This window comes from Rhodanobacter sp. FW021-MT20 (genome assembly GCF_041107475.1).
Lineage (GTDB): Bacteria > Pseudomonadota > Gammaproteobacteria > Xanthomonadales > Rhodanobacteraceae > Rhodanobacter_A > Rhodanobacter_A glycinis.
Window position 1 is genome coordinate 1 of the sequence record NZ_JBGBPX010000020.1, and the last position, 57,671, is coordinate 57,671.

General features: G+C 62.0%; 50 protein-coding genes (1 of these 50 running past the window's edge). 27 read left to right on the forward strand and 23 right to left on the reverse strand.

All coding sequences use genetic code 11. The features are described from left to right. A partial coding sequence (locus AB7849_RS16785; RefSeq protein ID WP_369501417.1) for a transposase occupies window positions 1–321 on the forward strand: 321 nt, incomplete at its 5' end. Window positions 322–463: 142 nt separating this feature from the next. Here AB7849_RS16785 and AB7849_RS16790 read toward each other — a convergent pair. From AB7849_RS16790 to AB7849_RS16820, 7 genes are all read right to left on the reverse strand, one after another. Further along, window positions 464–1,519 carry an acyltransferase family protein gene (locus AB7849_RS16790; RefSeq protein ID WP_369501418.1) on the reverse strand — a complete coding sequence of 352 codons (1,056 nt, stop codon included), beginning with the start codon at window positions 1,517–1,519 and terminating at the stop codon, window positions 464–466. A gap of 105 nt (window positions 1,520–1,624) precedes the next feature. Continuing rightward, on the reverse strand, window positions 1,625–2,779 hold the full coding sequence (locus AB7849_RS16795; protein ID WP_369501419.1) for a glycosyltransferase family 2 protein: 1,155 nt from the start codon (window positions 2,777–2,779) through the stop codon (window positions 1,625–1,627). After that, window positions 2,779–3,093: a hypothetical protein gene (locus AB7849_RS16800; RefSeq protein ID WP_157618221.1), complete on the reverse strand. Its 315-nt coding sequence runs from the start codon at window positions 3,091–3,093 to the stop codon at window positions 2,779–2,781. Before AB7849_RS16800 ends, AB7849_RS16795 begins: the two co-directional genes overlap by 1 nt. Before the next feature lie 31 nt (window positions 3,094–3,124). After that, window positions 3,125–5,083, reverse strand: a complete 1,959-nt coding sequence (locus tag AB7849_RS16805) for a glycosyltransferase (protein ID WP_008216415.1) — start codon at window positions 5,081–5,083, stop codon at window positions 3,125–3,127. Then, a complete protein-coding gene (locus AB7849_RS16810) occupies window positions 5,080–6,156 on the reverse strand; it encodes an NAD-dependent epimerase/dehydratase family protein (protein WP_369501420.1) in 1,077 nt (358 codons plus the stop codon). The genes AB7849_RS16805 and AB7849_RS16810 overlap by 4 nt, the downstream gene beginning before the upstream one ends. Before the next feature lie 31 nt (window positions 6,157–6,187). Beyond that, on the reverse strand, window positions 6,188–6,988 hold the full coding sequence (locus AB7849_RS16815) for an FkbM family methyltransferase (protein WP_008216408.1): 801 nt from the start codon (window positions 6,986–6,988) through the stop codon (window positions 6,188–6,190). A 78-nt stretch (window positions 6,989–7,066) separates the two neighbouring features. After that, the gene (locus AB7849_RS16820) at window positions 7,067–8,233 is read right to left on the reverse strand and encodes a trans-sulfuration enzyme family protein (RefSeq protein WP_037102350.1); all 1,167 of its coding nucleotides are present in this window, start codon (window positions 8,231–8,233) and stop codon (window positions 7,067–7,069) included. A 235-nt stretch (window positions 8,234–8,468) separates the two neighbouring features. On the opposite strand from AB7849_RS16820, the gene AB7849_RS16825 reads away from it, so the two are divergent. The 6 genes from AB7849_RS16825 to AB7849_RS16850 all read left to right on the forward strand — a co-directional run bounded on the left by AB7849_RS16825 (window position 8,469) and on the right by AB7849_RS16850 (window position 15,395). Next, window positions 8,469–9,938, forward strand: coding sequence for a glycosyltransferase (locus AB7849_RS16825; protein WP_369501421.1), 1,470 nt, complete (start codon window positions 8,469–8,471; stop codon window positions 9,936–9,938). Then, window positions 9,935–11,248, forward strand: coding sequence for a glycosyltransferase (locus tag AB7849_RS16830; RefSeq protein ID WP_008216400.1), 1,314 nt, complete (start codon window positions 9,935–9,937; stop codon window positions 11,246–11,248). The genes AB7849_RS16825 and AB7849_RS16830 overlap by 4 nt, the downstream gene beginning before the upstream one ends. Beyond that, entirely contained in the window at window positions 11,241–12,440 is a 1,200-nt protein-coding gene (locus AB7849_RS16835) for an acyltransferase family protein (protein ID WP_008216399.1), read from the forward strand. Before AB7849_RS16830 ends, AB7849_RS16835 begins: the two co-directional genes overlap by 8 nt. A 24-nt stretch (window positions 12,441–12,464) precedes the next feature. Then, window positions 12,465–13,310: a class I SAM-dependent methyltransferase gene (locus tag AB7849_RS16840; RefSeq protein WP_008216397.1), complete on the forward strand. Its 846-nt coding sequence runs from the start codon at window positions 12,465–12,467 to the stop codon at window positions 13,308–13,310. Between the two features lie 61 nt (window positions 13,311–13,371). Beyond that, complete coding sequence (locus tag AB7849_RS16845) at window positions 13,372–14,169, forward strand: ABC transporter permease (RefSeq protein ID WP_008216395.1); 798 nt, start codon at window positions 13,372–13,374, stop codon at window positions 14,167–14,169. Further along, window positions 14,169–15,395 carry an ABC transporter ATP-binding protein gene (locus AB7849_RS16850; protein ID WP_008216393.1) on the forward strand — a complete coding sequence of 409 codons (1,227 nt, stop codon included), beginning with the start codon at window positions 14,169–14,171 and terminating at the stop codon, window positions 15,393–15,395. Before AB7849_RS16845 ends, AB7849_RS16850 begins: the two co-directional genes overlap by 1 nt. Here the strand turns inward: AB7849_RS16850 and AB7849_RS16855 are convergent. The 5 genes from AB7849_RS16855 to AB7849_RS16875 all read right to left on the reverse strand — a co-directional run bounded on the left by AB7849_RS16855 (window position 15,392) and on the right by AB7849_RS16875 (window position 23,123). Further along, on the reverse strand, window positions 15,392–16,297 hold the full coding sequence (locus AB7849_RS16855; protein WP_008216391.1) for an NAD-dependent epimerase/dehydratase family protein: 906 nt from the start codon (window positions 16,295–16,297) through the stop codon (window positions 15,392–15,394). The genes AB7849_RS16850 and AB7849_RS16855 overlap by 4 nt on opposite strands. Beyond that, window positions 16,281–17,315, reverse strand: a complete 1,035-nt coding sequence (gene gmd / locus AB7849_RS16860; RefSeq protein ID WP_369501423.1) for a GDP-mannose 4,6-dehydratase — start codon at window positions 17,313–17,315, stop codon at window positions 16,281–16,283. Before gmd ends, AB7849_RS16855 begins: the two co-directional genes overlap by 17 nt. Window positions 17,316–17,368: 53 nt before the next feature. Continuing rightward, window positions 17,369–21,142, reverse strand: a complete 3,774-nt coding sequence (locus AB7849_RS16865) for a glycosyltransferase (protein ID WP_081491867.1) — start codon at window positions 21,140–21,142, stop codon at window positions 17,369–17,371. A 73-nt stretch (window positions 21,143–21,215) separates the two neighbouring features. Then, window positions 21,216–21,719 carry a hypothetical protein gene (locus AB7849_RS16870; protein WP_157618218.1) on the reverse strand — a complete coding sequence of 168 codons (504 nt, stop codon included), beginning with the start codon at window positions 21,717–21,719 and terminating at the stop codon, window positions 21,216–21,218. Between the two features lie 42 nt (window positions 21,720–21,761). Next, complete coding sequence (locus AB7849_RS16875; RefSeq protein ID WP_157618217.1) at window positions 21,762–23,123, reverse strand: glycosyltransferase family 4 protein; 1,362 nt, start codon at window positions 23,121–23,123, stop codon at window positions 21,762–21,764. 194 nt (window positions 23,124–23,317) lie between these two features. Between AB7849_RS16875 and rfbB the strand changes: the two genes are divergently transcribed. The 5 genes from rfbB (at window position 23,318) to AB7849_RS16900 (ending at window position 28,240) form a co-directional block, all read left to right on the forward strand. Then, a complete protein-coding gene (gene rfbB / locus AB7849_RS16880) occupies window positions 23,318–24,367 on the forward strand; it encodes a dTDP-glucose 4,6-dehydratase (protein ID WP_008216373.1) in 1,050 nt (349 codons plus the stop codon). After that, complete coding sequence (rfbA, locus tag AB7849_RS16885; protein WP_008216371.1) at window positions 24,364–25,254, forward strand: glucose-1-phosphate thymidylyltransferase RfbA; 891 nt, start codon at window positions 24,364–24,366, stop codon at window positions 25,252–25,254. Before rfbB ends, rfbA begins: the two co-directional genes overlap by 4 nt. Continuing rightward, window positions 25,251–25,808 carry a dTDP-4-dehydrorhamnose 3,5-epimerase gene (gene rfbC, locus AB7849_RS16890; RefSeq protein WP_008216368.1) on the forward strand — a complete coding sequence of 186 codons (558 nt, stop codon included), beginning with the start codon at window positions 25,251–25,253 and terminating at the stop codon, window positions 25,806–25,808. The genes rfbA and rfbC overlap by 4 nt, the downstream gene beginning before the upstream one ends. Then, window positions 25,805–26,740: a dTDP-4-dehydrorhamnose reductase gene (rfbD, locus tag AB7849_RS16895; protein WP_008216366.1), complete on the forward strand. Its 936-nt coding sequence runs from the start codon at window positions 25,805–25,807 to the stop codon at window positions 26,738–26,740. The genes rfbC and rfbD overlap by 4 nt, the downstream gene beginning before the upstream one ends. Window positions 26,741–26,827: 87 nt before the next feature. Continuing rightward, entirely contained in the window at window positions 26,828–28,240 is a 1,413-nt protein-coding gene (locus AB7849_RS16900) for a mannose-1-phosphate guanylyltransferase/mannose-6-phosphate isomerase (protein WP_369501425.1), read from the forward strand. 86 nt (window positions 28,241–28,326) lie between these two features. On the opposite strand, the gene AB7849_RS16905 is transcribed toward AB7849_RS16900, so the two are convergent. Both AB7849_RS16905 and AB7849_RS16910 read right to left on the reverse strand, forming a co-directional pair. Next, on the reverse strand, window positions 28,327–29,046 hold the full coding sequence (locus tag AB7849_RS16905) for an SURF1 family protein (protein ID WP_008216362.1): 720 nt from the start codon (window positions 29,044–29,046) through the stop codon (window positions 28,327–28,329). A 203-nt stretch (window positions 29,047–29,249) separates the two neighbouring features. Next, entirely contained in the window at window positions 29,250–30,581 is a 1,332-nt protein-coding gene (locus AB7849_RS16910; protein WP_037102334.1) for an MFS transporter, read from the reverse strand. A gap of 243 nt (window positions 30,582–30,824) precedes the next feature. Here AB7849_RS16910 and cyoA point away from each other — a divergent pair, with 243 nt between their 5' ends. From cyoA to cyoD, 4 genes are all read left to right on the forward strand, one after another. Further along, entirely contained in the window at window positions 30,825–31,829 is a 1,005-nt protein-coding gene (gene cyoA / locus AB7849_RS16915) for a ubiquinol oxidase subunit II (RefSeq protein WP_081491865.1), read from the forward strand. Between the two features lie 65 nt (window positions 31,830–31,894). Further along, a complete protein-coding gene (gene cyoB / locus AB7849_RS16920; RefSeq protein WP_216364803.1) occupies window positions 31,895–33,883 on the forward strand; it encodes a cytochrome o ubiquinol oxidase subunit I in 1,989 nt (662 codons plus the stop codon). Next, a complete protein-coding gene (gene cyoC, locus AB7849_RS16925) occupies window positions 33,880–34,506 on the forward strand; it encodes a cytochrome o ubiquinol oxidase subunit III (RefSeq protein WP_008216353.1) in 627 nt (208 codons plus the stop codon). The genes cyoB and cyoC overlap by 4 nt, the downstream gene beginning before the upstream one ends. Beyond that, on the forward strand, window positions 34,503–34,898 hold the full coding sequence (gene cyoD, locus AB7849_RS16930; protein ID WP_008216350.1) for a cytochrome o ubiquinol oxidase subunit IV: 396 nt from the start codon (window positions 34,503–34,505) through the stop codon (window positions 34,896–34,898). The genes cyoC and cyoD overlap by 4 nt, the downstream gene beginning before the upstream one ends. Before the next feature lie 130 nt (window positions 34,899–35,028). Here cyoD and glmS read toward each other — a convergent pair whose 3' ends face one another. The 5 genes from glmS to AB7849_RS16955 all read right to left on the reverse strand — a co-directional run bounded on the left by glmS (window position 35,029) and on the right by AB7849_RS16955 (window position 40,428). After that, window positions 35,029–36,858, reverse strand: coding sequence for a glutamine--fructose-6-phosphate transaminase (isomerizing) (gene glmS, locus AB7849_RS16935; protein ID WP_008216348.1), 1,830 nt, complete (start codon window positions 36,856–36,858; stop codon window positions 35,029–35,031). Between the two features lie 127 nt (window positions 36,859–36,985). Continuing rightward, window positions 36,986–38,356: a pyridoxal-phosphate dependent enzyme gene (locus tag AB7849_RS16940; RefSeq protein WP_008216347.1), complete on the reverse strand. Its 1,371-nt coding sequence runs from the start codon at window positions 38,354–38,356 to the stop codon at window positions 36,986–36,988. 186 nt (window positions 38,357–38,542) lie between these two features. Continuing rightward, the gene (locus AB7849_RS16945; RefSeq protein ID WP_008216344.1) at window positions 38,543–38,770 is read right to left on the reverse strand and encodes a YdcH family protein; all 228 of its coding nucleotides are present in this window, start codon (window positions 38,768–38,770) and stop codon (window positions 38,543–38,545) included. 294 nt (window positions 38,771–39,064) lie between these two features. Next, a complete protein-coding gene (locus AB7849_RS16950) occupies window positions 39,065–39,724 on the reverse strand; it encodes a hypothetical protein (protein ID WP_092703703.1) in 660 nt (219 codons plus the stop codon). Next, window positions 39,721–40,428, reverse strand: coding sequence for a DUF4398 domain-containing protein (locus tag AB7849_RS16955; protein WP_081491814.1), 708 nt, complete (start codon window positions 40,426–40,428; stop codon window positions 39,721–39,723). Before AB7849_RS16955 ends, AB7849_RS16950 begins: the two co-directional genes overlap by 4 nt. An 84-nt stretch (window positions 40,429–40,512) precedes the next feature. Between AB7849_RS16955 and AB7849_RS16960 the strand changes: the two genes are divergently transcribed. Beyond that, window positions 40,513–41,631 carry a PilT/PilU family type 4a pilus ATPase gene (locus AB7849_RS16960; RefSeq protein ID WP_008214065.1) on the forward strand — a complete coding sequence of 373 codons (1,119 nt, stop codon included), beginning with the start codon at window positions 40,513–40,515 and terminating at the stop codon, window positions 41,629–41,631. Between the two features lie 104 nt (window positions 41,632–41,735). On the opposite strand, the gene maiA is transcribed toward AB7849_RS16960, so the two are convergent. Then, window positions 41,736–42,398 (reverse strand): maleylacetoacetate isomerase, encoded by a 663-nt coding sequence (maiA, locus tag AB7849_RS16965; protein WP_008214064.1) that lies wholly within the window; start codon window positions 42,396–42,398, stop codon window positions 41,736–41,738. Between the two features lie 116 nt (window positions 42,399–42,514). On the opposite strand from maiA, the gene AB7849_RS16970 reads away from it, so the two are divergent. From AB7849_RS16970 to AB7849_RS17015, 10 genes are all read left to right on the forward strand, one after another. Next, a complete protein-coding gene (locus AB7849_RS16970; protein WP_008214063.1) occupies window positions 42,515–43,696 on the forward strand; it encodes a phosphoglycerate kinase in 1,182 nt (393 codons plus the stop codon). Further along, window positions 43,696–44,331: an HAD hydrolase-like protein gene (locus AB7849_RS16975; RefSeq protein WP_008214062.1), complete on the forward strand. Its 636-nt coding sequence runs from the start codon at window positions 43,696–43,698 to the stop codon at window positions 44,329–44,331. The genes AB7849_RS16970 and AB7849_RS16975 overlap by 1 nt, the downstream gene beginning before the upstream one ends. 411 nt (window positions 44,332–44,742) lie before the next feature. Next, window positions 44,743–45,450 carry a FadR/GntR family transcriptional regulator gene (locus AB7849_RS16980; RefSeq protein ID WP_008214061.1) on the forward strand — a complete coding sequence of 236 codons (708 nt, stop codon included), beginning with the start codon at window positions 44,743–44,745 and terminating at the stop codon, window positions 45,448–45,450. 13 nt (window positions 45,451–45,463) lie between these two features. Then, window positions 45,464–46,396 (forward strand): 2-dehydro-3-deoxygalactonokinase, encoded by a 933-nt coding sequence (locus AB7849_RS16985; protein ID WP_369501426.1) that lies wholly within the window; start codon window positions 45,464–45,466, stop codon window positions 46,394–46,396. After that, entirely contained in the window at window positions 46,390–47,019 is a 630-nt protein-coding gene (locus AB7849_RS16990; protein ID WP_369501427.1) for a 2-dehydro-3-deoxy-6-phosphogalactonate aldolase, read from the forward strand. The genes AB7849_RS16985 and AB7849_RS16990 overlap by 7 nt, the downstream gene beginning before the upstream one ends. Next, entirely contained in the window at window positions 47,016–48,164 is a 1,149-nt protein-coding gene (gene dgoD / locus AB7849_RS16995) for a galactonate dehydratase (protein WP_147626368.1), read from the forward strand. The genes AB7849_RS16990 and dgoD overlap by 4 nt, the downstream gene beginning before the upstream one ends. After that, window positions 48,158–48,937: an SDR family NAD(P)-dependent oxidoreductase gene (locus AB7849_RS17000; RefSeq protein WP_008211101.1), complete on the forward strand. Its 780-nt coding sequence runs from the start codon at window positions 48,158–48,160 to the stop codon at window positions 48,935–48,937. Before dgoD ends, AB7849_RS17000 begins: the two co-directional genes overlap by 7 nt. Then, window positions 48,934–49,848 (forward strand): SMP-30/gluconolactonase/LRE family protein, encoded by a 915-nt coding sequence (locus tag AB7849_RS17005; RefSeq protein WP_369501428.1) that lies wholly within the window; start codon window positions 48,934–48,936, stop codon window positions 49,846–49,848. The genes AB7849_RS17000 and AB7849_RS17005 overlap by 4 nt, the downstream gene beginning before the upstream one ends. A gap of 132 nt (window positions 49,849–49,980) precedes the next feature. Next, window positions 49,981–51,369 (forward strand): sugar porter family MFS transporter, encoded by a 1,389-nt coding sequence (locus AB7849_RS17010; protein ID WP_008208183.1) that lies wholly within the window; start codon window positions 49,981–49,983, stop codon window positions 51,367–51,369. Window positions 51,370–51,379: 10 nt separating this feature from the next. Beyond that, a complete protein-coding gene (locus tag AB7849_RS17015) occupies window positions 51,380–52,450 on the forward strand; it encodes a glycoside hydrolase family 43 protein (protein ID WP_157617993.1) in 1,071 nt (356 codons plus the stop codon). 165 nt (window positions 52,451–52,615) lie between these two features. Here the strand turns inward: AB7849_RS17015 and AB7849_RS17020 are convergent, their stop codons facing one another. The 3 genes from AB7849_RS17020 to AB7849_RS17030 form a co-directional block, all read right to left on the reverse strand. Continuing rightward, window positions 52,616–54,205: a sialidase family protein gene (locus tag AB7849_RS17020; protein ID WP_237711746.1), complete on the reverse strand. Its 1,590-nt coding sequence runs from the start codon at window positions 54,203–54,205 to the stop codon at window positions 52,616–52,618. 820 nt (window positions 54,206–55,025) lie between these two features. Further along, window positions 55,026–56,912, reverse strand: coding sequence for a family 43 glycosylhydrolase (locus AB7849_RS17025; protein ID WP_081491690.1), 1,887 nt, complete (start codon window positions 56,910–56,912; stop codon window positions 55,026–55,028). A gap of 157 nt (window positions 56,913–57,069) precedes the next feature. Further along, window positions 57,070–57,671, reverse strand: partial view of a GDSL-type esterase/lipase family protein gene (locus tag AB7849_RS17030; RefSeq protein ID WP_369501429.1) — the 3' portion only. It continues 550 nt past the right edge of the window; the window shows 602 of its 1,152 coding nt (coding positions 551–1,152); its start codon lies off the right edge, out of view; its stop codon occupies window positions 57,070–57,072.

Below are 57,671 nucleotides of genomic sequence, written 5' to 3' on the forward strand. Positions count from 1 at the left end.
GCGGACAAGGGCTACGACACGCACGATTTCGTGGAAGCGTTGGATCGACGCGGCATCAAGCCCCACATCGCACGCAACACCAAGGGGCGACGCAGCGCCATCGACGCGCGCAAGGCGCGAGGCAAGGGGTATGCAATGAGCCTGCAGGTGCGCAAACGCATCGAGCAGGGTTTCGGCTGGATCAAGACGGTTGGCGGGCTGCACAAGCTGCCGCTGGTGTCGCTGCCCAAGGTGCGCGGTTGGGTGACATGGACCTTTGCCGCCTACAACCTGATTCGCCTCGGCGGCATCGGCGAGTGGTGGAATCCCTCGCCAACGTGAACCAAGACAGGAAACGTGCGTCCCGTGTTCGAGAAACAGGCCTCGCCGAAGCCGACATGAACCCCCGACGATAGAAATACCCTATCGCGATGCCCTCGGAAGAGGCATTCTCAACAGCCTGCTAGAGCAGACAGACCCAACTTCACTCTGCTCCTGACACCTGCACGCGATTTCGACGCCCGGGCTTGAATTCCAGCGCTCTCTTTTCTATGAGATGCCAAGACAGCCACGCAAACGCAAGCACCAGCGGGATCGCTATAGCGAAATGTTGATAGATGTTCAGGTTCGGCGTGAGCCATATAACGGTTTGCTGCACAGGAAATGCATAAATGTAAACGCCATAGGACATGTCGCCAAATCGGCCAAACCGGTGAAACACCGGCAAGGACGAGCTGCCAAAGGCGATCACCACGTACGGCGTCAGCAAAAATGCCGCGATCAACTGGTGTCCGGCGCCCAAGGCAATACAGCACAGCACGACCGCTACTGCCAAACCAATCAGCTTGCGCTTGCGATCCTGCCAGATCTCACGGAACAAATAGAGGCAACTTCCGGAGAAGAAGAACGTCGCATACTCGACCTCGAAGAGATGCTGATGCGTACGCGCGAAAACGGCTTCCGCGTCATGAATTCCGTAGTACCAGACGGACAGGCCTGCCAAAAGCGCCAAGGTGACCCACCGGTAACGCAGCACGCCAATCATGCCAAGAATGGCGAGATAGCCGTAACAGCGCAACTCGATGGGAATGGTCCACAGGACACCATTGGGTATGTATGCCAGAGGGCTGTGAGGAAAGACCCCGGGCAAGAACGGGCTGACATGGAAAAGCAACGTTCCAAAGAACCGATGCGTGGTGGGGTCTGAAAAATAGGAGCCCGCCGACAAATCAGTAACCAGCGGCCCTAGCACCAACCCGCACAAAAGTACTGTACAGATGAGGCCCGGCCAGATTCGGAGTAGACGCCTGGCAGAGAAACGCCAGACGTTGGAGTCATGTGCCCAGCTGCTCGCAATGAGGTATCCGCTAATCGCGAAGAACACCATCACGGCGTAACCGCCCAGCGTCTGGTAGTGAAACATGAGCGGCTCAGGTCTGGCATGCAGCGCAAACTGATGACTGACCAACACGGCCAAAGCAGCAGCCAATCTTACGAAGTCGAAGTTGTTACCTTGATGCAGTGTTGGCGTCGGTTCCATGCAGTATCCCAAGATAGCATGCTTGCGGAGACAGAGGCCGAAGCCATCGTCATTCAAACCCGGGTATCGTCGGGCACATTCGAGGCGAAATCTTGATCCGGTTCTTCAGATTTTCGATGGATAGTTTCGGTGTGCCCGGGTAACTTGCTCCGGAAAGGCTTCCGCAAGTTGTGCTGCGCCCTTTCCGCGATCGAACACGTTGATGCTGTTTGGCTCGCACTCGAAATAAGCGCGAATACTCCCGCCCGCATCCTTCGGATCAAACGGAATGTCCAAACAAAACCCACGGAATGTCACCTGCGCACTGCTACTGAATCCGTCTGGAGACAGGCACACGCGCACGTCGCTTTCCTTGTGGTCCGCCCTGGAAATCCAGCCGACCTCGAGTGAGTAGCCGAACTGTCGCGCCGCACTACGCACGATATGCCCCAGAGCATCCGCATGCGCCCGTGCAAGAATGCCGGAATGGATGAACGCATCGACCTGGGACCGAAACTGCGGGTAGCGCAGGTCGATGATAGCCTCGTTCTCCGGCACCGTTGTCGCGTTGAGCGACACGAGCCCTGCGTCCAAGTTCGACCCTCGGCCATGATGAAACACGAATGCGCCCGGAGCCAGACAGATGCGGTACCCGGCATTGAGGCTACGCAGGCTCCAGTCGGTCTCTTCACAATAACCACGGCCAAAGCATGGATCCATGATTCCGACGTCTTCAACCACGCTGGTCGGAATGAGGATGCAGAAGGAAATGCCAGCAGGTATGTCCATCGCTGCATCGCCAAAGTAGCCATTCACCGTCGCATGCAACCAGTCAACCACGTCCTGAGAGTGCAGATTCTCATTCGGATCCAGATTCGGCAACGAATATATGGAAACATTGTTTGACCACGCCGTTACCGAGCCCACCTTTGGCCGATTGACTACCGGCAGCATTGCGGACATCAAGCCTGCTGGATATAAAACATCGGAGTTGCTGATCACGACGTAATCGTACCCGCGCTTCACCGCCGTCAGCAGGCCGAGGCTGACGTTTCGAGGGATACCGAGGTTGCGCGGCGTCCGGTAATACATGACTTGGCGTTCTTTACAAAACGCCGCCAATTCCTCGCTCCAACCAAGCTCAGGACTTGCATCGTCAAGCACCAGCACGTCAATCTTCGCTTCCGATTGATCAATTCGAAGAGCACTCTCAATCGCCGGCAAGACGAAGGCCCTGCCGTTATACACGGTAATGCAGTGCAAGATCTTTGGCAGAGTCATCAGGCAAGAACCTTGCGGAGTTTACCGCTGAACATGCATGCTGCGCGCACCAAGCGTGAGGTGCGCACCTGATTCAGTGTGTCGCGTAAGCGTGCCAATTCGCCCATATCACCAATGTCGATGGATCGATGAGCAGGGGAACCAACCGGCGCAGCTCCACGCAGCTTGACTGTAGCCAACTCGGTACGCGCCTGTATCAATTCACGGCTCAACGAGGTCAGACGCGACGTCAGATCAATGACCCGCGCATTTGCCACCTCGAAATCTATAAGTGCCTGTTCCAGCGAGATGCCATCAAGGTCGGTCGTATTCATGTCGGTTCTATCATTCATGTGGACAATCTAATTATCGTCGTGCGGCCCGGGCCAGCACATTGTAGTACGTCGCAACAAGGTCCTCGGCGGTTTGATCCCACGTGAGTGCCGACCCGCTGCGGAGAATACCGCTTACGTTTCTTTCCGCAGCGGCCGAATCTGTGAGGAGTCGCTCGGTAAAGTCTGCCAAACCTTCGACCGACCATGCTCTTGGCAACTCAGGATCGTCAATCAGCTCGCGCAAGGGGCCAAAACTGACATGTGCAGTAGGAGTTCCCAAAGTGGCCGCCTCGAAGGGAACGAGGCCAAAGCCCTCCGCAGAGGTGGGATACAGCACGACGGAGGCGTGCCGCAGAAGCCAAGTGCGCACACCACTGCTGACGTCGGGCATCGTCAGCAACAGATCGTCTCCGTCGCGCCGGGCGATCGTTTCCTCTACTCGCGACGACCCCTTCGGGACGATCGCACCTGCCATGATCAACGCAATTTGATGTCCGCGTCGACGAAGCTCTTGCCAAATTCGAATGGCAACATCGCGGTTCTTGTGCGCATACGTCGCACCGAGGATGAGGATGAAGTTGGATGCCACCATACCGCGCTCCACGAGCGGCAGTGGCGTTTCCTCTTCAGTACTTCCATTCAAATGGTCACTTCCGTTCTTCACCACATATATCTGGTCCGACGCGATGTTGAATCGCTCCTCTACAATGGACGCACTGGTATCCTTGGAAATAGCGACCACCGCATCAGCTTTTGCACAGGCCACGGCGATATTGCGACGATAAGACAGCCATGCTTCGCCTCCGGGGTGATAGCTGCCGATGCGGTAAGCGATCAGATCCTGCAAAGTAACGACGACACGCTTCGCAATGCCCTGCCAACGCTCCCAAGGAATGTGGCGGTCCGGCTGAAAGGGGCGATGCAAGATATCGACTTCCTCCGCCCCGGAAAACAGGAGATCGTTGCAGTCGTAGAGTCGCACTTTGCCATTGGCCAACAAATCTGATGCATAGTCCGGCAGCCGCGCAAAAGGCACCGCAAGACTGAGGGACGCAACCTCGGGCCGACGAAGCAAGGCACGAACTAACTCCACGGTCTGTACCTGCGTCCCCATCTCCATCGGCCCCAGACAGGAGCCATCGATCAACAAACGCAAGCCGAGGACTTTACTGCGAGCCACGTCCATAGCCAATGCAGCCGGAGCGTCCCCAGCGTGCCGGTGGTCGTCGTACAATGCCGGGAATGACGGATCTGCCTGATGAAGTCGGTGTCTCGCGGCCTGATCCTCGCTGGCCTCTACCGCCGGAAACCCTTCGAACCACTGTGCAGTCACATAGGTACCGGTATCGAGGCGATGCTGGAAACCCCGGCGTGAAGCCCGCAGAGCCAGTTCCGCGATTGCCTCGCGCGGATTCGGGTTACGCAAGGGATCGAATCCGCCAACTGTTGCCAATACCGCACGATTGACCAAAACCGCTGCCCCTGCAGGCATGCAAACTGGAACTGGACCGTCGTCTGGCGCAATTGTACGCAGGAGAGCCGTGACGCTGGTTTCATCGTGCCCAACCATTGGATAAGGCGTCGGCGTGTTGCGATAGGGAAAGCTGAAGTACCCGGCTGAGTTGGACAGGAAGGATACGGTCGCCACTCGTGGATCAGCACGAACCCATGCAAGGCCTCGCTCCAACATGGCTTTCGGTACCGAAATGGGTGCCGTGACGATCAAGAGCGCCTCAAGATCGGGACTCTCCGCGAGAAACTTGGCAACGGCATCAGAAAGGTTCCACTCACTCGCGATGACTATCGAAGAACCTTCCAACACTTTTTTCATGCCAGTGACATCAAGCGCGCACACACGCAACTCGGCCATCTCAGCAGCAGCTAGCTCTGTGAGCGTCCGCAATGAATCGACCCACTCGCGTGGGGTCTCATTGACGATGGCAACAACACCGACTCTCCCACACATACTCTCCGTGGCACGATCCGTCATGCATATCCCCTTTCGACCAGCCACTCCCCCACAAGACGAACGCCCTCCTGAAAAGAAACCTGCGCATTTACGCCCAGAACACCGGCGAGCCTTGTCGCATCAGCAACTGCCCAGCGGACATCACCGTCACGAAATTTCCCGCAAATCGAGGGAGCCGGCGCCCCGTGGAGTGCCGCGATGGTGCGCGCCGCCTCATATATCGTCGTTGCCACACCAGAGCCGACATCAAGCGTGCGACGATCAGCTGGCACGTGATGCAACCCGGCGGCCAAGGCGGATACGACATCATCGATATAGACGAAGTCCCGCCCTATCTGACCATCTTCGTATACTTCTAACTGCTTGCCCTGGCGTGCCAAACGGTGAAATAAAGTAATGATTCCGGTATACGCGTTGAATGGCGATTGCCCCGGGCCGTACACATTCTGCAACCGAAAAACGGAAAGCGGTACGCGCATCGCGCCGCACCACGCAGTAAGAATGTGTTCTTGGGCCAGCTTGGTAGCACCGTAAACGCTGGTCGGGCTTGGAAATATGCTCGCGGCTGAATGGAGACATGGCGAAGGCTTGCTCCCACCGGAGCGAGAAGACGGATCCCATTGTTTACTGGCGAGCACGTCATGTGACCGAGGCGGTGGGTAGAAAACGGTACCGTCTGTATCAAGCCAGGCCCCCTCCCCATAGACAGCACGACTGGATGCCAGAACCACATGGGACGGACGCATGTCATGACGTGAAAACGCGTCAAGCATCGTCGTTGTACCTACCACATTGACATGAGCATGTCTGGTTGCTTCGGTCAGAGACTGGCCTGTCCCTGTTTCCGCGGCCAAATGGACAACCGCCTCCGGGTACCAGTGCGCCAAGACATCATTCCAGGTCCGGGCATCCGTAACGTCACCCTCATGAAGCACGACGTGCTCAGGGAGGGCGTCTGGGCGTTGCTGACTTGGGTGGATCTGCGGGTGCAGATTATCAATGGCAACGAGAGGCAAACCGCTCATCCCAAGGCGAGAAGCCAGTGCACTTCCAATAAAGCCGGCGCCGCCTGTAATGATTAAAGCCCTTTGCATATAAATCCATTTCCCTGAAGAAATTTATCGCTCAATTTCGCGAATACAGAACAATATTAGCCTGCCCCAATGGGCCCGCTGATTGACAAAAGCTGAGAATTTCTCTGTCTCCAGCCAAAACCAAGCCATCAGGGTGGATCAATCCGATATCAAACCCCTGCTCCCGAAGTGCAGCAAGAGCCGCTACCGGATTGACGTGACTCATCTCCAACAGCCCAGGTGAAAACTCGAGCACAATCTTCAAGCCCGGAGAACGGTTGACGAGCAAACGCATGCCGGCCATGACCAGCAATTCAGCCCCTTGAACATCAATCTTTATCAGATCCGCGCTCGTATCGCAAAGGATTTCATCCAAGGTCGCCACCGGAGCAACCGAGGACGTCACCAATCGATCCGAAGGATCGACCCCCCTAGTGTCCCCGAGGTTATTTTTGGTTGTATTAAGCGCAACCGTGCCACGGTGATCACCCAGGGCACAAGGCCACACGTGAACTCGCTCTTTGTGCTTCCACGTGTTTAATCGAAGAATCTTTGAAGTTATGGGGTGCGGCTCGAAAGCGTGAATAGTCGCCGACGGAAAAGCGTCCGCCACCAGTGCAGAAAAGTACCCAACATTTGCACCAATGTCGATAAAGACACCACCCTCCCGAGGAAAAGCACCGCGAAGGAACTCCCCGATTTCCGGCTCCCAAGTGCCCGCAGATCGCACATGATCGCGCATGACCTCATCGATCAACGGAAACCACAAATCACCAACGTCTGTTGTTACCAACTCTAGGTCGACCCCGGCAATCCCGGAGGGGACCGTACCGGCAAAATTCACGAGTGACATCGTTCGAAAACCTTCCTGTAGTGGTGGACAGCCAAGTACAACGTTTTTGGCATCCGACGATGCTGTGCAGTCAAAAAGTCAGCGCAGTGAAGCAGACAGTTCAGCACGCAAATCTTCTATATTTTCGACTCCCATCGAAAGCCTTACCAGCCCATCGCTAATACCCAGCCGCTTGCGATTGGCCGCCGGCACCGAGGCGTGGGTCATGATCGCTGGATGCTCGATCAGACTCTCCACGCCACCGAGCGACTCGGCCAGCGCGAACAGCTCGCAGCGTTCCAGCATGCGCCGGGCCTTCTTCAGGCCGCCCTTCACCTCGATCGTGACGATGCCGCCGAAGCCGTGCATCTGGCGCTTGGCCAGCGCGTGCTGCGGATGGCTTTTCAGACCCGGATAGATGACGCGCTCGATCGCTGGATGCTTCTCCAGCCAGCCGGCCAACTCCAGCGCGCTGGCGCAGTGCTGGCGCATGCGCAGATGCAGGGTTTTCAGGCCGCGCATGGCAAGGAAGGCATCGAACGGGCCGGCGATGGCGCCCACCGAGTTCTGCAGGAACCCCATCGGCTCGGCCAGTTCCTTGCTGCCGGCCACCACGATGCCACCGACCATGTCGGAGTGGCCATTGATGTACTTGGTCGCCGAATGCAGCACCAGGTCGGCGCCGTATTCCAGCGGACGCTGCACCATCGGCGAGCAGAACGTGTTGTCCACCACCAGGATCAGGCCGTGTTTCTTCGCGAACGCGGCGACCTTGGCCAGATCGACCAGCTTCAGCATCGGGTTGGTCGGCGTCTCGGCCCAGATCATCCGCGTGTTCGGCTTCAGCGCGGCCTTCAGCGCCTTGGTGTCATTCAAATCAACGAAGCTGAAATCCAGCCCGGCCGAACGCCGCCGCACCTTCTCGAACAGGCGATAACTGCCGCCGTACAGGTCGTCCATGGCAATCACGTGACTGCCCGAATCGAGCAGGTCCAGCACGGTGGCCGCCGCCGCCAGCCCGGAGCCAAAGGCAAAGCCGGCCACGCCGCCCTCCAGATCCGCCACGCAACGCTCATAGGCCATGCGGGTCGGGTTCTGCGAGCGCGAATACTCGTAACCCTTGTGCTTGCCCGGGCTTTCCTGCACGTAGGTGGAGGTGGCATAGATCGGCGTCATGATCGCGCCGGTGCTGGGATCGGGGTGCTGGCCGGCGTGGATGGCGCGGGTTCCCAACCCGTGGGAAACACTCCGATCTGACTTTTTCATTGTGCAGTACCCATGCTTACCCCGAACCGGGGCATGAAGAGCGATATCTTACCTTCTTGGCACTGTCAGCCACAGCCAGCCTCCACCCCCTCATTCATCTTTAACGCGACTCGATCCGGGGGCGTGCGGAGGTGGAACCACGTACCCGTGCGCTTTTCGCTACGACCTCATTCCGGCACTATTCAATGTCGCAGCCACCAAGTGGCTGCCCATGAACGCCGGGTACCCTTGCTCGATGAAGTTTCTCCTGTACGCGCAGATGGACCAAGACAGCATCGCCACAGGGCTTGGTGCGGCCGACTACAGCTATTTCTTTCTGTTGCGTGCCTTCGCCGAGGTATTGAGCGAGCTTGGTGAAGTCTGCCTGCTGGCCAACCCAGCCGAGGCCGACATCCTTCACGAGCAATGCTCGGCCCGCGGGGAATCGTGCGTACTGCTCTCTTTTACCCCTCCACACAAGACCCCGCTCGGGCTGAACTGTCCCACGGTGCCTGTGTTCGCCTGGGAATACCCGGATATTCCAGAGCGCATCCAGGAAGCGTGCTGGGCGGATGACCCCCGGCACGACTGGCGACACGTATTTCTGCGCACCGGGCGAGCCATCGCCCTGTCGCAGCACACAGTCCAGGCAGTGAAACGCAGCATGGGACCGGACTACCCGATAGTTGCGATACCCGCACCCTTTACGCACCAGGACCATGAAGATCGAGTGCCCCCGGCCAAATCCGAAGATTGCCCGTTCGAGATTGAAGCACGCATGGCTGACAGTGCCCACATGGGGCTGGACGTCGATGGACTGGTTACTCTCGACGAAGAGGATGACACGCCATTTGAGCCGAATGACTGGGAATCGTTGCCGGCTCCCTTGACCGACTCATTGCCATCCGGCGAGTCCATCGAGAATCCAGCGGCCACCGAAGATGACGAAAGGGCGCCATATGGTTGCGGGTGGGATATTCCTCCGTCCAAACAGATACGTACCCGGCTCAAAGGCGTGGTCTACACCTCCGTGTTGACACCAGAGGTCGGCCGCAAGAACTGGGAAGACCTGATCACGGCTTTCTGCTGGACGTTCCGCAACACCGCCGACGCCACACTGCTGTTGAAACTGACTGGTGCCGACCTGACCAAATCACACCATCAATTGCTGATGTTGCTGACCAAACTGTCGCCGTTTCGCTGCCGCGTTATCGCTCTGTACGGATACATCCCCGACGAAAGCTACGCCGCGCTGACCGAAGCGACCACCTACTACGTCAACACTTCATTATGCGAAGGCCTGTGCCTGCCACTGATCGAATTCCTTGGCGCAGGCATTCCTGCCATCGCTCCTGACAACACGGCCATGGCCGACTACATACGCGACGATCTTGCTTTTGTCGTTGCCAGCTACCCCGGCGTACCCACGGTCTGGCCGCATGGCGACTACGAGATCAATCGCACGACCTGCCACCAACTGGACTGGCAATCCTTGGCCGAGACCTTCCGACTCAGTCACGAGGTAGCCAGACACGATCCCGCACGCTACCGGCAGATGTCCCGGTGCGCCAGCGAGGCCATGCGCGCCTACTGCGGGCCGGAAATCATCAAAAACCAGTTACGCGCCTTTCTCTGTCCGGATGCAGTTGCCAGCGATGGCGTGGAAGACACGCGGCAAGTCTCTCGTCCGGATCACGTCGATACCACGACGGACTGCACACCATGATTCTGCTTGTTCACACCAGCACAAGCACAAGTCAGCTTCCACTGAAGCTGGGGCGTCCTGAATACAGTTACCGCTTCGTGGTCAATGCCTTCCGCCCCATGCTGGACGAATTGGGCATCGTGATCGAAGTACAAAATCCCGAGCGCGAAGTGGACAGTATCCATGCATCGTGCCAACAGCATGGCGAACCTTGCGTATTCCTGTGCTTCATGCCGCCCAACAAAACACCCATCGACCTAGCCTGCCCTACCATTCCCGTCTTCGCATGGGAATATGAGGCATTACCCAATGAAGCCTTCGGCGGCAAGCCGCGTAACGACTGGCGCCGCGTGCTGGCGAAGCTGGGCGCAGCCATCACACACTCCAGCTATACCGTCGAACGCGTCCATGCCGCGCTGGGAAACCATTATCCGGTGACCTCCATCCCTGCACCGCTATGGGACCGCATGCAAGTACTTCGGAGAGAGCCCCGCGGAACATCCGCCACACTGAAGATTGATGGACTGTTGATCGACAGTCGTCGTACCGATCTATCCGCCTATACCATGCACCGGCTCAAGGCAGCCTTGCCCGAGGCCCTTCCACTGCCGGAAGGTTGCCATGGCCCGCATGACCCCATCACCCTGGACGGCGTGCTGTACACCGCCATATTCAACCCGGGCGATGGTCGCAAGAACTGGATGGACATGGTTTCGGCCTTCTGCGAGGCACTTCGCGACAAAGCCAATGCCACGCTGCTGCTGAAGCTGACCCACTACGATCCGGACGAACTCATTCCGGACATACTGGAGATCATCCACAAGGCAGGCTCACTAGCCTGCCGCGTACTGCTGGTACACGCTTACCTGGAGGAAGTTCAGTACAACGCATTGCTGCAAGCCACTACATACGCAGTCAATACGTCGCATGGCGAAGGGCAATGCCTGCCGTTGATGGAATACATGTCCGCTGGCAAGCCCGCCGTGGCGCCGCGACATACGTCCATGCGCGACTACGTCGGCCCCGACTGTGCTTTCGTGATCGAGTCCAGCACCGAGCTCGGTACATGGCCACATGACCAGCGCCAGGCATTCCGGACCCTGCGCCAACGGATTCACTACGGCTCACTGGTCGCCGCTTACCGGCACAGTTACCACGTCGCGCAGCATGAGCCCCTGACCTATCGGAGCATGTCGCAAGCGGCCAGAGCTTCCCTGCAGCGCTATTGCTCGGTGGAAGTGTTGCAACCACGGCTGGAGCGCGTGATCAAGCGCTGTATTGGTGCTGGCCCGGTGATCGATGAACACGCGACAGGTGATCCCCATGACTGAGCCGGGGCTGCGCAAGGATCGCCGCAACCGTGACATCGAATGCCTGCGCGCTATCGCCGTGATCGGCGTGGCATTTCACCACATGCAGGGCAACCTGTTTCATCCCGGCATTCCGATAATCGGCACGCTCCTGAAGCACGCGGACTTCTGGTACGGCGTGGATCTGTTTTTCGCCATCTCCGGCTTTGTCATCGCCCGCAGCCTGCTTCCGCAAATGGCGGCGTGCCATGACCAGCCACGCAAGCAGTTTGGCGTGATCGTGGCGTTCTGGATTCGCCGTTTCTGGCGATTGCTGCCCTCGGCATGGCTATGGCTTGGCCTGATGCTGCTGGCGAGCATCGCGTTCAACCGAAGTGGAGTGTATGGAAGCGTCCACGCCAACCTGATGGCAACCCTGGCGGGGCTGCTCGACGTGGCCAATTTTCGTTTCGCCGATGCTTTCTTCCGCTACGAATACGGCGCCAGCTTCGTCTACTGGAGCCTTTCGCTCGAAGAGCAGTTCTACCTTCTGTTGCCACTGCTCGCAGCGATCATGAAGCGGCGCATATGGCTGATCATGGTTGCCTTGTTTGTCGTGCAACTTTGCCTGTTCCGCACTCCTCTGCTCATGTCGGTACGAACCGATGCACTCGCTCTGGGCGTACTGCTGGCCATCGTCGCTCCCGGCCGGCTCTATAAGGCATTGGAACCTCGATTCCTGCTCCGCTGGCGTGCGTGGCGCGTCATTGTTCCATTCGTGGTGCTGGTCGTGATGTCGGTGCTCGTCGCGGCCGATCTGCAATACTGGCGCTATCGCATCAGCGCCATCGCCGTACTGGGCACCGCCTTGGTGTGGCTGGCATCTTACGATCGAAACTACCTGTTGCCAGAAGGTGTGCCCAAGCGCGTACTGACATGGGTGGGGGCACGTTCGTATGCGATCTACCTCATCCACATACCCGTCTATTTCGCCCTGCGCGAAGCAGCTTTCCGGTTTGGCGTAACCCTTCATGCCTGGATGCTGCTTCTGCTCGCCACGATCCTGATCGCCTTGTTGTCCGACTTGAACTACCGTTGTCTTGAGCGCCCATTGCGCATCCATGGCCGACACGTCGCCGACCGATTTCTCCAGCGGCGCGCGCATCACGCCTCCGGAGCGGATGCTGTGAAAGATCACTCACCGGCACCAGGCGCCACCCGGCCCAACATCTAAACGCCCTCCCATCGGATATCGTGCATGTCGAACCTGATCAAGAAGCTTCTACATCTGCCTGCGGAGCTGATACCCCAGAACGAGATGGCTGCAGCCGAAACACCGGCTTCGGCCAACCTCTCGGGCGCGACCGCCGTGGGACTGCACGATGCCGTGCTGAGCGGCTGGTTCCAGAACGCCTCCAACGAAATTTTCCGCGGCATTCCAATCGGCACCGACGATACCGTCGTGGACGTGGGATGCGGCGATGGTGGCAACACCATGTTTTGCGCCCGCAGAGGGGCACACGTGACTGCCGTGGACATTGATCCAGACGTCATTGCCGGCATCAAGGCGAAGCTCGCCGACGCAACTTCGCCCGATCGCTATGCCACGCATGTCAGCAACGCCAATCCACTGCCACTTGCCGACGCAACAGCCTCCCGAGTGATCTGCACCGAAGTGATCGAACACGTGGATGACCCACAGCAATTGCTCGCCGAACTGGTTCGCATCGGCAGACCAGGGGCGCTCTACCTGCTTACCGTTCCCGATGCACTGCAGGAGAACATGCAGAAACATGTTGCACCTGCCTGCTATTTCGAAAAACCCAACCATGTGCGTATCGTCGAACGGAAGCAGTTTGCCGAAATGGTGGCGGAGGCCGGGCTGGTTATTCGCGAACAAACCCAGTACGGATTCTTCTGGTCCATCTGGTGGGCTTTGTTCTGGTCATGCAACGTGGATCTGGACCATCCCGACCACCCCGTGCTGAATCATTGGACCGAAGCCTGGGGCGCCGTGCTGTCGACGCCGCAAGGGCGGCAACTCAAGGAACAACTGGATCGTTTCATGCCGAAAAGTCAGATCATCGTCGCACACAAGCCATGACGATACGGCCAGAGTCTGCCCGTATCCGACATGATGCAACCTGCCCCCTGGAGCAGATCGCATGAGCTTGAGTCTGACTCGTTCTCTATGGCAATACCGCGGTTTCATTCTGGGCAACGTCCGGCGCGAATTCGAGGCACGCTATCGTAATTCCCTGCTCGGTGCCGCCTGGACGGTATTGCAGCCGCTGGCAATGATCACAGTCTACACCGTGGTTTTTTCCGAACTGATGCGCGCCCGTGTTGCCGGTCTGACCGGGCCTTACGCTTACAGCATCTACCTGTGCTCGGGCTTGCTGACCTGGGGCTTGTTCGGCGAGATCCTCCAGCGTGGACAGACGGTTTTCCTCGATCACGGCAACATGATCAAGAAGCTCAGCTTCCCGCGCATCTGCCTGCCCGCCATTACCGTGTTGAATGCGCTGGTCAATTTCGCCATCACCTTTTCGATCTTCCTGGTTTTTCTGCTGTTGTTGCACAGCTTTCCCGGATGGGTCGTGCTGTGGGCAATTCCGCTGTTGATCGTGCAGGTTGCCTTCGCCATCGGCGTCGGAATGATTGCCGGCGTGCTGAATGTCTTCTTTCGCGACGTCGGGCAATTCGTGAACATCCTGCTGCAGTTCTGGTTCTGGTTCACCCCGATCGTCTACTCGGCAGCCACGCTCTCGCCCACCGCGCGCACGATAATTCAACTCAATCCGATGACCCCCTTGGCCGAGGGCTATCAAGCCATTTTCGCCTACGGCCGGGCGCCCGCCTGGCACGGTACCTGGCCGGTCGCGATCCTCGCCGTGGCACTGTGCGTGTTTGCGTTACTGCTGTTCCGCCGCCGCTCCGCCGAAATGGTGGACGAACTCTGATGAGCGATCTTCGCGTCAACGGTCTGGGCAAGGCCTACAAGCACTACCCCAGCCAGTGGTCACGCCTTGCCGAATGGGTCTTTCCACTTGGCAAGCCACGACATGTCCAGCACTGGGTCATGCAAGACGTCAGTTTTCAGCTGAAGGCAGGCGAAGCGGTCGGCATCGTCGGCATCAATGGCGCCGGCAAGAGTACCTTGCTGAAAATGATCGCTGGCACGGTCCGTCCCACTTGTGGCGAGATCGTCGTCAACGGGCGGGTGGCTGCCATGCTGGAACTCGGCATGGGGTTCCATCCCGATTTCACCGGGCGTCAGAACGCCATCATGGGCGGCCAGTTGCTTGGCCTGTCAGTCGAAGAGATTCTTCAACTGATGCCGCAAATCGAGGCCTTTGCCGAGATCGGCAACTACATTGACCAGCCCACGCGCACCTACTCCAGCGGCATGCAAATGCGGCTGGCTTTCAGCGTAGCCACCGCACGACGCCCGGACGTCCTGATCGTGGACGAGGCTTTGTCGGTAGGTGATTCCTACTTCCAGCACAAGAGTTTCGAGCGCATCCGCGCATTCCGACGCGAAGGCACCACCCTGCTCATCGTGTCGCACGACCGTTACGCCATCCAGACCATCTGCGATCGCGCCATCTTGCTTGATGGCGGACGGGTACGCATGCAGGGTTCGCCGGTGGACGTGCTGGACTTCTACAACGCCATGATGGCCGAACATCGTCACCAGATGATCCGGCAGGAGACATTGCCCGATGGCCGTGTTACCACCGTGTCAGGCACCGGCGAGGTTCGCATCCAGCAAGTGCAACTGCAGCACCTGGATGGGCGGACAGCTGACACCGTCGAAGTCGGTGAAACTCTGCACCTTGTGGTACGCATCCGCGCTCACCAATACGTACCCCGCCTGGTGCTTGGCTTTCTGTTGAAGGACCGCCTCGGCCAAGCCATCTACGGTATCAACACGCATCGCCTCGACCAGCCACTTGAAGACCTTCAGGCCGGCGAGGAAACGACATTCCATTTCCGGTTCCCGGCTCGACTCGGCAAGGGTAGCTACTCCGTCTCGCTATCGCTGTCGCGGGAGGATTCGCACCTGGACAAGAATTTCGAGTGGCGTGACAACGCACTGATCTTCCATGTGTTCAACACGCACCAGGAGGATTTCGTGGGAAGCAGCTGGCTCGACGCCAAGGTGGAAATCGAGCGCCATCGCTAACCTTGGTACATCCAACGCAACGTCTCGACCAGGTCATGGTCCGGCAACGTCCCAACCCGCTGCTGCAATAGCGACGGGTCGCCGCCCAAGCGGTGCACTTCGTTGTCGCGCACGAACTCCGGATTCACTTCGACGTCTATCGCGTAGCCCGCAATGGAGGCCATTGTCGCCAGCACTTCACGAAGCGAATGAACCCGCCCCGTGCAAATATTGAAAGTGTCGCCACCGCCCGACGTTTCAAGCAATCGACGATAGACCCAAGCCACCGCCCTCACATCCATGAACTCACGCCAGACATCCAGATTCCCCAACGCGATGCATCGTTTCCCGCTTCGGAAATGCTCCACCAGCTTGGGGATCAGGAATCGAGGATGCTGCCCTACCCCCGTGTAGTTGAATGGTCGTGCAAAAACGATGGAAAGTCGGTCAGCCCAGGTCCGGGCCATATATTCCATCGCCAGCTTGCTGACCGCGTAATCATTTGCAGGAGCCGGCGCAACACCTTCGTCCAGCAAATCTCCCCTGCCACCAGCGTTGCCGTAGACATTCGCGCTACTGGCCAGCACTACGCAATCCGGTGGTGTGGACAAACTTGCCAAGGCCGCCAGCAAGTTGTGGGTACCAACGATGTTGGTCTGGTAGATGCCCCCCACATCGCCATGCGCCACGTAGGCGATGGCCGCCAGATGGACCACCGCCGTAGGTCGAGCAGCTGCCACGGCTGCATGCACGGCCTGGGCGTCAAGAAGATCAACGCGGGCCACGGCGCCCGCCGGCTCCGCCCCAAGACCGACAACCTGATGACCGGCATGCTTCAGCTCATCGGCTACGTATCGCCCGGTGAACCCGCCCAGACCCGTGACAAGAACGCGCAACGGGCGGCCCTCAGAAGGAGTGACCATGCTCGTTTCTGCGCAAATCGGCTTCAACCATCATTTGGCAAAGTGTCTCCAGCGGAGTCTCCGCTGACCAGCCGAGTTTCTCGCGGGCCTTGCCCGCATCGCCAATCAGCAAATCCACCTCGGCCGGCCGTTGATACCGCGGATTGACGCGCACCAGCGTTCGCCCCGTGCGCACGTCGATGCCACACTCGCCGGTATCCTCTCCCTGCCAGGCAATCTTGATATCGCAGGCGGCGAACGCCAACTGCGCAAAGGTGCGAACACTCTCGGTGCGCTGGGTGGCGAGCACATACGTGTCCGGTTCGTCGACTTGCAGCATGCGCCACATGCCATCCACGTACTCGCGGGCGTAGCCCCAGTCACGCTGTGCATTCAAATTGCCAAGCTCCAGAACGTCCTGCATGCCCAGCCGAATCTTCGCCACGCCATCGGTAATCTTGCGTGTGACGAATTCGCGCCCGCGCAGTGGTGATTCGTGGTTGAACAAAATGCCGCTGGCCCCGAACACACCATAGGACTCCCGATAGTTCACGGTAATCCAGTGCGCATACAATTTGGCGACGCCGTAAGGGCTGCGTGGATGGAACGGCGTATCCTCGCGCTGCGGTACCGCCTGTACCTTCCCGAACATCTCCGATGTGGACGCCTGATAGAAACGAATGTTCGGATTGACAGTGCGGATCGCCTCCAGCAGGTGCGTCGCGCCAAGACCGGTGATCTGCGTGGTGGTTACCGGTTGCTCGAAGGAGGTACCGACAAAACTCTGCGCAGCCAGGTTGTAGACCTCGTCGATACGGTATTTTTCCAGCAGCCGCATGGCGCCCCCCATGTCCCCGAGGTCGAACTCCACCAGCTCGAGTTGCGGGTGCGTGGCTATCCCAAGCTCTTCGATACGCCAGAAATTGGTTGAGCTGGTTCGCCGGTATGCACCTGCCACGCGATACCCCTTCTGCAACAGGAAATCCGCCAGGTAAGCACCATCCTGACCTGTGACGCCCGTGATCAATGCCGCCTTCATCGAATCTCCAACATACGGTTGAGTATGTCATCCTAAGCGGGTTAAGCCGACTTTCAAAGCTCCCGCGCCAGAGACGTGTTACCGGTCACGAACTCGCCACATTCGGGGTGCCACCAAGGAGCCAGCCAGTGCGGATGCCTGTCGTCATCAAGCATCGACCACAGCGTGTGCGTGGTAGCTTCCCAGCTCGGCCCTGCATTTGGCGCTGTCTTCGTCGACGCCCTTTCAATCCGGGCCGCGCGACGAATCGCCTCGACCAGACTGTCCACATCAGCGCCGTCAAAAAAGCTTGCGAAGCCCGATGACACCTCGCGAAACACCGGAATGTCACGCGCAATCACGGGCAAGCCACGTCTAGCGGCTTCTACCAACGGTAGACCGAAGCCCTCGCCTTCAGAGGCAGCAATCAATGCACGCGCCACATCGTAGATTCGTTCCAAATATTCATCGCTGGCCTGATCCAACCAGAACAGTCGTCGACCCAATTGTTCATGCGAGCGCAACCGGGCTGCCAACATGCCGCACATCCACCCCTCCCGCCCCACGATCACCAAAGCGACATCCGCGCCGTGTTCCCACAATCGTTCAAACGCATCCAGCGCCATCGCATGCCCTTTGCGAGGCTCGATCGTACCGACCATCAGAAATGTGGGCACGGCATGCCAGCGTGACAGCAACACTTCCGCATCGATCGGCAAACCAGTGCTTGGCCGGGTCGAGGCCGGATCATTGCCGGGATGGAAGTAACCGATCGCCAATTCGCGCCCGCGATGCGGCGGATGCTCGTCAAACCAGCTGCGCACGTCTTCGGCCACCGATCTCGAGATGCACAACAAGCCATCGGCATGCTGCCCGATGCAAGCCAGCCAGCGAGCATGCATATCCGCGATACCTTCGGGAAAGTGATGCGGCATGCGTACCGGCAACAAGTCGTACACGACAAAGAGCAACCTTGCGCCGCGCACTCGCCAAGCCTTCAGCAAGGCAGCTTCCTGCGGCAATGCATCGGCGACCCAGTCCAGACCGAGCAGGGTATCGCCCATACCCGGCTGAACAACCGTGTCTGCGAGATTGAGCATGGGCAGCCCGAGTATCTTCAGCCCATAGTCCACCGCTTGCCGATAGCCCCCAGACTCCAGCCGTACCGGCTCAACCCTGCGCACCGTCTGATCAAGTCGAAGCAATTCCGATAGCATGCCTCGCACTACGCGCTCGATTCCGGTATGCAAGTCGCTGCGGGAGGTGGCACTGACATCAACGAAAAGTCGCGGCAAGCCCACTCGCGCCCGATTGACCGAAAGGCCGAACTCATCCCCATCCCCGGACTTGCCCTCCGGATTAGTCGCCATGCCCTTTCGGCGCATGCGATCCACCATGCGAGCCTGTTCTGCCTCACGCGTATCGCCAACAAAGCATTCAATGGCGTCGCGATAGCACAAGGCAACCTTGGCGGGGTGGTGGTGCTCTCGTATCCAGCACTGTGCACCGGCACCCAGCATATCGCGCCGCACTGCGTCGCCATGAAGTTGGCACAGGGCATCGGCCAGCGCTGCATCCTCGAACCGATCGGGCAACATGAGGGCCACATCCGGCGGCAATTCAGCCGCCGAACCGTGCGCATTGGCCACCAATGGCAATCCATGAGCCAATACATCGAAAATCGCGGCCGAAGTTTCACCACGCGAGGCCGTCCGCAATTGCACTGCCACATCGGTCGCTGCCAGATAGTCGGCATAACTTTCGGGACCAACGAAATCCGTGATGTGGATGCGCTTTCGAGCTCCCGATGAGCCGATCATGGCATCCATTTGCCGGCCGTAATCCCCGCCATGATGCTCACCCACGAAAACCAGGTGACAGCGAGGATTCGCAGACAGAGGCGACTGCAGCCACGCTGCCAACAGTCGGTGGTTCAACTTGGTCGGTGCAATCATGCCGAAGCTGCACACCATGAACTCATCGGATGCGAAGCCGAGCAAGCGACGCGCCAGGCGACGCCTGCCTTGCACGACATTCTTCGGAAACGGCACGACGGTGAACTTCCGCGCCACATCCTCTCCGAAATATCGCCGCGCCTGTTTCACCGCATAATCCGAATGCACGACAAGTCCGAGGGCATGCTCGATCACGTCGCGGCTCACCGGCCACGCGTCTAGCGTGGACGCACGACCGTGTTGCTGGTCGTGCAGTACTGCGGAATAGCCATGGTTTGCATGGAGCAACCGTGGAAACGCATCTGGATTGCTTGACTGTTGAGTCATCCAGTTACGCACCGCACCCAGCCAGGAGTCGTGCAGCATCACCACGCCAGGACGCTGTTCAAGCAGCCCGAACATATGCGCATGAAAGGGAGAGTTCCCAAAGTGATAGAGCACGCGCTCCACCCCGGTCTCCAGCCGTAGCCAGTCTACCGAGCGCAACGGGAAATTGGCCTGCACCCAAGGATCGAGTACTTCAGGCTGATCCACCACGACATCGATGTCGTAATGGCTATCCAGCTCGCGCAGCAACCGTGCACTGTAGTCGGCAATACCGGAATGAACCGGCGGCAGCGGCGAGACATAGGCGAGGCGGGGGCGCGCGGAGTGTGTACCCGCCACTCGCGTCATCATCCGATGATGCTGTTCGATGGCTACACGTGCGCGACGGGCACTATCTTCCCAAGTGAACTTGCGCGCCTGTATCGCAGCATGTTCGCGCAGATGATCGCGCAGCCCTGGAAGCATCAATACATCACGCAATTTGGCCGTCATCGAACTGCGGCTGCGAGGGTCGAACAAGGCATCCTTGCAACCAATAACCTCGGGAAGGCTCGCGGCATCCGAACCAATCACTGCCGCCCCGCAAGCCATCGCTTCAAGTGGCGGCAACCCGAGCCCCTCGTGCAGTGATGGTGCAACGAACAAGATACAGCCCGAATAAAGCGCGGCCAGATCGGCGTCTTCCAACGCGCCGGTAAAAATCAGGGAGCCCTGGGGTAGGCGGTGCCGTCGACCGAGCCCAAGCAAGTGATTCTTGGCCTGCTCGTTACAGCGGCCAGCCAGCACCAATGAATGACGCTGGCGCAATTCGGCGGGCAAGTCCGCATAGGCATCGATCAGCGCGTCAACGTTCTTGTGTGCGTCGTAGCCTCCAACATACAGCAGGAAATTTCCGGCCAACCCCCACGCCTGTTGCCAACGGGTGCGGCACGCCGCGTCGATCGACACGGGATGAAATAGCGGATCGGCTGCACCGGATACCACGGCGATACGATCCTCGGGAATTTGCATGGCATCGATGGCTTCGCGCCGCGAAGACTCCGACAGTGCCAGCAATAGCCCACACCGTTTGAGCAGTGCCAGCCGGCGGTAATACCACTGACGATAGCCCGCGTCGCGCAGATGACGGCCAGGATGCAGCAACGGGATCAGGTCGTACAGTGTGGCCACGTGCCGCGCATCGTCCCGGCCCGATCCCAAGGTTACGGCCGAATCGTCCCCCCATCCTTCAAACAGGCTGCTATGCCATATGCAGTCCGCCCGCAATGAAGTAAGAAGAGCCGATTGCCCTGCTTCCGCCATGCCGACGCGCCGATCGTTGCCCGGCTGACATCCGGCAATGCCGAAGGGTAACTCATCCACCACAATGCGCTCGCGGGGAATCAGCCCTTCGAATTGGCTGATCAACTCGAGGGACGCATCATCGTAACGCCCATTCAACATCAGCCAGAGCTCATGCTCTCCAGCCTCTGCCGCAAATGCTTTTGCCATCGACAAGCTATAACGACCGATACCGCGATATCGACTGTTTGACTGCGCGCCTTGCAGGTCAAGCACGATTCTCATCGAAATCCCGTCACTATCTGTCGAGCTGACACGGACGCGGCCGACAGGCCATCGCGGCAAAGATCATCATCAGCTAACCGCCACCGTGGCGCGAATACAGCTTTGCCCTGATCCGTTGATGCAACCAGGGAAACCGTCTCGCGATCAGGCCGGCCACACGACGCAGCACCGGCACTTCAAGCACGGCCCTCGCAACACGACTCGCAGCATGCGGGATCCAGGAACGCCAATGACGCACGGCACGCAATGGTCGCGTTATTCGCCAGGAACGGCTGCCAAGAAACGAGGCTCGCATGACATCACGCTCATAAGCCAGTGCATGCAAGCGATCATCAAGTACAGCCATGGCGCGCTCGAGTTCACGGGTGCGCTGTTGCCTGCCCTCGCTGACGGCAAAGAGCTCGCGATAATCCATTTGCAGTGCAGCCAGGCGCTCGCGCATCAGAAAGCAGTCATGCTCCAGGTCGACCAGTCGATCCAGACGCTGATCCGATAATACGCGCCAATCCATCCCGGAGGATTGAGGCGATATCGTTTGTGCTTCGGCATGGCTCATTTCGTCACGCTTCTCGTGCATCACATCATTCTGCCTCGTCAGTCACCCACGGAAACACGGCACTCATGTACCTGTCGCGCAGGACTCGCGCTTTTGCTGCAGGCATCCAGCCAACGCGCGGACACTGGCCTCCATCGAAAAATCACGAGCCATGTCGATGGCTGCCTGCTCTCCGAGGCACGCCCCCCACCCGCGCTCTCGGTGCAACCGGCGCATATGCGTTGCCGCATGCTCCACATTGGGATCTGCCCACTGTTGCCCCTCCGCAAACGGGTACTCGCCGTCGACGACCGGAATCATCTGGTAGTCGACAAGACAGCTGTTGGCTTCGGTCATGTAATCCATGTTCCCCGAATAGGCCGTTGCCACTACCGGCTTGCCCAGGCACATGGCCTCGGCCATTCCCAGCCCGAATCCTTCGCATCGATGCAACGACACGTAAGCATCACAACAACGCTGCAACGCCCACAGATCGTCACGCTCCAACATGTCGTCACGGATCATGATGCGATGATCCCCACCCGCCGACCTGGCCAGATCCATCAGCCATTGTGAATGGTGCTGCCCATTGCTCGACTTCAGCACCAGGCAAACTTTCTCGTCGCCGGCGGGGAAGGCCGAGCGGAATGCCTCGATCACCGCATGTGGATTCTTGCGCGCAATCGTCGAACTGAAATCAAACGTGCACAAGAACACGTAATCGTCATCCCCCAGATCGAAATGTCGACGCTGCAGACCACTCCCGGCACACGGCGTCACCGGGATGGGAATACGCGTCACCGGCTTCGTGCACACTTGACGCATGGCACGTTCCACGAAAGTGGATGAAACGAGAATTTCGTCCACCCGATCAATCGCCGGCAGCCAATCCACCGGAAAGCGCTCCAGCTCCCAGAACCAGTACCCCATGATCCAGCGCCCCAACCTGTTCTCCCCCATGCGTCGGAGTGCTGCTTCCCAATAATCGGGATTGATGAAGACCAGGTCGTTGCCGGACCCGGAGGCCCCATCGAAATACTCGGCCAAGGTGCGATCCCGCCGAGCATGGGGGATATCAATGTCGACATCGTGCAATACCACCGTATTGCCGGAAGCAATAAGAGCACGAGCGAAAAGCCGCGCGCATTCGCCCAACCCGAGCCATCGGGAAAAATAGCCATGCAGGTCCAGGGCAGGAAGCGCCACGAGAGGCATCCCTGCATGGTTGGCATGAGTCCCCGCAGGCGTTGTCGCCATCGCCACCGACAGCTGTTGCCATTCCATCGAACGTGCGAACTCGAAGTCGCGATGGATGGAATTTTCAAGTGTGGACCGCAAGCCATGACGCCAGGATCGGGGAATGCAGCGGCGCACCGCGGACAACCCCGAGGCAGACAAGGCCTTGAGGATCGTGCTCCTCCATATCGCCCCCTGCGCCTTCAGCACGGAAGACGATCCGGCCACCCAAGCACATCTCTCATAGTCAAGGACGCCATACCCACTGCCAGCAGTTTTAATTCACCCCATGCGCGCCACGTCGGCGCCTGGCCGCGCATGAACGCGGGTACAAGCCGCGTTGCACCATGCACTCAGGCTTCATTTGCACTATGCCACAATAGCCAAATTTCACGGAGCCAAACATGAAGACCTGCTTGATTACCGGCGGCGCCGGCTTCATCGGCGCGAATTTCGTGCTGCAAGCCGTAGCCGATGGCCTGCGTGTGGTGAATCTGGACAAGCTCACCTACGCCGGCAACCTTGACACGCTGTCTTCGCTGCAGGGCAATGACCGGCATGTGTTCGTGCAGGGCGACATTGGCGACCGTGCGCTGGTGGCGAAGCTGCTGGCCGAGCACCGCCCCGATGCGATCGTGAATTTTGCCGCCGAATCGCACGTGGACCGCTCCATCGACGGTCCGGCCGAATTCGTGCAGACCAACGTGGTCGGCACGCTAGGCCTGCTGGAATGCGCCCGCGACTACTGGCGCAGCCTCGAAGGCGCGGCCCGCGAGGCGTTCCGCTTCCTGCATGTCTCCACCGACGAGGTCTACGGCTCGCTGGGCGACGAGGGTCAGTTCACCGAAACCACCGCCTACGCGCCCAATTCGCCCTACTCGGCCTCCAAGGCCGCGTCCGACCACCTGGTCCGCGCGTTCCACCACACCTACGGGCTGCCGGTGCTGACCACCAATTGCTCGAACAACTACGGGCCGTACCAGTTCCCCGAGAAGCTCATTCCGCTGGTGACCGCCAAGGCGCTGGCCGGCGAAGCGCTGCCGATCTATGGCGACGGCCTGAACATTCGCGACTGGCTGTTCGTGGGCGACCACTGCTCGGCGATCCGCCGCGTGCTCGACGCCGGTCGCGTGGGCGAAACCTACAACGTGGGCGGCAATGCCGAACGCACCAACATCACCGTGGTGAAGACCATCTGCGCGCTGCTCGACCAGCGCCGGCCGCTGGCCGACGGCCGTGCCCGCGAGTCGCTGATCACCTACGTGAAGGACCGCCCCGGTCACGACCGTCGCTACGCCATCGACTCCAGCAAGCTGCAGCGCGAGCTGGGCTGGAAGCCTTCGCAGACCTTCGAAAGCGGCATCGCGCAGACGCTGGACTGGTATCTCGATCATCAGCCGTGGGTACAGCGCGTACTCGACGGCAGCTACCGCATGGAGCGACTGGGACAATGAGCAACACCACCAAGGGCATCATCCTCGCCGGCGGCTCCGGCACGCGGCTTTATCCGATCACCCAGGCGATCAGCAAACAGCTGCTGCCGGTATACGACAAGCCGATGATCTACTACCCGCTGGCCACGCTGATGCTGGCCGGCATCCGCGAGGTGCTGATGATCAACACCCCGCACGAGCAGGCGTTGTTCCAGCGGTTGCTGGGCGACGGCTCGCAATGGGGCATCGAGATCCGCTACGCCGTGCAACCCTCGCCGGACGGGCTGGCACAGGCGTTCACCATCGGCCGCGACTTCGTCGCCGGCCAGCCCAGTTGTCTGGTGCTGGGTGACAACATTTTCTACGGCCACGGCTTGACCGAGCGGTTGAAGCGTGCCTCTACCCGCGAACGCGGCGCCACCGTGTTCGGTTACTGGGTGCGTGACCCGGAGCGCTACGGCGTGGCCGAGTTCAACGCCGAAGGTCGGGTGATCGGGTTGGAGGAAAAGCCGACCCAGCCGAAGTCGAACTACGCCGTCACCGGCCTGTATTTCTACGATGGCCGCGTGTGCGACTATGCCGCCGCGCTGAAGCCCTCGCCGCGCGGCGAGCTGGAAATCACCGACCTCAACCGCTGCTACCTCGATGACGATTCGCTGCACCTGGAACAGCTCGGCCGCGGCTTCGCCTGGCTGGATACCGGCACGCACGAATCGCTGATGGAAGCGGGCAACTACATCCAGACCATTGAGAATCGCCAGGGCCTGAAGGTGTGCTGCCCGGAAGAAATCGCCTACCTCAACGGCTGGATCGATGCCGAGCAACTGCTGCGCCTGGCCGCGCCGCTGGCCAAGACCGGCTACGGCCAATATCTGCAGCGACTGGTGTCGCAAGGGCTGGCTCGATGAAGGTGCTGACCACCCCGCTGCCCGGTACCCTGGTGATCGAACCGCAGGTGTTCGGCGATGACCGCGGCTTCTTCTACGAGAGCTACAACGAGGCGAAGTACCGCGAAGCCGGCATCGACCGCCGCTTCGTGCAATCCAATGTCTCGCGCTCGGCCCGCGGCGTGCTGCGCGGCCTGCACTATCAGTGGCCGAACCCGCAGGGCAAGCTGGTCAGCGTGCTGGAAGGTGAGGTGTACGACGTGGCGGTGGATATTCGTCACGGCTCGCCCAACTTCGGCCGTGCAACCGGGGTCATGCTGACCGCTGCCAATCACCGCCACTTCTGGGTACCGGAAGGCTTCGCCCACGGCTTCTGCGTGGTTTCCGAGTTCGCCACCTTCAGCTACCAGTGCACCGCGCTGTACGACCCCAAGGCCGACGCCGGCATTCGCTGGAACGACGCCGCGCTGGCCATCGACTGGCCGATCAGCGCACCGCTACTGTCGGACAAGGACGGCAAGACGCCGCTGCTCGCCGATGTGCCGGCCGAACGGCTGCCGGTGTTCGAGGCATGAAGATCCTGTTGCTCGGCGCCAACGGCCAGCTCGGCCGCAGTTTCATCGAGGATGGCGGCTTGGCCGCACGCGGCGAGCTGATCACTGCCAGCCGTGACGGCCGCCGCTTCGACGACGGTCCGGCCGAAGCCGCCGACCTGTCGGCGCCAGACAGCCTGCCCGCCCTGCTCGACCGCCTGCGTCCCGACGTCATCGTCAACACCGCGGCCTACACCGCAGTGGATCGTGCCGAACAGGAAGAAGCGCTGGCCACCCGCGTCAACGGCGATGCCGCGGGCGCACTCGGCCGCTGGGCCGCGGAGCATGGCGCGCTGGTCGTGCACTACTCCACCGATTACGTGTTCGACGGCAACGCCAGTGCACCGTATCCGGTCGACGCGCCTGTCGCGCCACTGGGCGCCTACGGCCGCAGCAAGCTGGCCGGTGAACACGCGCTGCGCGACAGCGGCGCCGACCATCTGATCCTGCGCACCGCCTGGGTGTATGCGCCGCACAGCCACAACTTCCTGCGCACCATGCTGCGATTGGGCGCCGAGCGCGACGAGCTGCGCGTGGTGGCCGACCAGATCGGAGCCCCCACCAGCACGGCACTGATCGTGCACGGCACGCTCGCCGCACTGGACGTTTGGCAACAGGCTGACGGTGCGCAACGACGCGCCCTGCTCGGCACCCATCATCTGGTAGCCAGCGGTCACACGTCCTGGCACGGTTTCGCCAGCGCCATCTTCGATGCCGCCCATGCGCGCGGCCAGCTCGAACGCCAGCCGCGCGTGATCCCCATCACTACCGCCGAGTTCCCCACCCCGGCCGCGCGCCCGGCATGGTCCGTGCTCGACAACACCGGCTTCAGCGCACGCTTCGGCTATGCTTTGCCCGACTGGCAAACCGGCCTGCATGACGTGCTGGATGCGCTTTCGCACCAGCGCGCCTGACATGATCGGCAGGCACGCAGCACATTGCGCGCCTGCCGCTTGAGCCGCGATGCCCTGGGCAACCGTTTTCTCACAGGTAGATCCACCATGCTCATTCCCTTGATCCTCAGCGGCGGCAGCGGCACGCGCCTGTGGCCCATCTCGCGCCGAAACATGCCCAAGCAGTTCCTTGAGCTGGCCGGACAAGGCACGCTGTTCCAGCAGACCATTGCACGCACGCGGCAACTCCCCCAAGTGGCCGCACCGATCGTGGTGGCCAGCGAAGACCATCGTTTCCTCGCCGCCGAGCAATTGCTCGAAGCCGGCATCGAAGACGGCACCCTGGTGCTCGAACCGGTAGCCCGCAATACGGCCCCGGCCATTGCACTGGGGGCGCTGGAGGCGATCAAGCGCGACCCCGATGCCTTGCTGCTGGTGCTGCCCGCTGACCACATGATCGGCGATACGCAGGCCTTCGCTACCGCCGTGGAACAAGCCCTGCCGCTGGCCATCGATGGTTGGCTGGCCACCTTCGGCATCCGCCCGGACCGCGCCGAGACCGGTTTCGGCTATATCCGCCGTAGCGAAGCGCTGGGCGCACATGGCTTCCGGGTCGAGCGCTTCGTCGAGAAGCCCGATCTCGCCACCGCCCAGGGCTACCTGGCCGACGGCAAGCATGACTGGAACTCCGGCATGTTCCTGTTCAAGGCCGCGCGCTATCTTGAGGAACTGGAGCAACACGCACCGGCCATGCTCGCGACAGTACGCACCGCGTATGCCTCCGCCCACGCCGACCTCGATTTCGTTCGCGTGGACAAGGAGGCTTTCGCCAAGGTCCCGGACGATTCCATCGACTACGCGGTGATGGAAAAAACCACGCGCGCCGCGGTCATTCCGGTGAGTTGCGCATGGAGCGACATCGGCTCGTGGTCGGCGCTATGGCTAGCCGGGGAGCGCGATGCCGAAGGCAACCTGCGCGAGGGCGACACCTTGGTGGTGGACACGCACAACTCGCTGCTGCGCTCGCATGAGCGCCACCTCATCGCCACCGTGGGCGTCGACAATCTGGTGGTGGTGACCACGCCGGATGCCACTCTTGTGGCACATCGCGATGCCGCCCAGGACGTGAAGAAGATCGTCGAGCAGCTGAAAGCTGCCGGCCGCAGCGAGCACTCGTTCCACCGCGTGGTGCATCGCCCCTGGGGCAGCTACGACTCACTGGAAGCCGGCGAGCGCTTCCAGGTCAAACGTATCGCGGTCAAGCCCGGCGCCAGCCTCAGCCTGCAAAAGCACCACCATCGCGCCGAACACTGGATCGTGGTGTCCGGCACTGCCGAAGTCACCTGCGACGACAAGGTATTCCTGCTCGGCGAGAACCAGAGCACCTACATCCCACTGGGCAGCAAGCACCGCCTGCGCAATCCCGGAAAAGTCTCGCTGGAGCTGATCGAAGTGCAGTCCGGCAGCTATCTGGGCGAAGACGACATCGTGCGCTTCGACGACGTCTACGGCAGGGCGTGAGAGAGCAGGAGTGAGAAGTGAGAAGTGAGAGAGAGCAGTGCACGCGATGCATCCACGCTTTTCTCTCACTTCTCACTCCTCTCCACTCACTTCTTGCCCTTGCGCAACCGGTATTCGTCGCGCGCCACGTAGCCCGCCGCGCCCAGCACCATCAAGGCCAGCAGATACCAGGTAATCAGGTAGCCGAGGTGGTTGTCGGGGAAATGGATCACCGTCATGCCACCTTCCGGCCAGGGCTTGCCGTCCGGGTTTGGATGGGCATCGGCATCCACGAAATACGGTGCCACATCGTGCAGGCCACGGGCCTTGGCGATCGCCGACACGTCGCGGGTGTACCAGGTATCGGTGGTCGGATCGTTGTGGCGAAACAGCCCGGAGGGCACGCTGATCCGCAGCAGGCCGGTAACCGTGACCTCGCCCGTCGGTGGAGGCGGGCAATGCCCCTTGAGGTCGCACCAGCCCTCCGCCGCAAACCCGCGGTTCACCAGCACGATGCTGCCATCGTCGCGACGCAGCGGCGTGAGTATCCAGTAGCCGCTGCCCTTGTCCGTGGCCGTCCATACCCGCGTTTGCCGGTCGTCGAGGTAGGTGCCGGACAAGCGCACGTGGCGATATTCGGCACTGGCCGCGGTGATGCCAGCCCAGTCCGCCGGACCCGGGGCAGGCACCGCCGGCGCATGCACGCGCGCGTTGACATGGGCGATCAGCGCCGTCTTCCAGGCCAGTCGATGCACCTGCCAGGTACCCAACGCCACGAAGCCGACAAACAGCACCAGTCCCAGCAAGGCCAGCAGGCTCAGTGCCAACGGACCTCGTACGTTGCGGCCATTTTCGTTCGGCGAAGTATCTGTGTCTGACATAGCTGTGCATGATCGCACCATGCGTGGCATGGCGGAACCGGCCAAACCCTCGTGAAGATGCCCATGATGTCGCAGTGCGCAGAGACGACCAGGCCCGCTTGATGCGGGCCTGGTCGTTTGACGTCATGCGTGCAGGATGGATTCGCGCATCAATCGTTGGGCAAGCCACCCGAGCGCCGGCTGAACCACAGGGCTGCCAGCGTACCGATGGCACCGGACAGGAGGTAAAGCCCCACGTAAGGCACACCGGCATAACGGGCCAGCGCCAAGGCCACCAGTGGCGCGAAGCCGGCGCCGATCAGCCAACCCAGATCCGAGGTGATCATGGCGCCCGTATAGCGGAATTCCGGTCGGAAATTCGAGCTCACCGCACCGGCTGCCTGTGCGTGCGTGAAGCCGAGCAGGGCATAGCCGATGATGATGAACAAATAGCCGTGCATGGTGCCGTCGGCAAGCAGCAGCGCGGTCCAGCCGCTGTAGACCGCGATCATTGCGCCACCCGCGGCCAGCGTGGTGCGACGGCCGAACCGATTCGCCACCTTGCCGGACAGGATCATGCAGGGCAGCGCCACGAAGGCGCCGACGATCTGCACCACGAGGAAGTCGGGCACCGATTGCTGCGTGAAGAGCAACGCCCACGACAACGCGAAGATGGTCACCAGGTGGAACATCGCATAGCTCGCCAGCGGGGCGAAGGCGCCCAGCGCGATGTTGTCGCCTTGCGAACGAACCAGCTCGCCCATCGGCGAGGGCATCAGGTCACGCTCCTTGAGCTGCTCGACATAGCGTGGCGCCACCACCATGCGCAGCCGGGCGAACAAGGCCACCACGTTGATGGCGAACGCTGCAAAGAACGGATAGCGCCAGCCCCAGTCGATGAACTCCTTGTGGCTCAGGCTCGCGCTTATGTAGGCGAACAGCGCCGCAGCAAGGATGAAGCCGATCGGATCGCTCAACTGCGGCAGCATGGCGTACCAGCCGCGCCGATCCTTGGGCGCCTTGATCGCCATCAACGAAGCCAGGCCGTTCCAACTTCCGCCCAGCGAAAAACCCTGCACGAAACGCAACACTGCCAGCACCGCGATCGCCGCCCACCCCCACGAGCCGTATCCGGGCAGGAACGCCGTACCAGCCGTCGCCATGCCCAGCAGAAACAGCGTGATGGTCAGTTTCGCGGGAAGCCCGATATACCGCTGCACCACCAGAAAGAACATGGAGCCCAAGGGGCGCGCGATGAAAGCCAGCGCGAAAACCGCAAACGAGTAGAAAACCCCGTCGAGTTCACTGGCGAACGGGAAAAACACCGCCGGAAACGCCAGCACGCAGCCAATGCCGAACACGAAGAAATCGAACGATTGGGAAATGCGTCCGACCACCACGCCGACGGCAAGATCTCCTGCCGCGAGTTGCTCCGTGTGGGAGCCACCGCCGTGCGCATGGACCACAGAACCCGGGGCTGATTGGATATTGCTAGTAGACATGACAATTCCGTGGCGACGACGACGGTGATCGTGCAACAAGTGCCAGACAAATCGGTGCGGTATAACGACGCAGCAGCCGATTGTTCCGGACTCCACAAGCTCCCTTTACGGCTACAAATCAGGCACTGATAAACCAGCCGGGTCAAGCAACGCACTTTCGGGGAGTGGTGTTCGTGCGAGTAGTGTAAACCCACCTCGAAGAGTAGTGTATGCACCGGTCCGTTGCTTGGTACACAGGTACCCATGACAGTGAAACATCTCCGCGGTTTACTGTTGCTTCCCCTTGCGCTTCTGCTGGGCGGTTGCCATCTCGTATTGCTCAGCCCCTCCGGTGACGTCGCACGCCAGCAAAGCGATGTCATGATCATCACCACGATTATCATCGCGCTGATTATCGTGCCGGTGCTGATCGCGATCGGGGTTATCGCATGGCGTTACCGGTCAACCAACGAGAAAGTCCGCCACGACCCCGAATGGGACCACTCTCCGCAGCTGGAACTGGTGGTGTGGGCCGCGCCGGTACTGATCATCATCATTGTCGGCGCCATCAGCTGGATCGGCACCCACCAGCTCGATCCCTATCGCTCACTCACCCGGGTGGCTCCCGGAAAACCGGTTGCCGCCGACACCAAGCCGCTGGAAGTGGAAGTCGTTTCGCTGCGCTGGAAATGGCTGTTCTTCTACCCGCAGTACGGCATTGCCACGGTGAATCAGCTGGCCGCGCCGGTGAATGTCCCGATCAAGTTCAAGCTCACGTCGGACACCATGATGGATTCGTTCTTCGTGCCGGCATTGGCGGGCCAGATCTACACGATGCCCGGCATGCAGACGATGCTGCACGCCGTCATCAACAAGCCGGGGCAATACAAGGGTTTCTCGGCCAATTACAGCGGCGCCGGCTTTACCGACATGCGCTTCAGCTTCGATGGCATGAACCCGCAGGATTTCAAGGATTGGGTCGCCAAGGTTCGCGCCCAGGGCACCGACCTCGATCGCTCGGCCTATGACCAACTGCGCCAGCCCGACCGCAATGCGCCCGTGCATTACTACGCCCATTTCGAGTCCGGCCTGTACACCCGCATCCTCAATCGCTGCGTCGATCCCGGCCAGGTGTGCGCAAGCCAGATGATGTCCGCCGATGCCAAGGCCGGCCATGCCATGCAAGGCATGCCTGCCCCGACTGACCATGTCGACGCACCTTCGTCCGGAAATGCCGCAGCACCCGCGCAAGCCGCGAAGACGCACTGATTCTGCTTTCAGAGACTCAAACCATGCCCGAAGCCATGCCTCATCGCGCCGCCATCTGGAATTTCCTGTTTGGCCGGCTGTCGCTCGACTCGCTGCCGTTCCTGCAGCCCGACCTCGAAGGCCGCATCGTTCTTGTCACCCTCATCGTGGTGCTCATCGGCGGACTGGCCATCCTCGGGTTTGTCACCAAGAAGCGCCTGTGGGGCTATCTGTGGCACGAGTGGTTCACCAGCGTGGACCACAAGAAGCTCGGCATCATGTACATGATCCTGGCCACGGTGATGCTGCTGCGCGGCTTCTCCGACGCCATCATGATGCGTGCTCAGCAGGCCGTCGCCTTCGGCCCGCACATGGGTTACCTGCCGCCGGAACATTACGATCAGATCTTTTCGGCGCACGGCTCGATCATGATCTTCTTCGTGGGCATGGCCTACATCACGGGCTTGATGAACTTCGCCATGCCGCTGCAGATCGGCTCGCGCGACGTGGCGTTTCCGTTCCTCAACAACCTGAGCTTCTGGTTCACCTTCTGGGGCTCGATCCTGTTCATGGTGTCGCTGTTCATCGGTGACTTCTCGACCGCCGGCTGGCTGGCCTACCCGCCCATCTCGGAGCTGCAGCAAGGGCCCGGCGTCGATTACTACATCTGGGGCCTGCAGCTGGCCGGCGTCGGCACGCTGCTGACCGGCGTCAATTTCGTGGCCACCATCGTGAAGATGCGCGCGCCCGGCATGTCATTGATGAAGATGCCGGTATTCAGCTGGACCACGCTGTGCACCAGCGGGCTGATCATCGCGACGTTCCCCGTCCTCACCGCCACATTGTTCCTGCTCTCGCTGGACCGCTACCTCGGCACCCACTTCTTCACCAGCGGGTTCGGCGGCAACATCATGATGTACATCAACCTGATCTGGGTGTGGGGCCACCCGGAGGTCTACATCCTGATCCTGCCGCTCTTCGGCGTGTACTCGGAAATCGTGCCCACGTTCTCGGGCAAGCCGCTGTTCGGCTATTCGTCGATGGTCTACGCCACCGTCGCGATCATGATCATGTCCTACCTGGTCTGGCTGCACCACTTCTTCACGATGGGCTCGGGGGCTGACGTCAACTCGTTCTTCTCGTTGACCACCATGATGATTTCCATCCCCACCGGCGTGAAGATATTCAACTGGTTGTTCACCATGTACCGGGGACGCGTGCGCTTTACCGTGCCGATGCTCTGGACGATGGGCTTCCTGTTCACCTTCACCATCGGCGGCATGACCGGCGTGATGCTGTCGGTGGCGCCTGCGGACTTCCTGCTGCACAACAGCCTGTTCCTGATCGCGCACTTCCACAACGTGATCATCGGCGGCACGGTGTTCGGTGTGTTCGCGGCCGTCAACTACTGGTTCCCCAAGGCGTTCGGATTCAAGCTCGACGAGTTCTGGGGCAAGGTCAGCTTCTGGTGCTGGCAGATCGGCTTCTGGGTGGCATTCGGCCCGCTGTACATCCTCGGCCTGATGGGCGTGACCCGTCGCCTGAGCCACTTCGACAACCCGGCCCTGCAACCGTATTTCGTGGTCGCCGCGTTCGGTGCCTTCCTGATCGCGATCGGCATCCTGGCCTTCGTCATCCAGATCGGCATCAGCATCAAGCGGCGCGAGGCATATGCCGTGGGCAACGATCCGTGGAATGGCCGCACCCTGGAATGGGCCACCTCATCACCACCGCCGGACTACAACTTCGCCTTCATTCCGAACGTGCACGAGCGTGATGCCTGGACGGACATGAAGAAGCATGGCTACCAGCGGCCGATGGAAGGCTTCAACACCATCCACATGCCGAAAAACACCGCAGCCGGCGCGATCATCGGCGTGCTGTCCTTCGCCTGCTGCTTCGGCCTGGTCTGGTACATCTGGTGGCTGGCCGTGGTGTCGTTCGTCGGCGTCATCGCCGTGGCCATCGCCCACACTTTCAACTATCACCGCGATTACCACATCCCCGCGGACGAGGTACGAAAGATCGAACACACGAACAGCTGGCAGCCTGATACCGCGGAGGCGCGCGCATGAATACCACCGCCATCGACACCGCGGGCACGGCACCCTCGCGCTTCATCTGTCACGAAGAGCCGCCGGTACATAACGGAACCCTGCTGGGGTTCTGGATCTACCTGATGAGCGACTGCTTCATCTTCGCGTCGCTGTTTGCCTGCAATGCCGTGCTCGGCACCAACTACGCGGGTGGCCCGTCAGCCGCCCAGGTGCTCGACCTGCCCGGCCTGGCCGTGAACACCGCGTTGCTGTTGATTTCGTCGGTGACCTTCGGTTTCGCCATGCTGGAAATGGCACGCCGAAACCAGCGTGCCATGCTTGGCTGGCTGGCCGTATCCGGACTGCTGGCAGCGGCGTTCGTCGGGCTGGAGATCCACGAGTTCGCGGGCATGATCGCCGAGGGCGCCGGCCCCGACCGCAGCGCATTCCTGTCGTCGTTCTTCACCCTGGTCGGCACGCACGGGCTGCATGTGTCCGTGGGCATCCTCTGGCTGATCGTGCTGATGGTCCAGACCGGCAAGTTCGGCCTGACCGAAGCCAACATCCGGCGCCTGCGTTGCCTCAGCATGTTCTGGCACTTCCTGGACCTGGTCTGGGTCGGCGTCTTCAGCTACGTCTATCTGGCAGGAGTGTTGCGATGAACCACCCCTCTGCATCCGGCCACGACACACCGGCGGGCCACGGCGATGATGCCCTGCACGTGCACCAGGGCAGTCTGCGTGGCTATCTGACCGGCTTCGTACTCGCGGCGATTCTGACCGTCATCCCGTTCTGGCTGGTGATGGGCCACGTGCTGAGCAGCCCCTGGCTGACCATCTCCATCGTGCTGCTCTTCGCCATCGCGCAGATCCTGGTGCACATCATCTACTTCCTGCACCTGGACGTACATTCCGAAGACGGCTGGAACATGCTGGCCTTCATCTTCACCATCGTGCTGGTGGTGATCGTGCTGGGCGCATCCATCTGGGTCATGTACAACGAGAACACCAACATGATGCCGATGTCGCCGCAATACCATCACCACACCGAGTGATTTTTGCGGTCATCCCTGATCGCGAAGATCAAACGGGCAGCCAACCCTGGCTGCACCCTTCAACGAAAAGCCGGCAATAGCCGGCTTTTCGTTTCATCACGTACAGGAAGATCTTTCGCGATCTGCCGACTTACTCCACCGTCACCGACTTGGCCAGGTTGCGCGGCTGATCGACGTCGGTGCCACGCAGCACCGCCACGTGGTAGGAGAGCAGCTGCAGCGGCACGGTGAACACGGCCGGGGCGATGAATTCGCCGCCTGCATCCACGCGCAGCACGCTGCCACGGGAAGGGTTGCCGTCCATCGGCGCGGCCTTGTCGGCGAACACGATCAGCTCGCCGCCGCGTGCGCGCACTTCCTGCAGATTGGACTTGAGCTTGTCCAGCAGCGGACCGTTGGGGGCTACTGCCACCACCGGCATGTCCTCGTCCACCAGGGCCAGCGGGCCGTGCTTGAGCTCGCCCGCCGGGTAGGCCTCGGCGTGGATGTAGGAGATTTCCTTGAGCTTGAGCGAGCCTTCCAGCGCCACCGGGAACTGCACCCCGCGGCCGAGGAACAGCGCGTGATGGCGCGGGATGAAGTGCTCGGCCAGCGCCTGGATTTCCGGCTCGAGCTGCAAGGCCTGCTCGATCATGCGCGGCAGGCTTTGCAACTGTTCGCACAGCGCGAGATAGCGCGTCTCATCCAGGCCGCGCTCATGGGCCAGCCGCAACGTCAGCAAGGCCAGTGCTGCAAGCTGGGTGGTGAAGGCCTTGGTCGAGGCTACGCCGATTTCCGGACCGGCGCGTGTCATCAGTTTCAAATCGGCCTCGCGGACCACCGAGGACTCCGGCACGTTGCAGATGGCCAGCGTGCCCAGATAGCCGCGACGACGCGATTCGCGCATCGCCGCCAGCGTGTCGGCAGTTTCGCCGGACTGCGAGATCGCCACGAACAGCGTATCCGCCGGCACCACCGCCTCGCGGTAGCGGTATTCGCTGGCCACTTCCACGGCCACCGGCAGGCGCGCGTATTCCTCGATCCAGTACTTCGCCACCAGCCCGGCGTGATAGCTGGTGCCGCAGGCGATGATGTGCACGCCGCGGACCTTTGCCAGAAGCTTGTCGCCGCCGACGCCGAAGATGTTCGGCAACACACCATGCGGGCCGATGCGCGACTCCAGCGTGTCGGCGACCGCGCGCGGCTGCTCGAAGATTTCCTTCTGCATGTAGTGGCGGTATTCACCGCGTTCCACGGCATCGGCGGACAGTTCGCTCTCGTGCGTTTCGCGCTCGACCGGCCGGCCATCGAGGCCGAAGACCTGCACGCGCTCGCGGGTGATCTCGACGACATCGTCCTCGTCGAGGTAGATCATCTTGTTGGTGACCTGGATCAGCGCTTGCGCATCCGAACCGAGGAAGTTTTCGCCAATGCCCACGCCCACCAGCAGCGGCGCACCACGACGGGCACCAATCACGCAATCGGGTTCGTCACGGCTGATCACGGCGATGGCATAGGCACCTTCCAGTTCACGCACCACGGCCAGCACGGCCTCGCGCAAACCCAGTCCGGTATCGATGCGCGCGTCGATCAGCGCGGCCATCACTTCGGTGTCGGTCTCGGAGGTAAACACATGTCCGCGCGCCTGCAATGCCTCGCGCAGCGGCGCGTAATTCTCGATGATGCCGTTGTGCACGATCGCGACGCGGCCGGCGACGTGCGGATGCGCGTTGGCCTCGTTGGGCATGCCGTGGGTGGCCCAACGGGTATGCGCGATGCCGGTGCCGCCGGGGAACGGATCGGCCTGGTACAACGACTCCATTTCGCGCACCTTGCCCTTGGCGCGAATCCGGCGAACCTGGTTGTCTTCAAGCACGGCCAGGCCGGCCGAGTCGTAGCCGCGGTATTCCAGCTCTTTCAGGCCGGCAATGAGCAAGGGGGCCACATCACGCTGGGCGACGGCAGCAACAATTCCACACATGGACAATCATCCTTAAGGTCGAAGCGAAACGGGTGCCGTCGCTTTCCGGGAAGATAACGACGGACCATTTCAAAGGGCTTTCAGGCCCGCGCATTATGCCTATGCGAGCCGAATCGACACTGACTGCTCAATGCACCTTGCGGCGCAGCCAGTTGAGCAGGTCGATGCGCGTGATCAGGCCGAGGAACTGTTCGCCATCGACCACGATCGCCACATGACCGCGCTCGAACACCGGCAGCAGCGATTCGATCGGCGAGCGCACGTCCAGCATGTGCAGGTCACTGATCATCGCCACCGACACCGGGTCGCGAAAACGCGCCTCGTCGGCATGCACGTGCATCAGCACGTCGGACTCGTCGACGATGCCGACCAGCTTGCTGCCATCCATCACCGGCAATTGCGATACGTCGTACAGCTTCATGCGGGTGTAGGCGGTCATCAGCAATTCGTTGGGACCGACGACCACGGTGTCGCGCTGGGCGAACGGACGCAGCAGCAGGTCGCGCAGATCGCCATGCCGCTCGCGCTCGAGGAAGCCGTTGTCCAGCATCCAGTAGTCGTTGTACATCTTCGACAGGTACTTGTTGCCGGTGTCGCAGACCAGTGTCACCACGCGCTTCGGCGCGGTCTGCTCGCGGCAATAACGCAATGCCGCGGCCAGCAGGGTGCCGGTGGACGAACCACCCAGCACGCCCTCCTTCGCCAGCAGTTCGCGCGCGGCGAGGAAACTGTCCTTGTCGGATACCGCATAGGCTTTCTTCACCCGCGAGAAGTCGCTGATGGTCGGCAGGAAATCCTCGCCGATGCCTTCCACCATCCAGCTCGCCGACTTGGTCGAGAGCGTGCCCTCGTTGATGTACTGGGCCAGGATCGAGCCGACCGGGTCGGCCAGCACGATCTCGGTGGACGGTGAGTGCTCGGCGAAGAACTTCGACAGCCCGGTCATGGTGCCGGACGAGCCGCAACCCACCACCACCGCGTCCACCTTGCCGTCCATCTGCTCGAGGATTTCCGGACCGGTGGTTTCGTAGTGCGCGCGCGGGTTGTCGGGATTGCCGAACTGGTTGATGAAGTACGCCCCGGGCGTTTCGCGGGCAATCCGCTCGGCCATGTCCTGGTAGTACTCCGGATGGCCCTTGGCCACGTCCGAACGGGTCAGCACCACCTCGGCACCCATCGCCTTGAGATTGAAAATCTTCTCGCGGCTCATCTTGTCCGGCACCACCAGGATCAGCCGATAACCCTTGGCCTGCGCCACCAGCGCCAGGCCCAGGCCGGTGTTGCCGGCGGTGCCTTCGACCAGGGTCGCGCCCGGCTGGATCTTCCCGGCTTTCTCCGCGCCCTCGATCATCGACAAGCCGATGCGATCCTTGATCGAACCGCCTGGGTTCGCGCTCTCGAGCTTGAGGAACAGCTCGCACGAGCCAGCCTCCAGGCGCTGCGCGCGCACCATCGGGGTACGGCCGATCAGTTCAAGGACACTTGCATGGACAGTCATGGGGGCTCCGTGGCCAAGGCAATGGAACGCCGTGGCGTTCCGGTATGAACGTTCATGATACCCGAGCCACTGCAGCGACCCGGAACACCTCGTACCGGAACGCTTCAGGCTGAAACGCGGCGGCCCCGGCAACACTTCCTGCTCGGAAGTGCCCCGGGGCCGCATGTCATGCGAAACCGTGCAGGCTCAGTTGATGAGGTGGGCCTTGTCCGTCCACATGCGTTGCAGACGTTCCTTGGCCTGGAGCTTTTCCCGCTTCATGCCCATCAGGGTGGCGTCATCGATGGGGAGTACGCCGATCTCGGCGTCGTGCACCTTGCTGTCGAGTTCCTTGTGATGCTGGTAGAGCCGGCGGAACTCCGCATCGGCCTTCATCAATGCCTCGATATCGTCACGCTGCTGGCTTTCAAACATGATCCGACCTCCTCGCAATGGGACGGCGGGCGCCTGACCGGTGCGCCCTCGAACGGAAGAAAGCACGCGCACACCCGCGTTCCGTGCCGCTTCGGCGGATCACGGAACCATCGATGGAGAAAGGATGGGCGCATGTTTCAGGTCAGTAAGCCGTGCGGCGAAAATGCCCCACGGCAACTTGACCCTACTCCCCGTCCACAGGGGGCGCAAGCACCCCGCGGCAGCCCGCACCAGCACACGATTCGACGTAAAAAACCCGTAAAAACCGCAAGTTGCAACAACGCCCTGGCGAGCTCAGTGACCGCTGTCGGCCGCGTGATGAGCCTTCTTCTTGACGGGCTCCGGGGCCGCCGACCCGCTGTCCTGCTGCATTTGCGAACGCATCGCCCGCGCCGCTTCGGCCGCCAGTGCCGCTTCACGCCGGGCCGCCCGAGCCACCCGGCTCTGCGCCGCCGCCAGCTTGCGTGCATGTTCAGCTTCGGCACGCGCCTGGTCCGCCTGATTCGCGGCTTCCAGACCCTGCTGCTGCAGGCGCGCGGTCTCTTCCTGCGCCATCTGGTACTGCATGCGCTGGAATTCCAGCTCCTTCTGCGCCGCATTCGCATCGATCTGGCTGCGCTGGAGCAGCAGTTGGTCGTGCTCGCGGCTCAACTGAGCCAGGCGGGTGCGGGCATCTTCCAGCTGGGCGGCGGCCTTGGCCTGGTCGACCCGGCGCTCGGCCATGTACAGCGCATGCGGCCGGTCGTGCGAGCTGGCATTGGCCAGCTCCGCAATGGCGTTGCGGGCCAGGGCCTGGTCGGCCTGGGCATACATGCCCAGGGTGGGGTCGCTGGACAGCTGGTTGAGGCTGTTGTTCAGGCGATTGATGTCGATGTCGTCCTTGTGCGCCTGGGCTACGCCAACCAGGCCCAGCGCCAGCAAGGCAACCGCAAGAAGTCTGCTGAACCGCTTCATGGCTGGCCTCCCGTGTTCGTCGATGAGCTGCTGGCAGGATTGCCGGCCGATTGGCCGGCATCAGGCACGGTCTGGAAACCGTTGCCGCCCTGTTGGGTCGGGGACGCCAGCGTCGCGGCGGACGGTGCCGGCATGTCCTGCTGCATCGGTGCCTGGGCCGGCAGCCCGGTCGAAGCCGGATTGGCAGGCGCAGCCGTGGAGGATGCCGACGCCGGCTGGCCATCCGGCCCCACTTGCGTGGCGGCCTGTTGCTGCGCCAATTGTGCCCGCTGCTGCGCCTCGTGCTGGGCGTTCTCGGCCTTGGCTTGTTCGTTCTGCGCGCGCTGGCGGGTGTTCGCCTGCAGCTTCAGCTGGATTTGCGCCCGTGCGGCGCCCAGCATGGCCTTGGTCCGCGCCAGCGAGGAATCGGCGCTGGACTCGGCCGCCAGATCCGCCGCCGGACCGAACTTGCGGTTGGACATGGCCGTCTGTGCCTGCTGGAACTTGTCCTGCGCGAAGCCCAGGTCGACCGGATCGTAATCCGCCGCACCGGCCTGTCGCGCAGCCTGCAGCCCGGCTTGCGCCTGGTTCATGGCCGCATCCGGCGGCGGTACGCTGGCGCAGCCGCCAAGCACGAGCAGCGCCGCCAGCAACGGCAGCGCACCTGCCACCTGAACGGTCCGGCACCAGCCGAACCCGGGCAACAGGGAAAATCTGTGGGCCATCACGCAGTCCTCATGGCATGTCAACGCATATTGTGAGCAGGCATAATCGCTTATTGCAATGCAAACGAAACAGGGGCTCACACGGTGGACATCGGTTACTTCCTCAAGTTGATGGTAGACAAGGGCGCTTCGGACATGTTCCTGTCCACCGGCGCGCCCGTGAACATCAAGGTCGAGGGCAAGCTTTATCCGCTGGGCAACACCGGCCTGCCCAGCGGCATGGTGAAGAAAATCGCCTACTCGCTGATGGACGAGGGCCAGGTACCGCAGTTCGAACGCGACCTGGAGCTGAACATGGCGCTGGCGGTGAAGGAAGCCGGCCGCTTCCGCATCAACGTGTTCAAGCAGCGCGGCGAAGTGGGCATGGTGATCCGCGCGATCAAGAGCGAGATCCCCAGTATCGACCAATTGCAGCTTCCCGGCATCTTCCGTGACCTGATCATGGAGCCGCGCGGGCTGATCCTGGTGGTGGGCGCCACCGGTTCGGGCAAGTCGACCACGCTGGCGGCGATGCTCGACCAGCGCAACTCCAACCGCTCCGGCCACATCCTCACCATCGAGGACCCGATCGAATACCTGCACCGGCACAAGAAGTCCATCGTCAACCAGCGCGAAGTGGGACTGGACACGCACAGCTATCACGAGGCGCTGAAGAACGCGATGCGCGAGGCGCCGGACGTGATCATGATCGGCGAGATCCGCGACACCGACACCATGGAAGCGGCCATCTCGTTCTCCGAAACCGGCCACCTGTGCCTGGCCACGCTGCATTCGAACAATGCCGACCAGACGCTGGAACGCATCCTCAACTTCTTCCCCGAATCGGCGCACAAGAACGTGCTGATGAACCTGGCACTGAACCTGCGCGCGGTGATCAGCCAGCGCCTGGTGATCGGCAAGGACGGCCGCCGCATCCCCGCCACCGAGGTGCTGCTGAACACCCCGCTGATCCGCGACATGATTCGCCGTGGCCAGATCCACGAAGTGAAAGAGGCCATGGACCGCAGCCTGCAGGACGGCATGCAGACCTTCGACCAGTCGCTGTACCGGCTCTACAAGAGCGGCCGCATCGAGCTGGAAGAAGCGCTGTCGAAGGCCGACTCGCGGGACGGCCTGGCACTCAAGGTGCGCCTGGCCGAGGGTGGCAGCGATGCCGGCGCCTCTGCCGAGCTGACCAACGACCCCTACGGCATGGGGTTCTGAAGGAGCGTAGGAGCGCACCCTGTGCGCGATGCTTTTGACATGGACCGCCGGCGCCTCCGCAAAAATGCGGTAAAGCTTATCGCGCACAGAGTGCGCTCCTACATTCAGCTCTCCGGTGCATCCGGCTGCGCTTCCGGCGCGGCAGCCTTGAACGCGTCCAGCTCGCCACAAGCCGCGTGGATGCGCTGGATCGTGGGGTAATCCTGCAGCGGCACGCCCCAACGCAGGGCGTTGTAGCACTGCGGGATCAGGCAGGCGTCGGCCAGGCCCGGGGTGTCGCCGTGGCAGTACCGACCAGTGGCGGAATCGCGCGCCAGCATCGTTTCCAGCGCGTGGAAACCGGTGGCGATCCAGTGCCGCGACCAGGCGACCTTTTCGCCTTCCGGCGCCTCGAACTGCGTGACCAACCGCTGCAGCACGCGCAAATTGCCGATCGGGTGGATATCGCAGGCCACGATCTGCGCCAGTTCACGCACGCGCGCCCGTCCGGCGGCATCGGATGGCAGCAGCGGCGGTTCGGGGCGGGTTTCATCCAGGTATTCCATGATCGCCAGCGACTGGGTCAAGGTCCGTTCGCCATCGCGCAGGCTGGGCACCAGCTCCAGCGGGTTCAACGCCGCGTACGCCGGCGCATGTTGCTCGCCACCGCCGCGCACCAGGTGCACCGGGCGATTCTCGAAGGCCAGCCCCTTCAGATTCAGGGCGATGCGGACGCGATAGGCGGCGGTGGAACGCCAGTAGCCGTACAGCACGAGATCGGAGGCCATGTGCCCTTCCTGTGACGGGAAAGCGCCCAGTGTAATTTGCATAGCCATGGGACGGGCACGACAATGCGCGGTTCCTGCCGCATGGCAGCCCATCTGTAATCCACGGGAGTTCCCACGTGACCGTCCTACGCATGAGCGACATCGACCTCAACGGCAAGCGCGTATTGATCCGCGAAGACTTGAACGTGCCGTTCGACGATCACGGCCAGATCACCTCCACCCAGCGCCTTGATGCCGCCCTGCCCACCATCGCCGCCGCGCGCGACGCCGGTGCAAAGGTGATGGTGCTGTCGCACCTGGGCCGCCCGAAGGAAGGCCAGTTCGACGAAGCCGCCTCGCTGGCGCCGGTCGCCGCCTGGCTGGGCGACAAGCTCGGCAAGCCTGTACGGCTGGTGCGCGACTATCTCAGCGGTGTCGAGCTTGCCGACGGCGAGGTGGTGGTGCTGGAAAACTGCCGCATGAACCTGGGCGAAGGCAAGGACGACGAGGCCCTGGCGAAGAAATATGCCGCGCTGTGCGACATCTTCGTGATGGATGCCTTCGGTACCGCGCACCGTGCGCAGGCCTCCACCCATGGCGCGATCCGCTTCGCCCCCATCGCCGTGGCCGGCCCGCTGCTGTGCGCCGAACTGGACGCGCTGGGCAGCGCGCTGGAACATCCCGCACACCCGCTGCTGGCGATCGTCGCCGGCTCCAAGGTCTCGACCAAGCTGACCCTGCTCGACAACCTGATCGGCAAGGTCGACCAGTTGATCGTGGGCGGTGGCATCGCCAACACCTTCATCGCCGCGATGGGCTATTCGGTCGGCAATTCGCTGGTCGAGATGGACCTGCTCGATGCCGCGAAGAAAGTCATGGCCGACGCCAAGCGCCGCGGCGCCGAAGTGCCGATGCCGGTGGACGTGGTGGTGGCGCCGGCGTTTTCCGCCAATGCACCGGCCACGGTGAAGCCGGTGGACGCGGTGCAGGATGACGAGATGATCCTCGACATCGGCCCGCAGACCGCCGCGCTTTACGCCGAGCTGATCGCCAAGGCCGGCACCGTGGTGTGGAACGGTCCGGTCGGCGTGTTCGAGTTCGACGCGTTCGGCAAGGGCACCGAAACGCTGGCCCACGCCATTGCCGATTCCAGTGCGTTCTCCATCGCCGGTGGCGGCGACACCCTGGCCGCGGTGGACAAGTACGGCATCGAAAAACAGGTGTCCTACATCTCCACCGGCGGCGGCGCCTTCCTCGAATTCCTCGAAGGCAAGGAACTGCCTGCGGTCGCCGCACTCAAGGCCCGGGCCGCGAAGTAATGCTCTGCCTGTTCGACCTCGACGGCACCCTGATCGACTCCGAGCCGGGCATCACCGCCTGCATCCGGCATGCCCTGGCCAAACTGGGCGTGCCGGCACCTGCCGACCTGCGCCCGTGGATCGGCCCGCCGCTGCGCCACAGCTTCGCACCGCTGCTCGACCGGGATGCGCTGCGCATAGAAACCGCCGTGGATTACTACCACGAACGCTTTTCGGCGCAGGGCTGGCGCGAACACGCGATCTATCCCGGCATTGCCGAGGCCATCTCCGCGCTGCGCGGTGCCGGCCATCAGCTCGCCATCGTCACCAGCAAGCCGATGGAACATGCCGCGCCGATCATCGAATCGCTGCCGTTCGGCGATGCCTTCGAAAAGCTGTACGGGCCCGACCCGAGCAGCGCGCACAGCGAAAAGGCCAGCATGATCGCCGCCGCGCTCGCCGATTTCGGCGCGGCGCCGCAAGACACCGTGATGATCGGCGACCGCCGTTTCGACATCGAGGGGGCGGTGGCCAATGAAGTTTCCGGCATCGGCGTCCTGTGGGGCTTCGGCAGCCGCGAGGAGCTGCAGCAGGCCGGCGCACAGGCGCTAGCTGCCCATCCGCACGAACTGGCCACTCTGCTCCGCCCCGCCTGACGCGCCACCCCGCGTCGCCCGTCCCGAGCCTCCTCCCGGTGCATGCAGCAGCGGCCTGTAGGAGCCCGCTCGCAGGCGATGCTTTCGGCTTTTCGGATGCCACGCCAAGAGCATCCCCCGCGAGCGGGCTCCTGCGAGCCGCCTGCAGGCGGCCCCGATCGCAATCCTTGCAGGAGGATCCTGGGCGAACTCCCGCGCACGTCCACCCGGCACGACGCCGGGCCGGGATACGTCCTTGATGCAGCAGATCAGCGGCTTCGAACAGATGACGCTTCCCAAGTGACCTGCTATAAGGTAATTATGTAGTACAAATAATAAGGGCGGGCCGGGGCTTTGGCTTCCCCACCCTTCGACAGGCAACAAGGCGGCCCGGAATCGTGGCACGCCCGGCACCTTCCAAGGAGAGCAACAATGGTGAAACCCATGGCCGTGCGCAGCCTGCACAATCAGGTGATCCACGAGCTGGGTCGCTTGATCGTCAGCGGCGAACTGGCACCCGGCGAGGGCCTGCCACGCGAGGAATTGCTGGCCGAGCGCATGAACGTGAGTCGCACCGCGCTGCGCGAGGCGATGAAGGTGCTGTCGGCGAAGGGGCTGATCGAGTCGCGCCAGAAAACCGGCACCCGCGTGCGTGACACCATCTACTGGAACCAGCTCGATGCCGACGTGCTGGCTTGGCGCTGCGCCTCGATGCCTACCGAGGATTTCGTCGAGAAACTGGTGGAAATGCGCGAGATCATCGAGCCGGCCGCCGCCGCCGCCGCCGCACGCCGCCGCACCGCCGAACAACTGGAGACCCTTGCCACTGCCTACGAGGCGATGGCCGCTTCGGCCAACCTGGATGCATGGACCGAGGCGGATCTGGCCTTCCACGAAGCCATGCTGCACGCCACCAACAATGAGCTGATGGTCTCGCTGTTCTCGGTGGTCGAAACCGCGCTGGGCACCTACTTCGTGCTGTCGGCGCGCACCGCCAGCAACTTCAAGTACTCGCTGCCGCACCACAAGAAGGTGCTCGATGCGATCCGCCGGCGCCAGCCGGAAGTGGCGCGTCAGGCCATGGTCAAGATGGTGAGCGATTCGCGCAGCAACATTCGCCGCCATTCGAAGAAGGCTTGAGAAGAATCTGCGCATGAACGGCCTGATCGGACTCGACTGGGGTACTTCAAGCCTCCGCGCCTACCGTCTTGATGGCGCGGGGCGCATCGAGGAAACCCGCCACCGCCCATGGGGCCTGCGTCACTTGCCGGAGGGCGGCTTCGATGCGGCGCTCTCCGCCGTCACCAAGGGTTGGCCCGCATTGCCGCGGCTGGCCTGCGGCATGGTTGGCAGTCGCAATGGCTGGCGCGAAATGCCTTATCTCGACCTGCCCGCCGGCGCGGCGGAGATCGGCCACGCCCTGGGTCGACTGACGGCTGCCGACGGTATGGACGTCCATATCGCTCCCGGTCTGCGCGATCCGCACGGGCCGGACGTGATGCGTGGCGAGGAGACCCAACTGGTCGGCGCCCTGTCATTGCGTCCGGCGCTCGCCGGCACATCCAGCTGGATCCTGCCCGGCACGCACAGCAAGTGGGTCACGGTGCGCGACGGCAAGGTCACCGGTTTTCGCACCCTGATGACCGGCGAGCTGTTCGCGCTGCTGCAGCAGCATTCCATCCTCGGCACCGGAACCATTTCGGCCGCGGCAAACCCGGACGCTTTCGCGCGTGGCGTGGTGACGGCCCGCGACAGCGGCGCCGCCGGCGCGCTGAGCCGATTGTTCTCCGCCCGCACGCTGATGCTCGACGGCACGCTGGCGTCGGAAGGCGCGCCCGACTATCTGTCCGGCCTGCTGGTCGGCGAAGAGTTTCGTGCCGCGCTGGCCGATGGCCTCGCCCACCGCGACACGCCACTGCAATTGATCGGCGACGTGGCGCTCTGCGAACGCTACCGTCGCGCCGCCACGCATTTCGATATCGAACTGGACCCACCGCTGGAAGATGCCGCCGCCCACGGGTTGTGGCAGCTCGCCCTGCACGCTGGCCTGGTTCATCAGGCCCCCAAGGACATTGCATCATGCTGACCCCCTGGCTCACGCCGCTGCCGCTGGTGGCGATCCTGCGTGGATTGACACCCGACGAAGCAACGCCCGTCGGCCATGCCCTCGTCGACGCCGGCTTTCGCGTACTGGAAGTGCCGCTCAACTCCCCGCAGCCGCTGGACAGCATTGCCCAGCTCGCCGAAGCACTCGGCGACGACGTGCTGGTCGGCGCCGGCACCGTGATGAGCACGGCCGACGTCGAAGCCATCGCCGCCGTCGGTGGTCGCCTGATCGTGATGCCGCACGCTGACACCGCGGTGATCCGCGCTGCCAAGGCCGCCGGCCTGCTCTGCGTGCCCGGCGTGGCCACGCCCACCGAAGCCTTCGCCGCGCTGGCCGCCGGCGCCGACGGGCTGAAGCTGTTCCCGGCCGAACAGGCCGCGCCGGCCGTGCTCAAGGCCTGGCGCGCCGTGCTGCCACGCGACGTGCCGGTGCTGCCGGTCGGCGGCATCACGCCCGACAACATGGGCCCGTGGGTGGCCGCCGGCGCCGCCGGCTTCGGCATCGGCTCGGCACTGTACGCACACGGCCGCGGCCTGGACGACACCGCTTCCCGCGCCCGCGCCTTCGCGCAGGCCTGGCACTCGCTGAGTACGCACGCATGAAGATCACCGCCATCACCACCTTCCTCGTTCCGCCGCGCTGGTTGTTCCTGCGCATCGATACCGATGCCGGCATCAGCGGCTGGGGCGAGCCGGTCGTCGAGGGGCGCGCGCAGACCGTCGCCGCGGCCGTCGAGGAGTTGTCGACCTATCTGGTCGGCAAGGACCCGCGACATATCGAGGATCACTGGAACGTGCTCTATCGCGGCGGCTTCTATCGCGGCGGCCCGATCCTGATGAGCGCCATTGCCGGCATCGACCAGGCGCTGTGGGACATCAAGGGCAAGGACGTGGGCCGGCCGGTCTACGAACTGCTCGGCGGCCCGGTGCGCGATCGCATCCGCGTGTACTCGTGGGTGGGCGGCGACCGTCCGGCCGACACCGCCCGCGCGGCGAAAGATGCCGTGGCGCGCGGCTTCACCGCGGTGAAGATGAACGCCACCGAGGAAATGCAGTACGTCGACACGCACGCCAAGGTCGAGCGGGTGCTGGAGAACGTGCAGGCGATCCGCGACGCGGTGGGCGCGGACATCGGCATCGGCCTGGATTTCCACGGCCGCGTGCACAAGCCGATGGCCAAGGTGCTGATGCGCGAACTGCTGCCCTACAAGCTGATGTTCATCGAGGAGCCGGTGCTGTCCGAACACCTGGAATGCCTGCCCGAACTGGCGGCGATCTCGCCCGCGCCGATCGCACTGGGCGAGCGCCTGTATTCGCGCTACGACTTCAAGCGCGTGCTGCAGACCGGTGGCGTGGACATCATCCAGCCCGATCCCTCGCACGCCGGCGGCATCACCGAAACGCGCAAGATCGCGGCAATGGCCGAGGCCTACGACGTGGCGCTGGCGTTGCACTGTCCGCTCGGCCCAATCGCGCTGGCGGCGAACCTGCAGCTGGATGCGGTATGCCACAACGCGTTCATCCAGGAACAAAGCCTGGGCATCCACTATAACGCCACCAACGATCTGCTCGACTACGTGAGCGACAGCGGTGTATTCGCCTATGCCGACGGCTACGTGGCAATGCCCAAGGGTCCCGGCTTGGGCATCGAGGTGAACGAAGCCTATGTGGTCGAGCGCGCCAAGATCGGCCACCAGTGGCACAACCCGATCTGGCGTCATGACGACGGCAGCGTGGCGGAATGGTGAGCAACGTGACCACCCAGTACGCCAACTACCCCAGCCTGCGCGATCGCAGCGTGCTGATCAGCGGCGGTGCCACCGGCATCGGCGCGGCCTTCGTCGAACACTTCGCGCGGCAAGGCGCCAGGGTAGCCTTCCTCGACCGTGACGAAGCCGGCGCGCAAGCGCTGCTCGCCACGCTGGAGGACGTGACGCACGCCCCGCACTTCCTGCCTTGCGACGTGACCGACCTGGCGGCACTGCAACGCGCCATCGACGCAGCGCGCAAGCAGATCGGTCCGATCGCAGTGCTGGTCAACAATGCCGCCAACGACGCCCGCCACGGGCTGGATGACATCGATGCCGCCGCGTTCGAGCGCAACGTGGCGGTGAACCTGCGCCACCAGATCTTCGCCACGCAGGCGGTGATTCCGGACATGCACGGACTCGGCGGCGGGTCGATCATCTGCCTCGGCTCCACCGGCTGGATGAAGAAGAACGCCGGCTACCCGCTGTACGCGATGGCCAAGGCTGCGATCCACGGCTTCGTCAACGGCATGGCCCGCGAGCTCGGCCAGCAACGCATCCGCATCAACGCACTGGTACCCGGCTGGGTGATCACCGAAAAGCAGCGCACGCTGTGGCTGGACGCCGAAGGCGAAGCCGAGATCGCGCGCGTGCAATGCATGCCTGGCTATCTGATGGCCGACGATCTGGCGCGAATGGCGCTCTTCCTCGGCGCCGACGACAGCCGCATGTGCACCGGCCAGGATTTCATCGTCGACGGCGGCTGGGTATGAATTCGTCGCCCGCTCCCATGCAGACCGTACTGGAAGCGGGCAATGTGCTGGGCGAGGGCATCGTCTGGTGCGACCGGGCGCAGGCGTTGTACTGGACCGATATCCAGGCCGGCACGCTGTGGCGCCACGCACCGGCCAGCGGCGAAACGCAGCATTGGGTCTTGCCCGAACGCCTCGCCTCATTCGCGTTGTGCGAAGCCGATGGCTGGCTGCTGCTGGCACTGGCTTCGCGACTGGCTTTCTTTCGCCTCGCCGACGGCGCACTGCATACCGTGTGCGAGGTCGAATCTGGCCTGCCCACGCGTTGCAATGATGGCGCCTGCGATCGCCAGGGCCGCTTCGTCTTCGGCACCCTGCACGAACCCGCCGGCCGCGGGCCGAAGCAGGCCATCGGCGGTTTCTGGCGACTCGATGCCGATCTCTCGCTGCAGCGTCTGCCGCTGGAAAGCGTGGCGATCAGCAACAGCCTCGCCTTCAGTCCCGACGGTGGCACCCTGTACTACTGCGATTCCCCCACGCGCATCATCCGTTGCTGCGAGTACGGCGACACCGTCGGCCCATCGCGCAACTTCGTCGACCTGCGCGGCATCAGCGGCGAGCCGGACGGCTCTTGCGTCGATGCCGACGGCGGTTTGTGGAACGCACAATGGGGCATGGGCCGCGTGGTGCGTTACCACCCCGACGGCCGCGAGGATCGCGTGATCCCGGTGCCGGCACGCCAACCCACGCGACCGGCCCTCGGCGGTGCGGCGCTCGATACACTCTATGTCACCAGCGCGCGCGACGGGCTCGACGAGGTCGCGCTCGCGCGCGACCCGCTGGCCGGCGCGCTGTTTGCCGCTCGCATCGACGCGCGCGGCTTGCCTGAACCTCGCTTTGCCGGCAGGCCGCCAATGGGCGGCACTCCGTGATCCGATTCATGCTTGTGAATGCCTCGACCTCGCTCGTCATCCCAGCTTTCGCTGGAATGACGGGCAAAAAAACCGGTTGATCGAACCATCACAAACGATGCTGCACCAACGCCATTCCTCGGGGAGAGATCGATGAACGCCACCGCACCACCCGCTGCCACCCACTCGAAAGCCACCGCCGTTTTCACCTGCATACTCGCCGCCCTGGCCGGACTGATGTTCGGCCTGGATGTCGGCGTCATTTCCGGCGCACAGCAATTCATCCAGAAAGACTTCGCCATCAGCGACCACACCATCGAATGGGTGGTCAGCAGCATGATGGCCGGCGCGGCGGTGGGTGCGCTGGGCGCAGCCTGGATGTCGTCGGCATTGGGACGCAAGCGCTCGCTGATCATCGGTGCGGTGTTGTTCGTGATCGGCTCGATTCTGTGCGGCACGGCCGGCTCACCCGCCATCCTCATCGTGGGCCGGATCGTTCTTGGCGTGGCCATCGGCATCGCCAGTTTCACCGCGCCACTGTACCTGGCCGAGATCGCGCCGGAAAAAATCCGCGGCGCGATGATCTCGCTGTACCAGTTGATGATCACCATCGGCATCCTGGTGGCATTCCTGTCCGACACCGCCTTCAGCTACACCGGCAACTGGCGCTGGATGCTGGGCGTCATCGCCATTCCCGGCGTGCTGTTTCTGTTCGGCGTGGTGTTCCTGCCACGCAGCCCGCGCTGGTTGATGATGCGCGGCCAGCACGAAGAGGCCGAACGCGTGCTGCACAAGCTGCGCGCCGACAAGGGCGCCGTCGCGCTGGAGCTGGCCGAGATCACCGAACAGCTGAAGGTGCCGCAGCGTGGCTTCCACCTGTTCTTCCAGAACCGCAATTTCCGTCGTTCGGTCGGCCTGGGCATCGTGCTGCAGGTGATGCAGCAGCTCACCGGCATGAACGTGGTGATGTACTACGCGCCGCGCATTTTCCAGGGCATGGGCTACAACACCGAATCGCAATTGTGGTTCACCGCCATCGTGGGCCTGACCAACGTGCTGGCCACCTTCATCGCGATCGCCTTCGTCGACAAGCTCGGTCGCAAGCCGATCCTGTATGCGGGCTTCGTGGTGATGACCATCGGCTTGGGCATCGTCGGCACCATGATGCATCTGGGCATCCACACCCACGCCGAGCAATTGTTCACCGTCGGCATGTTGCTGATCTTCATCATCGGCTTCGCGATGTCCGCCGGCCCGCTGATCTGGACCGTATGTTCGGAAATCCAGCCATTGAAGGGCCGCGATTTCGGCATCGGCTGCTCCACCATCACCAACTGGGTGGCCAACATGATCGTGGGCGGCACCTTCCTCAGCCTGCTCAACGGCATCGGCGACGCCGGCACTTTCTGGCTCTACGCCGCCTTCAACGCCGTGTTCATCCTGCTCACCTTCTGGCTGGTGCCGGAAACCAAGAACATCTCGCTGGAGCACATCGAGCGCAACCTGATGGCCGGCAAGCCGCTGCGCCGGATCGGGCAGTAAGCCGATGGGCATGCTGCCGCCTGCCGTGACCCACACGCACAACGGTGCACGGAAGCACCGGAGGGTCGCGCTGGTTGCCCTGTTGCTTGCTGCGCTGGGCGTGGCACCCGGCCACGTCCGCGCCGGCGAGACCTTCACCAACCCGTTGCTGCCCTCGGGACCCGACCCGTGGGTGGCGCAACATGACGGCACCTACTACTACACCAACACGCTGGGCGACCGCATCGCCTTGTGGAAGACACGCGACATGGGGCGCCTGGCACAGGCGCCCGTCACCGTGGTCTGGCGCGCCCCGGCCAGCGGGCCGGGTTCGGCGTCGGTATGGGCGGCGGAGCTGCACTTCCTCGATGGCAAGTGGTACCTGTACTTCACCGCCGCCGACAAGGCGCACGACGACGACGCCCATCGCCATCTGTACGTACTGGAAAACGCCTCGCCCGATCCCACCACGGGACACTGGACCTCGCGTGGCATGCTGAAAACCGGCTACAACGGCATCGATGGCACCGTGTTCCAGTTGCGCGGCAAGCTGTACTTCGTCTACTCCGCCTACGTCGGCGACCACAGCGATCTGGTGATCGCGCCGATGAGCAACCCGTGGACGCTGGCGGCACCGCAAGTCGATATCGCTCATCCCACATATGCGTGGGAGATGCACGGCGGACGCAAGATCCTCGAGGGACCGGAGTTTCTCAAGGGACCGACCGGCAAGCTGTTCCTCAGCTACTCGGCCAGCGCCTGTTGGTCCGATCATTACGCGTTGGGCCTGCTCAGCGCCGCGCCGGACGCCGACCCGCTCGACCCTGCGTCGTGGCACAAGTCGCCACAGCCGGCATTCGCCGAGTCACCGGCCAACGGCGTATTCGCACCCGGCCACAACGGCTTCTTCAAATCGCCCGACGGCAAGCAGACGTGGATCATCTACCACGCCAACAGCGGCCCCGGCTGGAAGTGCGGTCCGCGCCGCTCGCCACGCATGCAACAAGTGCACTGGCGCGCGAATGGCACGCCTGACTTCGGCGTGCCGGTGAAGGCGGGCGTGCCGATGGCGGTGCCATCGGGACAAACGACCAAGCCGTGACATTCAAGGCGAGTGCGGCGGCACGCCGCGCTCGCCTTGGTCTGTTCAGCCCAAACTCTTCACGATCACATCTGCGAGCAGGATGCGACTTCGCAGCCAGTTCAGATCAATGATGGATCTCGACGACGCAATCAACTACTTTCAGCATGCATCGCGCTGCGGAAGTCACGCATTCGGCCCACTCTCGGCAATTGCACCCGAACGATCGATCTGCAAATAGTCGATGTCCAACGCGTGCCCTTCGCCACCCAGCGTGATCGTGTGATCACCGGAATGCAGCGTCGTGTGGAACGTGGTCACGTGCCAGCCATCATGGTCGCCATGATCATCGCCAGCGTCGATGGCGTGCCCATCGACACGCATCAGCGGCTTCGTGGTGAAGCCAAGGTCCTGCCAACGTACGCGCAACGATTTTGGCCCGGACGTAGCGACATGCACGGTGAAATCGAGCCGACCTTGCGGCCATGCAGCTACACGCGCCTTGCTCCGGTTCGATGCGGTGGAATCACCGATCTGCACGGCCCAGTGGCGCGCAGCGTCTTCCGCCTCGTAACGATCGAAACGGGCCGGAGCGGTGGCATACAGGATGACATTGTCACCCGCTTCAGCCGGTGCCTTGGCCGTGGATGACGAAGTGATGTGCAGCAAGGAGCCATTCTTCTGCAGCAACAACGCCTGGGTCCAGCCCGCATGAATGTTGCCGGTCTGCTTCTGCACCGGCGCCGGCGCCTCCCACCACGGGCCGCGACCAAGATCGTTGTTCCAGTACATCGAGCGGCCGCCGGGATCGCCACCACCGCCGGCACGCTCCGCCAGCACCACGATGACGCCGTCGTGCCCGCCCACGGGTAGCCACTTCACGATCGGTGACGCCGCCGGCCATGCGCCAGCTTCCGTCTGCACTGGCGTGCCGCGCTTGGAGGCATCGCCCCAATCCAGGCCATCCCGACTGAACTTCAGGTAGACGTGACCATTCTGCGGTCCGTCAATGTCCTCGTAACTCATCACGTAACGACCATCCGGCAAACGGTCGACCACGGCCATGCCGGGGCGCTCCACGCCGCCGGGAATCGCCACGTCGACATGCTCTGCTCCCCAGGTTCGACCACCGTCGCGCGAGACCTTGTGCGCCAGAAGTTGGTTGAACCCTTCGGCCTTGTGCTGCTCGCTGGAGTAGTACGCCACCATGCGGCCATCGTCGAGGATATGGATATTCGGCTCCCACACCCCCTTGTTGTCCTTGTCCGACGGATTGCCACCGCCACGCACAATGGAACCGCGGTAATGCCAGCTATGCCCCTGATCTGTGGATGCATAAAGCTGCAAGTCCTCGCTGATCAACCGCCCTTTCGCATTATTGCCGGTGGCATTGGCGGCCAACAGTACGGTGCCAGCCTTCAACGGGCCACTGGCGCGGGGCATCTCGGTGATGTTCGGCTGCCAGCGCAATTGCCAGTGGTGATCGCCATGATGAGGCTGATCCGTAACGTCCTGCATGAATTGCCAGTGCGCACCATCGTCAAGGCTTTGATAGAGCGGGACACCCCCATTCAGGGGGCGCTGCTCGAAAACCAGCAGCAGCCGGCCATTGGCTGATGCATCGGACTGGTGCGACAAGCGCACCACCGAGGGGTAGCCTGTGCCTGCAGCCAGATGCATTCCCGAAGCACCGCTATCGCCGGACGCGGTAGCGGTGCCGGCCATACCCATCATCAATGCCACTACGAACACGCTGTGCTGCATCGCTGATTTCACGAACAACCTCCTGCTGCTTCATTGATGAACTGGCTGCCCCATTACCAGCACCTCCGCCTCGCACCCATTTGAAAGATTCATCGGGTAGGGAGCCGGAATCCTCCGGCCCCCTCCCACACCACCGTACGTGCGGTTCCGCATACGGCGGTTCCTGTCGACCCTACCATCCATGGGGATGGCAGAGCAGTGAGCTTGTTTCGTTCGTCGTGTCGCCTGTCGTCCTATGAACACCTGGATCACCTTCCGGACTACTGGCCCTTCCAGTACTGACCCCAGGCTCCCGACTTTCGTCGGAACTTCTGCCCAAGACGCGCAGAGATCACGCGTGACTTACCACTCGTGACAGGTTCGGCCCTTCAGTCATACCGCACCTACTATGGCCTCTGCTGACTTCTCGCTCCGCCTTGCAGCGTCGCCCTTTCAGGCACGAGGCGAGATCTCCCCGGGTATGACGCACCTGCCTTCCCGCTTATGCCTGTCGGATATACGTCACGTTGTCTGTGCAAGTACCGGGCTTTGGCAATTTTGGCTACCTCACCCCAACGTCCCGCCTCGTATCCGCTTCCTGTTCGTCAGGCCAGCGTTTTGCTTCCGGCTTCCTCCAGACGCCCAGTCACCTGAGATGCCCTTGCCTTCCGCTAATCCTTCCCCTTGCCGGGTGGATAGAGGACTTTCACCTCCAAGCAGGTGCGCCCTGCCGGGCGCACCAAAAAAAGGGGGCGTATATTCCGCCCCCAAATGGGGAGACCTTACAAAGAGATTGAACTGCTTCGCCACCAGCCATGCGCGGGGGAATTTACGGTTGCAGGCGATCCTTGCTTTAACGCGAATACGCTCCATTGCGACTCAGGCGATAAACACGGACATAATCGAAATCCATGGTGAAGCCTGCAGTGTTCTGGGCTGCTATACCAATCTGTGGAGCCGCTCCGGCAGCCTCGCTTTTCAGGTGACGCCAGGTACCACCCTTGGTCCAGGCCTGACCGTCGGGTGAGGTATAAGCCGTGTAGTCCTGATCACCACTCCGTGTTTCATGCATGACAATGCGCAGCCAGGTAGTCGGGCCCACCGGACCCACGCTCTGATGGTCGTAGGTGGGGTATCCCGCGGGGACCGGACCCATCTGTTTGCCAAATTCGGACTGGCGCGTGTCGTATTCGGGAAAGACATCGAGCTTGATGCTGTTCTGATCATCAAAATAAATGAACAGGGCACCCTGCGCGAAGTTGTAGCAGCAGGAGTCGTCAAACGGAACGCTGCTGGTCAGTTTGGTCTCGACCATCCAGTCGCCCTTGGCGGGGGCTGCCTCGCCGAGTATCGATACGCCTTGGGCATCACTGTTTTCGTCGGGACCATGGGTAGCAACCTGGTAGGCGCCTCCCGCAAGCACGTAGCTGTTGTCCGCACCGGGGTGGATGAAGTGCCACTGGTGAGATAGCGTGCCACCATCAAATTCGTCTGACAGTGCGGCGATCTCCTTGCCGGGTTCAACCGCCGGCACCGGCGCATCCGGGATCAAGCGATCAAGCTGCCAAGGCTGTGCCGCAGGAGCTGGTTGCGGGCGTGTAGACGCCCAACGGCCAGCGCGCACCTGCGGCCATCCCTTTATCCATTCGATACGATCAATCAATACCGGACGCCGTGTGAAGCCCGCAAACCCCTTGAAATAGGGATGCTTGCGATTGATCGCGTGGTAGAGCATGTAGTCGTGGCCGGCGTCATCGGTGAACACCATGTTTCCGCCGGGCCCGGCCCACTTGTTGCCATTGGGGGCAATCGCCACCTCGCCACCCGGGTCGAAACTGTTCAACGCCACGCCATTCTGGTCAAGGAACGGCCCTTCCGGGGTGCGGGCACGCCCCACACGAACGCCGTATCCGCTGAGCGGCCCATTGCAGCAACTGGATGTCGAAAGAAATAGGTAGTAGTAACCCGCGTGCTCGAAGAAGCTGCCGCCTTCGAAGTAATTGTCAACGGCAAGTTGCTTTTCACTCGAGGCATCCGAATGCAAGCCATCTGCCGACAGCTTGCGGATACTTATGCCGCCATCAAAACTGCCGTAGGAGATATAGCGTTGCCCGGTGGGACCCTGCACCACATCCGGATCGATCACCGCTCGTCCGGGAGATCCGTTATAGGGATTGTTCTCCGGCGGCAACACCGGCGAGCCACTATCGGTCCAGGGGCCGGCAGGACTGTCGCTGGTAGCTACGCCGATCGCGCTGCCTCCAGCCAATGTGTTCGGCGCGACGTAATAAAGGTAGTACCGGCCGTTGAAATGCTTTACCACCGGAGCCCACAACTGATCCGTTGCGCTGCCGACCCATTGAGGCGTGCGCTGGAAAGCATCGCCAAGATACTTCCAGTGAATCAGGTCAACCGAGCGATATGTCGGGATGAGATGGTTGTTGAGACCACCGCTGCCATTGACGTCGTTCGCATTGAGCGGGTCACCCGTGCAATACAAATACCAGAGATCCCCACCGAAGGACTTCTGCTTGTAAATGGCAGGGTCGGGACAACTGGTTGCCGGCCCTTTTGGCGTATCCAGTTGAAGGGGGTTTTTGTAAGTCCGGGAAAGCAACCCCAATTGCAGCAGATCCTGTGGCGATTCAGCTGAAGCGGTAGCTGACGAAGCCAATAAGGGGTCGAGCACCAGCAACAGTGCCAGACATATTGTCTTGGAAGATGGATGGAAAATTTTCATGGACAACTCCTGACCTTGGATGCGCCATGAAGAGGCGCGCCGGATGGTTCAAATCGCTAAACCCACTACTTCGTCCGCGTGTTTTCAGAACCTTTCTGCCACGGCCACTCCATGTTGAAAGCATTTCCTTGAACAGAAAGCCTCCGTGCCTTTGATGTCACGGACAACCAAAAAGCTTGAGTGGAATGTGCTCGGCCATCGCCCGATAGCCGGCATCGCTCGGATGCAGGTCATCACCACTGTTGAAAGCAGCCTTGAGCCTCTCTGGATGCGCTGGATCGCGCATGAAGGCGTCAAAATCGACCACTCCGTCAAACCCCGCCGAGCGGCGAATCCAGGCGTTGATCTTTTCGCGCGCGGCCTCGCCCTGCGCCGTATAGGTTCGTGTGGTCTGTTCAAACGGCAGCACGGTTCCGCCGAAAACCAGCAAGCCCTTTGCATGTGCCATCGCTATGATTTTTTTCTGTGCCGCAATCACCGGATCGGCCAGAGCCGCAGCTGAGGGGGTGGGCTGATGCCTGGCGCGCGCATCGATTGTCGAGAGCCCAATGTCATTGATGCCACCGAGCAAAAACACATAACGCACCCCGGGAACATCCAGTACATCGTGGCCAACTCGCTGGTCCATCGCATGGCCAAGTCCAAATGTGCCGCGAGATGCAGCCACCTGGTTGCCATCGATGCCCGCATTGAGCACGGGCCGAGAGCACTTTGCCACGTCGAGACGATCCTGCAGTATGTCGGTCCAGCCGGTCATAG

Bases quoted from the DNA above. Each gene is read 5' to 3' on its own strand.
- AB7849_RS16790 (WP_369501418.1), bottom strand. From the start codon at position 1,519: ATGGAACCGACGCCAACACTGCATCAAGGTAACAACTTCGACTTCGTA.
- AB7849_RS16795 (WP_369501419.1), bottom strand. From the start codon at position 2,779: ATGACTCTGCCAAAGATCTTGCACTGCATTACCGTGTATAACGGCAGG.
- AB7849_RS16800 (WP_157618221.1), bottom strand. From the start codon at position 3,093: ATGAATACGACCGACCTTGATGGCATCTCGCTGGAACAGGCACTTATA.
- AB7849_RS16805 (WP_008216415.1), bottom strand. From the start codon at position 5,083: ATGACGGATCGTGCCACGGAGAGTATGTGTGGGAGAGTCGGTGTTGTT.
- AB7849_RS16810 (WP_369501420.1), bottom strand. From the start codon at position 6,156: ATGCAAAGGGCTTTAATCATTACAGGCGGCGCCGGCTTTATTGGAAGT.
- AB7849_RS16815 (WP_008216408.1), bottom strand. From the start codon at position 6,988: ATGTCACTCGTGAATTTTGCCGGTACGGTCCCCTCCGGGATTGCCGGG.
- AB7849_RS16820 (WP_037102350.1), bottom strand. From the start codon at position 8,233: ATGAAAAAGTCAGATCGGAGTGTTTCCCACGGGTTGGGAACCCGCGCC.
- AB7849_RS16825 (WP_369501421.1), top strand. From the start codon at position 8,469: ATGAAGTTTCTCCTGTACGCGCAGATGGACCAAGACAGCATCGCCACA.
- AB7849_RS16830 (WP_008216400.1), top strand. From the start codon at position 9,935: ATGATTCTGCTTGTTCACACCAGCACAAGCACAAGTCAGCTTCCACTG.
- AB7849_RS16835 (WP_008216399.1), top strand. From the start codon at position 11,241: ATGACTGAGCCGGGGCTGCGCAAGGATCGCCGCAACCGTGACATCGAA.
- AB7849_RS16840 (WP_008216397.1), top strand. From the start codon at position 12,465: ATGTCGAACCTGATCAAGAAGCTTCTACATCTGCCTGCGGAGCTGATA.
- AB7849_RS16845 (WP_008216395.1), top strand. From the start codon at position 13,372: ATGAGCTTGAGTCTGACTCGTTCTCTATGGCAATACCGCGGTTTCATT.
- AB7849_RS16850 (WP_008216393.1), top strand. From the start codon at position 14,169: ATGAGCGATCTTCGCGTCAACGGTCTGGGCAAGGCCTACAAGCACTAC.
- AB7849_RS16855 (WP_008216391.1), bottom strand. From the start codon at position 16,297: ATGGTCACTCCTTCTGAGGGCCGCCCGTTGCGCGTTCTTGTCACGGGT.
- gmd (WP_369501423.1), bottom strand. From the start codon at position 17,315: ATGAAGGCGGCATTGATCACGGGCGTCACAGGTCAGGATGGTGCTTAC.
- AB7849_RS16865 (WP_081491867.1), bottom strand. From the start codon at position 21,142: ATGAGAATCGTGCTTGACCTGCAAGGCGCGCAGTCAAACAGTCGATAT.
- AB7849_RS16870 (WP_157618218.1), bottom strand. From the start codon at position 21,719: ATGCACGAGAAGCGTGACGAAATGAGCCATGCCGAAGCACAAACGATA.
- rfbB (WP_008216373.1), top strand. From the start codon at position 23,318: ATGAAGACCTGCTTGATTACCGGCGGCGCCGGCTTCATCGGCGCGAAT.
- rfbA (WP_008216371.1), top strand. From the start codon at position 24,364: ATGAGCAACACCACCAAGGGCATCATCCTCGCCGGCGGCTCCGGCACG.
- rfbC (WP_008216368.1), top strand. From the start codon at position 25,251: ATGAAGGTGCTGACCACCCCGCTGCCCGGTACCCTGGTGATCGAACCG.
- rfbD (WP_008216366.1), top strand. From the start codon at position 25,805: ATGAAGATCCTGTTGCTCGGCGCCAACGGCCAGCTCGGCCGCAGTTTC.
- AB7849_RS16900 (WP_369501425.1), top strand. From the start codon at position 26,828: ATGCTCATTCCCTTGATCCTCAGCGGCGGCAGCGGCACGCGCCTGTGG.
- AB7849_RS16910 (WP_037102334.1), bottom strand. From the start codon at position 30,581: ATGTCTACTAGCAATATCCAATCAGCCCCGGGTTCTGTGGTCCATGCG.
- cyoA (WP_081491865.1), top strand. From the start codon at position 30,825: ATGACAGTGAAACATCTCCGCGGTTTACTGTTGCTTCCCCTTGCGCTT.
- cyoC (WP_008216353.1), top strand. From the start codon at position 33,880: ATGAATACCACCGCCATCGACACCGCGGGCACGGCACCCTCGCGCTTC.
- cyoD (WP_008216350.1), top strand. From the start codon at position 34,503: ATGAACCACCCCTCTGCATCCGGCCACGACACACCGGCGGGCCACGGC.
- glmS (WP_008216348.1), bottom strand. From the start codon at position 36,858: ATGTGTGGAATTGTTGCTGCCGTCGCCCAGCGTGATGTGGCCCCCTTG.
- AB7849_RS16940 (WP_008216347.1), bottom strand. From the start codon at position 38,356: ATGACTGTCCATGCAAGTGTCCTTGAACTGATCGGCCGTACCCCGATG.
- AB7849_RS16945 (WP_008216344.1), bottom strand. From the start codon at position 38,770: ATGTTTGAAAGCCAGCAGCGTGACGATATCGAGGCATTGATGAAGGCC.
- AB7849_RS16950 (WP_092703703.1), bottom strand. From the start codon at position 39,724: ATGAAGCGGTTCAGCAGACTTCTTGCGGTTGCCTTGCTGGCGCTGGGC.
- AB7849_RS16955 (WP_081491814.1), bottom strand. From the start codon at position 40,428: ATGGCCCACAGATTTTCCCTGTTGCCCGGGTTCGGCTGGTGCCGGACC.
- maiA (WP_008214064.1), bottom strand. From the start codon at position 42,398: ATGGCCTCCGATCTCGTGCTGTACGGCTACTGGCGTTCCACCGCCGCC.
- AB7849_RS16975 (WP_008214062.1), top strand. From the start codon at position 43,696: ATGCTCTGCCTGTTCGACCTCGACGGCACCCTGATCGACTCCGAGCCG.
- AB7849_RS16980 (WP_008214061.1), top strand. From the start codon at position 44,743: ATGGTGAAACCCATGGCCGTGCGCAGCCTGCACAATCAGGTGATCCAC.
- AB7849_RS16985 (WP_369501426.1), top strand. From the start codon at position 45,464: ATGAACGGCCTGATCGGACTCGACTGGGGTACTTCAAGCCTCCGCGCC.
- AB7849_RS16990 (WP_369501427.1), top strand. From the start codon at position 46,390: ATGCTGACCCCCTGGCTCACGCCGCTGCCGCTGGTGGCGATCCTGCGT.
- dgoD (WP_147626368.1), top strand. From the start codon at position 47,016: ATGAAGATCACCGCCATCACCACCTTCCTCGTTCCGCCGCGCTGGTTG.
- AB7849_RS17000 (WP_008211101.1), top strand. From the start codon at position 48,158: ATGGTGAGCAACGTGACCACCCAGTACGCCAACTACCCCAGCCTGCGC.
- AB7849_RS17005 (WP_369501428.1), top strand. From the start codon at position 48,934: ATGAATTCGTCGCCCGCTCCCATGCAGACCGTACTGGAAGCGGGCAAT.
- AB7849_RS17010 (WP_008208183.1), top strand. From the start codon at position 49,981: ATGAACGCCACCGCACCACCCGCTGCCACCCACTCGAAAGCCACCGCC.
- AB7849_RS17015 (WP_157617993.1), top strand. From the start codon at position 51,380: ATGCTGCCGCCTGCCGTGACCCACACGCACAACGGTGCACGGAAGCAC.
- AB7849_RS17025 (WP_081491690.1), bottom strand. From the start codon at position 56,912: ATGAAAATTTTCCATCCATCTTCCAAGACAATATGTCTGGCACTGTTG.